Genomic DNA, 57671 nt, shown 5'->3' on the forward strand with positions numbered 1-57671 from the left:
CATCGATCAATCGGCTACGCAGATCGCGGGCGTCGGCGGAAGTGGCGGAAATGGCAATGTGGCCTTCGGCGGCAGTATCATCACGCTCGACCCCAGTTGGGGATCAAGCAACGGAGGAAGCGTCTGGGACGTTCAAACGGGCGGGAGTCAGGCCGGCAATGGCGGCGACGGCGCGTTCTACGGGAGTCTCGTGCATTCCTCGATCTTAGTTTACGACCCGATCAACATCGCAGTCGCGGGCTATGGCTCCAACGTTCATTCAGTCCAGACGAATGACGCCGACGTGGATCAATCGGTAATTCAGATCGCCGGCATGGGCGGGCACGGCGGCAATGGCAACGCCGCGACGGGCGGCCATGCAAGCCTTCCTTCCCACGGCTTGTGGGGCGGCTCCGACGCGATTGCGACCGGCTCGAACGGCGCAGGCAACGGCGGCAACGGCTATTTTGCCGGCAGCCTGATCGATGTCAGCGTCGCGATCTATGCACCCATCAATATCGCAATCGCGGGGCCCCATTCGACGGCCGTGGCCGATCAGGTCAACAACGTGCACATCGACCAGAGTGCGGTCCAGATTGCCGGACTTGGTGGGGACGGCGGCTACGGCAATCTCGCGCTGGGTGGCGATCTTTCCGCCCATCTTCTGTCGGATCTTCACCTGTTGGCATAGCGGAACATCGCACCGCTCGCGCAGGCCGGTCGCAAGGTAGCGGACTCCCTGCGCATGCAAATCTCGCGCAGAGTCGTCCTCCCCGATGTTTCGAGCTCCGATGTTGCGCGACGAATGTCATACTTTCGTACGTAGGTCGACCAACCCGGATGGTGTCCGATTTGACATCTATCGGCAGCGCGCATCGCCGGATCAGACTCGCCCGTGTGCGTCCGCCTGATCGGGATGGATGACGCACGACAGCCAACACAAGGACGGAGGCTCAAATGTTGCCCAAGGCGATCAGCATCTCGGATTCGATCGAATTCAAATCGATCAACACCGGTGGTCAAAGTGTCGGAAATGGCGGCGACGGTACCTTCAAGGGAGCTATCATCAGCAAGCCGACCCTCAACTTCGATCCAACCAACAAGGCAGAAGGCGCCGATGTGCATGTGAACACCGGCGACCACGTCACTCAGACGGCAGATTGGGACGCCGGCGGCGCAAACGCGACGGCCTCGGTGTTTGCGAAGGCCCACGGCGGAAGCGCCGAGTCGAACGGAAGCCAGAAATCCTACAGCGGCCACGATACCTCCAAGGTATATGCCCATACGGATGCCACTCAGATCAACAAGCTCGCGGTGGACCAGCACCAGGATGTCCTGGCTGGCATCGGCGGCAATGGCGGAGACGGCAACGCCGCGCTGGGTGGAGAAGTGAGCTTCCACCTCGATACATTCTGACCATCGGCTCGTCCGACCGTGGCGGGACCGGCGGCCATTGCTGCCGGTCCCGCAGTTCAAGCCGATGCCCCGCCGATGCCTTTCTTGGCAGATCGCGTTGGCCGTCGGGCAAGTGCGCCGGACTTCGATTTCAGGCGGTGACGATCATGCTGATGCCGCCCATTCGGTTGCCTGTCCTGCCGCAGATCTCGACGCCACTGCACGCGGCCCTTTGGTCCTGTGCGGGACCGCTTGGTCTCGTATTCGCGTATAGCTGCAGCTACAACCTGCTTTTGTTTGCGCCCTCCATCTACCTTCTTCAGATCTACGACAGGGTGTTGTCGAGCAGGAGCGGCGACACGCTGCTCCTGCTCACGCTCATTGTCGCGATCACGGTCGTGGTCGGCGGCGTGTTCGATGCCTTGCGGCGCGCTGTCCTGGGTCGCCTTGGCGCCTGGCTCGACGATCGGCTCCGTCCTTGCGTGCTTTCGGCCAGCCTCGAATCCGCGTTTCGCAGCGATTGGACGCGGGCGTCGGACGCATATCGGGATCTCACCGTGCTGCGCCAGTTCATCGATTCCGGCGCATGTCCGATGCTGTTCGACGCACTCTGGGCGCCCCTGTTCCTCCTGGTCCTCTTTCTCATCCATCCCCTGCTTGGCGTGGTGGGCGCCTGCTGTGTGGCTTTCCTCTTCGCTCTCACGGTTGCCGGAGATCTGGTTACCGAGGACGTTCTGCTCAGATCCGGCGCCGCGCTGTCCAGAAGCTACGGTCGCCTCCAGGCCGCCGCAGGCAACATCCACATGATTCGCGCCATGGGAATGCTCGATAGCGCTGCGCGCACGATCTACCATGACGCGCAGGAGGCACGCAGAGAGCACGATGTGGCAGTCCGGCGAAGCGAGTTCGTGATGCTGGTCACCAAGCCGGTCCGCGCGCTGTCGCAGGTGTTGATAATGGGAGCTGCCGCGTGGCTTGTCCTCGATCACGGAAAGAGCCCGGCGATCATTTTTGCTTCGACACTGATGTTCAGCCGCGCGCTCGCGCCGGTCGAAAGTGCGATCGCAGGCTGGAAGTCACTCAGGACGGCCGTGAGTGCCTGTCAGCGGCTCGGCGCGGTTCTCGCCGCGTCCCCGGCCGCCGGACAGCAGGATCCGGAGGTTTCGCAGCGGCAAGCGTCGAGCGGTCTCATTGTCGACAACGTCAGCGTGAGGCTATCGGGGACCAACCACCTTTTGCTGAACGGTGTCTCGTTCACGCTCGCGAGCGGAGAATGCCTTGGCATTATCGGTGCGTCCGGGTCAGGCAAGTCCCTGCTTGGCCGGGTGATTGCCGGGCTGTCGACGCCAACTCATGGCTGTGTCCTGCTCGACAATACCGACGTCTCGCTGCTTCGCGAGGGCCCAAGCGGTCACCGTCTCGGTTATCTCCCCCAGGACATCGACCTGCTCGGCGATACGATAAGCGATATCATCGCACGGCTCGATCATGCCGATCGGCGGAAGGTCGTGGAAGCGGCCAAGCTGGTCGGAATTCACGAGGCGATCATGCGCCTGCCGAACGGGTACGACACGGTGCTTCACCGTGAGAAATCCTTCTCGCGCGGATATCGGCAGCGCCTCGGTCTTGCCCGGGCCTTTTTCGGCGGTCCACGCCTGATCGTTCTCGACGAACCGAATGCCAGTCTCGATTACGGCGGCGAGCGAATGCTGCTGGACGCTATCGAGCGCATGAAGCTCGCCGGTGTCATCCTGGTCGTCGTCACTCATCGTATGGGTCTCCTCGCAGCCACAGACAAGATTGCCATTATGGAAGAGGGGGCGGTCGTCGCTTTCGGCGACAGCGAGGAAATCTTTGAGCGGCACCTGAATCGACCCCAGGTTACATCGCGGATTGCGCCATGATCCGGAATCCTCTCACCATCTGGAAGCTTCCCACGATATCGAGGCTACCCACGATCTGGGACCGGCTCGTGCGAACGCCGGCAAGCCCCCCGCTCGCCGGACGGCTCGGAGTCGTGGTTACCGCGATCGACGATTTCGAGCCCCTCGAATATCCATGGTGTGCGACCCCGACACCCATCTCTCCGCGTAGACGGCTTCGCGGTATCACCCTGGCGGGCAACCTGCTGGTGCTCTGCTTCATGCTGGGGCTTGGCACATGGGCGTGCCTCGCGCCTCTCGAGAGCGCCGCGATCGCTTCCGGCGTCGTGGAATCAGAATCGAGCCGCAAGACGATTCAGCACCTGGAAGGCGGGATCGTCAGGAAGATCCTGGTTTCGGACGGCGATATCGTGCGAAGCGGACAGACGTTGATCGCGCTGGACGACACCCGGCCCGGTTCGGAGGTGCAAAGCCTTCAAGGCCAGTTGTGGGATGCAATTGCTCGTGCCGCACGGCTTCAGGCCGAGCAGCAGAACTTTGAGAGCATCGCAATCCCGAGCGCGCTGGAACAGGACAGCAAGCGAAATGGGGTGGCCGCCGCCGCGGTATCGGCGCAGCAGTTCATTTTTCAGGCGCGCCGGCAGGTTCATGAGTCGCAGCTTGCGGTCATTCGCGAGCGGAGGCTTCAAGTCGAGAGGGAGATCGAAGGTCTCAAGGCTCAGCAGACCGCCACCGGGCAGCGGGTCGACATCGTCCGGGAAGAACTGGATATGGTCACGACGCTCGTGAACAAGGGACTCGAACGGCGGCCGCGGCTTCTGAACCTGCAACGTGAACTGGCCGACGTTGAGGGTCGTCGCGGCGAGATCACCGCGCAGATTTCTCGCGCCGGGCAGGTCATCAGCGAGCAGCAGGCCACATTGTTCAAGCTCGAGAGCGATAGGCAGAACGAGATCGCACAGTCGCTTCGTGAAGCACAGAACCAGATATTCCAGCTCCGCGAGCGGTTGCTTGCGGCCAGGGATCAGCTATCGCGAACGGAGGTGAAGGCGCCCGAGGACGGCGTGATAACCGACTTGCGGATTCATACAGCGGGCGGCGTCATCGGGGCGGGTGCTCCGCTCATGGAGCTGGTGCCCCGGCAAGACCGCCTCATCGTGACCGCCCGCCTGAGGCCGGAGGACATTGATGTGGTTCATCCCGGCCTGAATGCCGAGGTGCATCTCGTGCCGTACAATCAGCGTCGCGTACCGCGCCTGAAGGGCATCGTTGTGCACGTATCGGCAGACCGGCTACTCGACAAGCGTACCGACCAGCCATACTACGCGACCAAGATCCGGATCGACGACGCGCAGATCGCCGCAAACGACTTCCAGATCGTCCCCGGTATGCCGGTTCAAGTGTTCATCACCACGGGGCGCGGTACCGTCGCACTTTACGCGCTCAGGCCCCTGCTCGACAGCTTCCGCGGTGCATTCAGAGAGGATTGATCCCCCTCAGGGTGACTAGGTCTCCGGCATTGGGGCTGCACCCGGGTCGTGATCGCGATTCTGCGCGAGCGACCGGCCGCGCCAGCGGAGGACCGCTTCCGTGCGATTGTGAGCGGCACATTTCCTCATGATATGCTGAATGTGCATTTTGACGGTGCTTTCCGAGAGCTTCAATTTGGCTGCGATCAGCTTGTTGGGCAGGCCGAGCTCCAATTCCGCCAGAACGTGCTGCTCTCGAGGGGTGAGATCGCTCCTGTCGATGACCGCCCTGGCTGCCTCGTTCATCAGATATGCGGACGCAAGCCCGCGCGCGTCCGGCGGATCGAAACCCGGCATCCTGTTCATTTCGGCGACCGGCAACGGCCTGTAGACGCCGCCGACAAGAACAAGGCGCAGGCCGGCTATGACGACCTCGATTGGTAGCGAGGTGGGAAGAAAGCCGCGAACACCCCGCTGCATCGCGGCTTGTGCGGTCGGCTCGTCGTCATGGTTTGACAGGATTGCGACGGCAGCATTGGGACAGTACTCGGCCACGAAGGCGAGATCGTCCTCGACCGAGGGATCGCCGATGGGCTTGTCCGCGATACTCAGCAGCACCAGACGAATGTCGCGGGCTGACATGCAGTCCAGGCCTCGGACCGTTGCCATGTCGAGGATCTCGAAGTCGGCCAATTCCCGTCTGAGGACGTTGAGAATACATGTGCGCGGCAACAGGTGCGGCTCGATGATCACCAGAACCGGTACGTGAAGCGCTCCATTGAGCCGTTTTGAGGAGTCCGTTATGTCGTCCATGATTTCCTCGGAATGAAAAGAATTTCTGCGACAGTTCCATCGATCCGTATTGCGCATTTACCGTTGCGGCATTCATCCTGAATGCATCATCACGCGCAGCCCCGACATCAGGATCGCATCCATTGCGGGATAGCCTGGCGCCTCGGTGGAAATTCTTTCCGATCAAATCATTTGAACGCGCGCCGTGGCGCGGTCGACGCATCCCCTATTTGCAGATATTTCGATACGCCGTTGACGCCGCCGACCCCGACTTGCCGTCGACGACATACGCTTCATCCTCCTTCACAAGATACAGAAACGGCCTTCCAGTCTCTCCGCCCGACGCAGTTCTTCCTTTCACGCGCCCGCAAATCGTATCCACGGCGCGTCCGAACGTGTTCTTTCGCATGGCGCGCTTCATGTCGCTGAATTCGGCCGATCCCGGATCCTCTATCTGCGCTGCAATCGTGACCTTCGCTTTGGTGAGGACAGGATCTGCTGTGCCCGCGGCGTGTTCGGGTGTCGGGACGTTGATCCTCGTCCGCGGGGACGCCGCCTTGGCGAGGTCGGGCGGTCCGTGTTTCTTCGATGATGGTCTCCTGCCGGATTTTGCCGGGGTTGCAGAATTCGATTTCACGATCGCAGGCGCTGGCGCTAACGCCGCCGGCATTGGCTCTGTGGGTCGGGCGACTGCAACCTTGTCGAAACAGGGTCTTGACCCACACCCAAGGAAATACCCTCGGGAAGGCGCGAACCAGCCAAAGCCGACCAGGATTCCTGCCAGCGCTCCGACAAAAAGCAGTCCCATCCGATTCCCCTCCTCGGGAGCTCGGCTCGCACTCATAACTAGGACTAATTCCGCGCTGGTGATCCTATCTGTTGCGCAAAAGCGTTAAGCGCTCATTAAGCGCGCGGGCTTGGGGCGATAGGACGACCCCTACGGCGATGTCGGGTTTAGCGGGCTTCCGGAAGCATGGCGGATGCGATGAATTATAAGTACACACCCTAGTTCGCCGGGTTGTCCTCGCTTGGATACACGCCGCGCAGCACTTCCTCGAAATGATCCTTGACGGCGTCGTTGCACAGGCAGGAGCGCTGCCGCAGCTTGTCCGCGTCGCGGATCACGATCGCGCCGCGGCGCGTTTCCAGCACGCCTTCCGCCTTGAAGTTCTGGATCACGCGGCTGGTGTAGCTGCGGCCGACGCCGAGCAAAGTCGAGAGCTGTTCATGGGTAAGCGGCACCATGCCGTTGCCATTGGTGCGCTCCATCGCCGAGATGATCCATTTCGCCGCGCGCTGCTCGATCGAATGGATCGCGTTGCAGGCGGTCGACTGGAAAATCTGCGCCAGCATGCAATCGGCATAGCGCGCGAAGATGTTGCGCACGGAGATCGACTTCAGCTTGGCGGCGTCGAGCTTGCTGATCGGCAGCCGCGCGAACGGGCCGCCGAACTTGACGGTGATGCGGGTATAGGCCGGCAGGAAGCCCTGGCTGACGATGCCGCCGACCGCGCCCTCGCGACCGACCAGGATGGTCTCGACATCGCGGCCGTCCTCATTGGGCACCATGTACGAGACGAGGCTCGGCCCACACGGGAAATGCACGGTCTGAACATCATCGCCGGGGCTGTAGAGCAGGTCATTGGCCTGCGTGTCGATCAGCCCCAGATGCGGTGCGATCAACTGGTAATCGGCGTCGTTCAGCCGGCGCAAAAGATTGTTGAACGGCCGGTCACTCGTCCCGGCCAACTCGGTCCGTTTCGCGATCATGGGAAATTCCTGAAAACCCAACCCGACAATAATCGAAAGGTTCCCGGATTTATGTTCACTAGTGAACAGACGGCGCGGCCCGCGATGTGATGGTTTCACCTCGGGAACAGCCGGCGTGCTCTCAGGCGCCGGTCGCGGGCCATTCGGCCGGAGCGATCCGGTCTCTCATCCATGCCTTGGAGCGTTTTCGAGCGAAGTGGACATCGGTTCGCGTGAAGAAAACGCGTCAAGACAAGAAGCTCTAGCAAACGGAAACTGGCACGCCCATGGACTTCGCCCCCAATGCCGGCATGCCCGGCGATGTCCTCGTGGTCGAGGACGATCCGATCATCTCGCTCTATTTCGAGGACACCATCCTCGGCTTCGGCGCCCGCACGGTGCGCACCGCTGCGAACGTCGCCCGCGCGCTCGAGCTGATCGCCGAACGCGCGCCGGATTTCGCGCTGCTCGACGTCGGCCTCGTCAGGGGCGAGAAGACCTTCGCGATCGCCGAGCGGCTGGATGCGCTCAAGGTGCCGTTCGCGTTCGTCACGGGTTATGGTGCGGACATCCGGCTGCCGGCATCGCTCGCCGACAAGCCGCGGCTGACCAAGCCGTGCTCGAGCGAGGCGCTGGAGGCGGCGCTGCGAAGGCGACAGTGACGGATTGCGGGGCTTCGGCCCTCGCCGCCGCCGCGTTCGTCGTCTACGATCCGGTGCGTCGGATTCGGTGACGAATCGGGAAGCCGTCATGGCGAACAGGACATCTGCTGCTGTGCCCGCAGCAGTGCTCTCTCTTGGGCTGTTCCTCGCGCCGGGTGCAATGCATCCGATCGCCGGTTTCGTGTCGCCGGCGATCGCCGAGCCGGCCGCGCTGACGAGCGCGCAGTCGGCTGCCCGCGAAACCTACGACAATGCCCTGCGGAATTTCGAGGCCATCCTGCGCCAGCGCCGCGCGCAGATCGATTCGAAGCAGCCGCTGCCCGACTTGCCGGGCCAGGCGATCTATCTGGCCCGTGTCGAGATGATGAGCGCCTACAAGGACCTCACCGATGCGCTTCCGTCCAGGATTGGAAGACCCAACAGGTTCGGAATCCCCCCGGCCTACTTCAACGCCGACAATGAGCCGCTGCTCGATGACTACAGGAAGCTCTTCGACGTCATGGAGGCGCCGCCCGCCGGTGCGCAAACATCCGATACGCCATTCAAGGACGTGGTCGATCTGGCGACGGTGATCGCGCGGGCCAAGGGTCTTGACGCCGCCGACGCCGCGGTCGCGGGCCGTATCAGCCTCGGCCTCTTCTTTGCCGAAACGAACGGCAAGCAGAATGCGGGCAATGCACGATCGAACACCTATAAAGGAAGCCTGCAGACCGGCCCGTCCGAGGATCGCGACGGCCGAAGGAAGTGGGCCGCCATCAAGGGGTCGATCGCGACGCTCGATCCTGCGCTGAGCCGTCGCGACGACCGGGAAGAGGCACGGGTCGGCAACCTCGACCACAGGTTCAATCACTGGACCGCCGTGCGGGACGGCCTCATGAACGCGCACGCCGAACTTTTCCCGCAGGTCGCGGCGATCCAGAAAGCGCTGCCGGACCCGATCGATCAGATGAAGGTCTTTGAGCTGATCCAGATCATTCCCACGCCGACCAGGGCAGCGCTCAAATCGGGCAACCTCGTCGGCTACGGAATTTCCGATCCCAGGATCATGCGATATCTGCGCAACAACAGCGTCTTCGCGTTCGGTCGGGCCGACCGGGCAAGAACATCCGCGACCTTCCGCGAGATCCTCGATGCGATGTGGCTGTTCAACGCCAAGTTCGAGCAGGCGCTTGCCAAGTTCAAGCAGATCAAGTCGGGCAAGCCGGGCTGAGGAGGAGTTGATCGCTCGGCCGTCAGGGTGGACCGAGCAGCGCCCATCGCGGCTCGCAGAATTCCTTCACGGCGGAAGCGACGCTGCTGCTGATGAGGTTTTGGCGCTCGGGCGAGTTCATCTCGCGTTCCTCGTCCCGGTTGATGATCGAGCCCGCCTCCAGCAGGATCGCGGGCATCGCGGTCTTTCTCAGCACGATGAGTTCATCATTGCTGTAGACGCCGGTATCCTTGTTCAGCAACGGGTGCTGGTAACGACCCATGATAGCCTGGCTGTATTGCTCGGCATAATGCAGGCCCTGGGCCTTCAGTTCCCCGGCGACCAGTTCGGCGAACCGGAGGCTGGTCTTGAAGTCCGGATTGTCCCGGGAGACGAACACGGAGTAGCCGCTGAAGCGGTCGCTGAAGTGGCTTTTCTTGCCCTCGAACTCCCAGTCCTCGAGCATCTTGTTGGGCACGGAGTCATGGTGGATCGACATCAGCAGATCCGCGTGCAGATTGTTGGCGGCGGCGACCCGCTTGAAGAGGCTCGGTCTCGCTTTGCCTTCGGTCAGCAGCAGCCTGGTTTCGGCAAAGCCTTCGGCTTTCAACCTCTCCTCGATCAGCTTCGCAAGGCGCAGGTTGAAGGTGAACTCGGCAACATTCCGCGCGCTGATCGCGCCTTCCGATTGCGCGGTATGTCCGACATCCAGCACGATCCGGAACGTCGCGGGATCGCATTTGGCAGCGGCCGGCTTGAGAGCTGAAAGCGGCAGGGTGACTGGCCCAAGGGCGGCCAGCCGCATGGCGCGGTGCCTGGGCGGAGCGCGGTGCCTTGCCAATTTGCCAACCCTTGTCGCCTTCGCGCGCTTCGGCGACTTGGCATGCTTGGGTGAGCTCCTGAAGAGATCGGGCAGCCAGCCGGCATCGCTGGCTTCGATCGGCAGCAGCGCGAACACTGCGATCGCGACGACCAAAAAGCGGCGAGGCCGAAACCTCGCGACGATACCACCGAGCACGCGAAAGAATTCGCAGCGCCTCATGCTCCGCCCCTCCGGGCCCCCAGCATAACGGCTCTGACATCGGTACCGGAAGAGGCCGGGAAGGTCCATCCCCGGCAATCGCGTTGCCTCGCCTTGGAGGCAAGGCCGTCAAGACAAAGAGTCCGGTTCCGCCGTGGCTGTGACCGAACTAGACCGGCTTCGGGTCGAGCGTGATCGCCCACAGCTCGGCGTCGACGCGGTCGCGTAGGCTCACCATCATCTGCCCGCTCTTGCCGTCGATCTTGACGTGGCCGAAGAACTGCATGCCCGCCGACGGCGGCAGGTTCTGGTTGCCTTCGCCCGGCGCCTTGATGAACTTCACCTCGGGGCCGAAGGTGTTGTCGAGCTCGTTCGGACCGAACGTGCCGGCATGCAGCGGGCCGGAGACGAATTCCCAGAACGGATCGAACTCCTGGAACTGGGCCTTGTTCGGGTTGTAGTAGTGCGCGGCGGCGTAATGCACGTCGGCGGTCAGCCACACCGTGTTGACGATTCCCGCGGTCTTGATGAAGCGCAGGATATCGGCGATCTCGAGCTCGCGGCCGCGCGCCGGGCCATCGCCCTGCGCAAAGGCTTCCGAGCCCTTCTTGTTGGCCGCATCGTCATAGACGATCAGCGAGAGCGGCATGTCGGAGGCGATCACCTTCCAGGTGGCGCGCGAGTTGAGCAGCGCGCGCTTGAGCCAGGCCATCTGGTCCGGGCCGATGAAATAGGCGTCGGGGCCGTATTGCTCCTGCAGGTTCGGGCCGTTGGAGCCGCGATAGCTGCGCTCGTCGAGCATGAAGACGTCGAGATGCGGACCGTAGCTCAGCGTGCGATAGACGCGGCCCGGCTCGACGATGCTCTCGCGCATCGGATACATCTCGTGGAAGGCCTTTGCCGCGCGCGCCGCGAGCACGGTGATGTCGCGCTCCTTGTAGGCCGCCGGCAGCTGTTTCGACAGCGACCAGTTGTTGGTCACCTCGTGATCGTCCCACTGCACGAAGATCGGCACCTCGGCATTGAAGGCGCGGACGTTGTTGTCGAGGAAGTTATACTTGTGGGCGGCCCGGTATTCGTCGAGCGTCTCGGCGACCTTGGCCTTCTCGGGTATCGTAACGTTCTTCCAGATCTTGCCGTCGGGAAGCTTCACCTCGGAGGGGATCACGCCGTCGGCGTAGATCGTGTCGCCGGAGTGCAGAAGGAAATCCGGAGCGTGCTTCTTCATCGCGGCGAAGGTGATCATGCCACCGTCGTCGGGATTGATGCCCCAGCCCTGGCCGGCGACATCGCCGCCCCACACGAAGGAGACGTCGCGGCGATCGCTCGGCGCGGTGCGGAAGCGTCCGACCACCGGCTCGCCGACGATGTCGATATGGGCGAGGTCGCGGAAGCGGACGCGATAGAAGATGTCCTGGCCGGAGGGCAGGTTCTCCAGCAGCATCTTGGCGGTGAAGTCGCTCTCGGGCAGCGCCGTGACCGGCGGCAGCGTATGGGCGTCCTTGAAGGACTCGGTGGTCGCGACCTCGACCATCATCTGCGACGGCCGGTCCGCACGCGCCCACACCACGCCGCCGTCGACGCTGACATCGCCGGACTGCACGCCATGGGTGATCACGGGGCGGTCGGCGGCGCGCGACAGATAGGGCATCGCGATCACGCCGGCGCCGGCCGCAGCCGCCGTGGAGAGAAAGCGTCGGCGGGTGAGCGAGAACCGGATCGTCATGGGGAGCCTCCTCAGGTCACAGCGACAATGCGCCGCAGGCGCGCCAAGACCTAGAAAAATTCCATGACGGAGAGATTACAGGGAAGCGCGGGAGCGGGAGACTGGGCAACTGCCCAGATCGTAAGGTGTGCACGCCTCTCAGGCTCCCTCCCCCGCAAGCGGGAGCGGCAAGGGGAGTTTGCGGATAGAGAATGGGGGCGCCGTCTACGCCGTGCCCGCCGCCCGGAACTGCGTCGCAGCCCGTTGCAAATTCTGCGGCATGCTGAACAGCAGCGCCTTGCGGTCGGCGACGGCGTTATGAAGCTGCTCGAGCGCGATGTTGAACGCGGTCAGCGTGCCTTCCTCGATGGCGCCGTGCTCGAAGCAGTCCAGCGTGTGGCGCAGGATGTCGTCGGCCTCCGCCTGCATCTGGTCGAGTTCCTCGATCGAATCGCTTTGCCGTGCGGTCTTCAGCATCTCCAGCAGGCGTTCGCGCTGCGAGGTGTTGGTGTTGCGTTCGTCCTGCTTGAGATAGCCGGCGAACCACGCGCCGGCCGAGCCCATCGCCGAGAACGCCATCAGGCTCCACCAGATGTAGTCGCTGTAGCGGTCGAGGAAGGTTTTCTCCTCGCCGTCGACAAACGCGGCGGCGCCGGGATGCACCGGAATGGTGGCATCCTTGTCGGTGTCCGGCGTCTCGATCTTGGCGGCGAGCGGGAAATCGGTCTTGAGCGACTGCCGGATCGCGAACAATTGCCGCGTGAATGCCGCGACCGTCGAGTCCGACAGGCCCTTCCGCGCAACGATGTGGTGCGAGAAGCTGATCGTCTTCACCTCGTCGTCGGGCCGGTCGGCGGAGCCGAGCGAGCCCGCGGGGATTTCCGCGGCCTCATAGGCCGGATGGTTCTGCGCGATCGCCTCGGAGGCGTCGATCGCAAGGAAGCTGGGCTCGCCGCCGTCGCGGACCGACGCCGTGATCGCATCGATCGTGATCTTGCTGTTGGCCGGGCCGACGGCGAGATAGGCGTCGGCCTTGAGATTCTTGATCGCTTCCGCCGCCTCATTGGCCGGGAATTGAACGATCTCGACCTTCATCGGGTCGACGCCGTATTGCGTCAGGATCAGCTTCAGCAAATTGACATTGGCCGGGGTGCGGCCGACGACGCCGATCTTGCGGCCGGCGAGCTGTGCGATCTTGGTGATCCGCGCGGATTTCCGAACCTTGCCCTTGGCGGGCGGAACCCACATCACCACGACATTCTTGCGCAGGGTCGCGACCGCCTGGGCATTCTTCGGCACCTCGAGATCGCCGCGGATGATGGCGAGATCGGCCTTGCCGTCGGCCAGCGTCTGGGCGCTGGCGGTAGCGCCCTCGGTCTGCACCGGCCTCAGCTTGACCTGGGTGTTCTGCTGGTTGTTGAAGGCCTGCGCCAGCGCCTGCACGACCTTGAGGTCATCGCTGTTGGCAGGACCGACCGCGATCCGCAGCGTCACCGGACGCACGGCGAAATAATAGCCGGCCAGCAACGTGCCGATGATGGCCAGCGCGCCCGCGATCAAAACGAACATCAGCCGCCGCTTTGCCGAACGCAGCGGCTTGGGCGACATGCTGGCGGAGCCGTCTGTCATCGATCTCGCAAACAATCGTCGGGGCTCAATCTCGCAAAACTACCAACGCGCATACATCCTCTATGTGTAGCAAATTACTGAATGGACAGATGTTACAACTCCGTCATGGTTACCAGCGGCGATAGGACGCGATTTCGGCCTTAATTTGGGCGTGGATCCCATCCCGGAGGCCGGTTGTTAGGCTAAAGTCGGCGCTAAACGGGAGGGTTACCATGGTCGAACGGCTGTCAGCGGAGGCGAGGAAGGCCGCCCTTTGGGAACTGGCCGGCTGGTCGGAGACGTCCGGCCGCGAGGCGATCGCCAAGACTTTCGTGTTCAAGGACTTCAACGAGGCTTTCGGGTTCATGGCCCGCGCCGCCCTGGTCGCCGAGAAGAGCGACCATCATCCCGAGTGGAAAAACGTCTACAAGACGGTCGAGGTGGTGCTGTCGACCCACGATGTCGGCGGGGTGACCAAGCGCGACATCGACCTCGCCAAGGCCATGAACGCGATCGCAAGGCAGCTTGGGGTCAGTTGACCCCGCGCGTGGAACCTTGCACGGGTCCGCCGATATCCCCAGATTCGCTTCGTCCGCCGCCGAACTGGCGCGGCGTCGAGGAACCTTGCGATGACATCGAGCGAACACGGCGTGGGATTTGGGCCTGCCGACCGGCTGGCGCAGGACCCCGAAAGCGTGCGCCGCCGTTTCTGGATCAAGTTCAAGAAGGTGGTGGCGAGCCTGCCTTTCGCGGAGGACCTGCTGGCCGCCTATTACTGCGCCTTTGACCGGCAGACGCCCCGCCATGTGCAGGCGGCGCTGCTCGGGGCGATCGCCTATTTCATCCTGCCGTTCGATTTCGTGCCCGACATGCTGCCGATTCTCGGCTTCACCGATGACGCCGCGGTGCTCGCAACCGCTATCCGCATGGTGACGAGCCACATCACGCCGGAGCACCGCGATGCCGCCCGCGCCGCGCTGAAGCGCGGGGTGCCGGAAGAGAAATGAGCGTGGCGTGAATGGAGGCTCTTCCCCTTCCCCCTGAAAGGGGGAAGGTCGGGATGGGGGTCAGCGGCGGGCGCCGCTGTATGTGGAGAGAGCCGATCCCCACCCGCTTTGCTCTGATGAGCAAAGCGACCTCCCCTTTTCAAGGGGAGGTTAAGGCGTAACCCGGGTTCGCTTTGCTCCATCCGGGCTGCGGAATTCTTCAGCTTCCCGGGTGCAGGATCACCTTGCCCATCGCCTTGCGGCCGGCGAGCACCTTCAGGGCTTCCGCGGTTTGCGACAGCGGGAAGGTGCGGTCGACATGCGAGGAGATCTTGCCTTCCGCGGTCCACTGCACGAGCTTCTCGAGGTTCTTGCGGTTCTTGTCCGGATTCTGCCGCGCCCATGCACCCCAGAATACGCCGCGGATATCGCAGCCCTTCAGCAGCGCGAGGTTGAGCGGGATCTTCGGAATGTCGCCGGCGGCAAAGCCGATCACCAGGAAGCGGCCTTCCCATGCGGTCGAGCGCAGCGCAGCCTCGGCGTAGGAGCCGCCGACCGGATCGAACACGATGTCGGCACCCTTGCCGTCAGTCAGCTTGCGCAGGCCTTCCTTCAGATCTTCCTTAGCATAATTCAGCGTCAGCTCGGCGCCGTGTTGCTTGGCGAATGCCAGCTTCTCATCCGACGAGGCGCAGGCGATCACCTTCAAGCCCATCAGTTTGCCGAGCTCGCACGCAGCAAGGCCGGTGCCACCGGCGGCCCCGAGCACCGCGAGCGTCTCTCCCGGCTTCGGGCTTGCGCGATCTTCCAGCGCATGCAGCGCGGTGCCGTAGATGATGATGATGCCGGCGGCGCGGTCGTAGTCGAGATTGTCGGGAATCTTCACGATCGAATTCGCCGGCAGCGCGATCTTGTCGCGCGCGCCGTTGTGGCCGCAGGAAGCGACGACGCGATCGCCGACCTTCAGGTCAGTGACGCCGGCGCCGACGCTTTCGATCATGCCGGCAACTTCGGCGGCCGGCGAGAACGGGAACGGCGGCTTGATCTGGTACTTGCCCTGGATCATCAGGATGTCGAAGAAATTCAGCGCCGCCGCCTTGATCGCGATCACGGCTTCGCCTGGCGCGGCCACCGGATCGGGCACATCAGCCAGCACGAGATCGTCGGGTTGACAGTATTGCGAGCAGAGGATGGCTTTCATGGACACACCTGAGTTTCGGACGCAAAAGAGCTGAAAGCTTCATGCCGGATTTGCGGCGGAGCGACAATACAGTGCGGAGGGATCAAACTATGTTTGAAAAAGGCCTGCTAGCGAAAAAGCGCATCCTGATCACCGGCGGCGGCTCCGGCCTTGGCGCTGCGATGGGCTACCGCTTTGCTGAACTCGGCGCCGAACTGATCATCTGCGGGCGGCGCGAGGGGCTGCTGGAGGAAACCGCAGCAAAATTCCGCAGCGAGCTTGGCGCCAAGGTTTCCATCGCGCGCTGCGATATCCGCGACGGTGCAGCGGTCGAAGCGATGATGGATCAGGTCTGGCAGGACGCGCCGATCGACGTTCTCGTCAACAATGCTGCCGCAACCTTTATTGCGCAGAGCGAACATTTGTCATTCCGTGCGGCGGACGCGATCCTCGCGCCAACTCTGCATGGCACGATGTACTGCACGCTTGCCGCCGGCCGCCGCTGGATCGACGGCAAGCACAAGGGCGTGGTGCTCTCGATCCTGTCGACCTCGACCATCACCGGGCGCGCGTTCACGGTGCCGTCCTCGATGGCCAAGACCGCGGTGCTGGCGATGACCAAGAGCCTGGCGGTGGAGTGGGGCCCGAAGGGCATCCGCACCGTCGCGATCGCGCCCGGCGCGTTCCCGACCGCAGGTGCGACCGGACAGTTGCGCCCCGAAGGGCGCGGCGAGAGCTGGGCGCATCGCAATCCGCTCGGCCGCGCCGGCGAGCATGCGGAGCTCGCCAATCTCGCGACCTTCCTGATCTCGGATCAGGGCGGCTACATCAACGGCGAGATGGTGGTGCAGGATGGCGGCGCGCACTTGCGCAGTTCCGGTGCCGAGGACCTGCTGCAATGGACCGATGCGCAATGGGAGAAGCAGCGCGCTGCGCGCGCCAGGTGATAACGCGTCGCGATTACGCGCGCGACGGTGAGCGGCGTTCGTCTTTCGGCCTAACTGCCTTCCCAAAAAAGCGTTTCCCGGTTATCCAATCCGAGCCGGCGGAGGGGAATCGCCGGGCCATCTTGCAGTCACAATGATGGGGGAACCAGTTGGCCGTGCGGCAGATTCTGACATCACTGGTTGCTTGTATCCTGTGCGGGTTCATCACGCTCGCGCCGGCGCAGGCTGCGCCCAAGAAGGATACGGCCAAGGAAGCAGCCAAGCCGGCGCCTTCGGCGGCCGCGGCTGCGGCCGGCGGCGCCGAGCCGACGCTGATCGGCCAATTCGGGACCTGGGGCGCGTACACGGCATCGCCCAACGGCAAGAAGGTGTGCTTTGCGCTCGCCAAGCCGTCGTCGTCGAAGACCAATCCGGCGAACCGGCCGCGTGATCCGGCCTATGCCTTCATCTCCACCCGTCCGGCGGAGAAGGTCGTCAACGAAGTCTCGATCATGATCGGCTACACGGTGAAGCCGGGCTCCGAATCGACGCTTCAGGTCGGCGGCGGGACCTATGCGATGTACACGCAGGGTGACGGCCTCTGGATCAAGAATGCGGCCGAAGAGGAGCGGATGGTGGAATCCATGCGCAAATCGGCCGAACTGACCGTAAAAGCCGTCTCGGCCAAGGGCACCGAGACGACGGACACCTTTTCGCTGAAGGGCCTGGCGCAGGCGCTCGACCGGCTCGGGCAGGACTGCCGACGCTAGAGAAGCGACTTAAGGCCTGAAATCGAGGTATTTGGTGGCTTTCCAGCACAGGCTGGAAGGCCTATTTGAGGTTTCATGACCGACACCGTGACCACCCATGCCGTCTCCGGCGCCAGCGCGCTGGTCGAGAAGGTTCCGCTCGAGACCTATGTGCCGCCGGCCAAGCCGTCGCTGATCGGGCTGTCGCGCGCCGAGATCGCCGATCGCCTGGGCGAGATCGGGGTGCAGGCCGGCCAGCGCAAGATGCGCACCCAGCAGCTCTGGAACTGGATGTATTTCCGCGGCGCCAAGAGCTTTGCCGAGATGACCAACGTCTCGAAGGACATGCGCGCCGAGCTCGAGAAGCATTTTACCGTCGACCGTCCCGAAGTGGTCGCCGAGCAGATCTCCAACGACGGCACCCGCAAATGGCTGCTGCGGTTGCCGAGCGGCGACAAGGTCGAGCGGCCGCACGAGGTCGAGTGCGTCTACATCCCCGAGACCGACCGCGGCACGCTGTGCGTTTCCTCGCAGGTCGGCTGCACGCTGAACTGCGCGTTCTGCCACACCGGCACGCAGCGGCTGGTGCGCAACCTCACCGCCGGCGAGATCGTCGGCCAGGTGATGGTGGCGCGCGACCGGCTGAATGACTGGGCTGACCGCGAGGACGGCACGCGCCGCGTCACCAACATCGTGATGATGGGGATGGGCGAGCCGCTCTACAATTTCGACGCGGTGCGCGATGCGCTCCTGATCGTCGCCGACAATGAGGGCATCGGCATTTCCCGCCGCCGCATCACGCTGTCGACCTCTGGCGTGGTGCCGAACATCCAGCGCACCGGTGACGAGATCGGCGTGATGCTCGCGATCTCGCTGCATGCGGTGCGCGACGAGCTGCGCAACGAGCTGGTGCCGCTGAACCGCAAATATCCGATCAAGGAGCTGCTGCAGGCCTGCCGCGACTATCCCGGCGCCTCCAACGCGCGGCGCATCACCTTCGAATATGTGATGCTCAAGGGCGTCAACGATTCGCTCGACGACGCGAAGCTCCTTGTGAAGCTGCTCAAGGGCATTCCTGCGAAGATCAACCTGATCCCGTTCAATCCGTGGCCGGGCACCGCCTACGAATGTTCGGACTGGGAGCAGATCGAAAAATTCTCCGAATACATCTTCAACGCCGGCTATTCCTCGCCGGTGCGCACGCCGCGCGGCCGCGACATCCTCGCCGCCTGCGGCCAGCTCAAGTCGGAGACCGAAAAGCTCTCCGCCCGCGAGCGCCAGGCGCTACGCGCGATGGCGATGACGGATTGAGACGTGTCCACATATTCCGTCGTCATGCCCGGGCTTGACCCGGGCATCCACGTCTTCTCTCGCCGAGACAAAGGTAAGACGTGGATGGCCGGGACAAGCCCGGCCATGGACGGTGGAGGATCTCGTGTCAACGTTGTCCAATGATGGGATGACCTCATGGCCTTGATCGGCCGCCTGTTAGTCGTCGCCTTCGGCTTCCTGATGGCCTGCTTCGTGGCAGGGATCATCGTGGTCGTCGCGGTGCTGTATCCCGAGATCAGCGATTTCGGCGGGCAGATCGACCAGAGCGCGGTGAACGTCGTGCTCGGCTTCGGTTTCATCTTCATCTCGGGTTTTGCACTGCTGCCGGCGCTGATCGTGGTGCTGATCACCGAGGCGTTCTTCATCCGGAGCGTGCTGGCCTACGCCGTCGGCGGCGCCATCGTCGGCGCGGCCTGTTATCTCGGCCTGGTTCCGTTCGATCCCGATATGATGCAATTCCACGGCATCGTGCGCCGGCACATGGAGATCATGACCGGCGCCGGCATCGTCGCGGGCCTGGTCTACTGGCTGATCGCCGGCCGCACCGCCGGCGCCTGGCGCGAGCCGTCGCGACCGTTGCCGCCGCCCCCGCCCTTGCCGTCGCAATCGCCGCGGCCGTGATGACAGCTCTCACCCTCCCCTGGAGGGGAAGGGTCGTTGCGCATGGAGCGGAGCGCAATGCGCAGCGGGGTGGGGTGATCTCTCAATTCGGGCAGTGCAGAGGCGGAGAGACCCTCACCCCGCCCCGTCTCACATTTCGCTCCGCTCAACGTGAGCCGACCCTCCCCCTCCAGGGGAGGGTAAAGAATGACCGCGCACTTTTCATGCTCATCCGCCTCGGCTAAACCGCGCGCCATGAACCGGACCGGACTTTTCATCGCGCTGGCGCTGGCGCTCATCGTCGGCATCCTGTTCGGGATCTATCCCGAGCTCGACCTGAAGCTCGCGGCCATGTTCTACGATGCCGCGCAGAAGACCTTTCCGATGAAGCTCGACGCGGTGGCATCGTTCGCGCGCGATGCGGCGATGTGGATCGCCTGGGCGCTGGTGCTGCCGGCGATCGTGACCATCGTCTGGAAATTCATCCGCCCGGACCGGCCGATGCTGATGTCCGGCCGCGCCGCGGTGTTCCTGCTCACCACGATGCTGCTCTCGGCCGGCGTGCTCACCAACCTCACCTTCAAGAATTATTGGGGCCGGCCGCGGCCGGTGTTCGTGACGCAGTTCGGCGGCGACCTGCAATTCGTGCCGTGGTGGGACCCGCGCGGCGGTTGCCCGCGCAACTGCTCGTTCTTTTCCGGCGAGGGCGCCACCGCGTTCTGGACCTATGCGCCGGCGGCGCTGACGCCGCCTGTCTGGCGGCCGCTGGCCTTCGCCGGGGCCACCGTGTTCGGCATCGTCACCAGCGGGCTTCGCATGGCCTTTGGCGGCCATTTCTTCACCGATGTGGCGATCGCAGGCCTGGTGTCGTTCTTCACGGTCTGGCTGTTCTACGCGCTGATCTACCGCTGGGCAGCGACCCGGCTGACCGACGCCCAGGTCGATGCCGCGCTGACGCGCCTTGCGATGCCCGGCTACCGGTGGATGCAGCGCTGGCGCCGGGGCGGCAAGGCGGCGTCCAGCCAGCCCGAGGCCTGATTTGGGTCTGATTAAAGGCGTGCCCCGCCAGCGGAAATTTGATATTCGCCGCAGAGCATGATCCGGAAAAGTGGAAGCCGGTTTTCCGAAAGATCATGCTCAGAACAGAAACATCATTGATTTCGACCGATTGGACCGTCCTATGAGTACGATTCTGAAAAGCCTGCCCACCGGCGAAAAAGTCGGCATCGCGTTCTCGGGCGGGCTCGACACGTCGGCGGCGCTGCTCTGGATGAAGCTGAAAGGCGCCAAGGTCTTCGCCTACACCGCCAATCTCGGCCAACCCGACGAGGCCGACTACGACGCGATCCCGCGCAAGGCGATGGATTTCGGCGCCGAGAAGGCCCGCCTGGTCGATTGCCGCACCCAGCTGGTCCATGAGGGCATCGCCGCGATCCAGTCCGGCGCGTTCCACATCTCGACCGGCGGCATCACCTATTTCAACACCACGCCGCTCGGCCGCGCGGTGACCGGCACCATGCTGGTCGCGGCGATGCAGGAGGACGGCGTCAACATCTGGGGCGACGGCTCGACCTTCAAGGGCAACGACATCGAGCGCTTCTATCGCTACGGCCTGCTGACCAACCCGAGCCTGCGCATCTACAAGCCCTGGCTCGACCAGCAGTTCATCGACGAGCTCGGCGGCCGCGCCGAGATGTCGGCGTTCATGACCGCGCAAGGCTTCGCCTACAAGATGAGCGCGGAGAAGGCCTATTCGACCGACAGCAATCTGCTCGGCGCGACGCATGAGGCCAAGGATCTCGAGAGCCTTGCGAGCGGCATCACCATCGTCAACCCGATCATGGGCGTGCCGTTCTGGCGCGCCGACTGCGACGTCAAGCCCGAGAAGGTCGTGGTGCGGTTCGAGGAGGGCCAGCCGGTCGCGCTGAACGGCAAGACGTTTGCGGATCCGGTCGCGCTGTTCCTCGAAGCCAATGCGATCGGCGGCCGCCACGGCCTCGGCATGAGCGACCAGATCGAGAATCGCATCATCGAGGCGAAGAGCCGCGGCATCTACGAGGCGCCCGGCATGGCGCTGCTGCACATCGCCTATGAGCGTCTCGTCACCGGCATCCACAATGAGGATACGATCGAGCAGTACCGCATCAGCGGCATGAGGCTCGGCCGGCTGCTGTACCAGGGCCGCTGGTTCGATTCGCAGGCCTTGATGCTGCGCGAGACCGCGCAGCGCTGGGTGGCGCGCGCCGTCACCGGCGAGGTGACGCTCGAGCTGCGCCGCGGCAACGACTACTCGATCCTTAACACCGAGAGCCCGAACCTGACCTATGCGCCGGAGCGGCTCAGCATGGAGAAGGTCGAGGACGCCGCCTTCACGCCGGCCGACCGCATCGGCCAGCTGACCATGCGCAACCTCGACATCGCCGACACCCGCGCCAAGCTCGGTCTCTACAACAAGACAGGCCTCATCTCGAGCGGCGAAGGCTCGCAGATCTTCCAGCTTGAGAACGATAAGGACTGAGGCGGCGCTCTCTCGCCTCGTCGTCCCGGGCAAGCGAAGCGCGACCCGGGACCCATAACCACCGGCCGTGGTTTATGAAGCACGCTGGTGCTCCAGCGCGCTTCCACGATCCCTTCCTGTGGTTATGGGCCCCCTGAGTTCACAAACGAAGTGCAACACTTCCTTGAGGAGGTGTTGCCATGGGGCGGAGTTACAAGCAGCTCTCTCTGGACGACCGATGCGAGATTGCCTGCCTATCGGCCAATGGCAGCTCGGTCCGGCAAATCGCGGCAGCTCTGGATCGCTCGCCATCAACGGTCTCTCGGGAATTAAGGCGCAATCGGGGGAGCCAGGTCGGCTACAAGCCAAACTATGCCCAGCACCAGATGCGAGCGCGGCGCTGGACGGGCGGACGCCTCGAACGGGAGCCCGGCCTGCGCCGCGCGGTGTTGCAACGCCTTCGCCGGGGCTGGTCGCCCGAGCAGGTCGCCGGCCGGCTGGCCCGCGAGTCCGGGCGCAAGGTGATCTCGCACGAGACCATCTACCGCTTCATCTATGCCCAACTCAGGCGCACCACGGATTTCAACTGGCGGCGCTATCTGCCGCGCGCCAAGAGCAAGCGCGGCCGCCGCGGCAAGAGGGGCGGCAGCCCCGCAAGCTTCATCGAAGGCCGTGTTTCCTTGGCAAATCGGCCGATCGAAGTGGCCGACCGCAGCGTGCCCGGACACTGGGAGGCCGACCTGATGATGTTCTCGAAATACGGTCAGGCCGTGCTGACCGTGCACGAGCGCACCTCGCGTCTGCTGCTCGGCATCCGCCTTGCCAGCAAGGTCGCGCGCGGTGTCGCCCGCCATCTCGTGGGCTTCTTCGCGACCCTGCCACAAGAGCTGCGCCAGACCGTGACCTTCGACAACGGCACCGAGTTCGCCGGTCACCTGGCGCTGCACCGCCTCTCGATCGAGACCTTCTTCTGCGATCCCCACGCCCCCTGGCAGAAGGGCGGCATCGAGAACGCCATCGGCAGGATGCGCCGCTTTATTCCCCGCAAGACCGATCTCGTAACCCTCTCGACCGCCAGATTCCGCCAGTTCATCGCCGCCTACAACAACACCCCGCGCAAATGCCTTGACTACCGCACGCCTGCCGAGGCTTTTGCTCAAGTGTTGCACTTCGAATGTGAATCCACCTCCCGGCTTTCGCCGGGACGACGTGGGGATGAATATCGGCTACTTCACCCTGAGCGCATCCAGCAGCGAGCGGAACGCCCGCGCGTAATCGGTGCCGGTCTTGCCGATGTCCGGCCCCGCGGAGACCGCAACCGCCGCCTCCGTGACCGCGCCGAGCAGCAGTCGCGCCAGCGGCTCGATCGGCTCCTTGGCGATCACGCCCGCGTCCATCGCGGCGGCCAGCGCGCGCGGAAACTTGCCGCCGAAATGCTTGGCGTCGATCTCGCGCCAGCGTTCCCAGCCCAGCACGGCGGGGCCGTCGCGCAAGATGATCTGGCCGGTCGGGCCTTTCGAGCACGCCGCGAAATAGCCCTGCGTGCCTGCCGCCATCGCCGCGAGCGGATCGTTCTCGGCGCGCGAGATGCGGTCGAGATCGGCGACGAGGTCCACCGACACCTGCTCGAACACCGCTTCGAACACCGCCTCCTTGGTCGGGAAGTGATGATAGACTGCGCCCTTGGCGACGCGCGCGCCGGCGGCGATGTCGTCCATCGTCGCAGCGGCGAAGCCGCGCTCGCCAAAGATGCGCCGCGCCGCCTTGACGATGGCGGCTCTGGTTTTCTCGCGCCGTTCGGCCTGGGTTGCCATCATCCATCTCTAGCCCAGGTTCCGTAGCGGCGCCAGTTGACTTACCGACTCTTGGTCGATAAATACCGACTATCAGTCTGTAAATGGAGAGTGCTTATGCCCTCGCTTAGGACGTTGCAAGCCTTCGCTGACACGGTGGAATCCAACGATCATGTCGGCGCGATCAGGAATTTCTATTCAGTCGATGCCCGCACCCAGGAGAATGACGGGGAGTGGCGCGTCGGCCGCGAGGCGCTGGCGGCGCGCGAGGCGGCGGTGCTGGCGGCGGTCGCTGGCGTCAAGACCACGCGGCTCGGGCCGCTTTTGCTCGAGGGCGATCATTCGGCGATCTGCTGGCGCTTCGAATTCACGGCCAAGGACGGCAAGGTCCGCAGCATGGAGGAGGTCGCCTGGCAGACCTGGCGCGGCGAGGAGCTGGTCGAGGAGCGCTTCTTCTACGACCCGCAGCAGATGGCGCGCTGAAATCGCGCCGGCTCTTGCGGCAATACGCCCCGGCGGCGCCTCATTGCGCCGTCATTCGGCGCCACTAGCCTCCGCCCCGATGCGCATGGATGCGCAAGGAGCGGAGCATCGATCATGATCAATCGAGTTGCCGGCGTGGCCGTCACGCTGGCGTTGTCGGCAGCGCCGGTGTTCGCCCAGACGATCTATCCGATCGACCGCGCCGATATCCTCGTCGGCGCCAAATTCGACTTCAAGGTCGAGCTTCCCGGGGTGGTCGATCAAGCCAGGCTCAAGGTCACGCTGAATGGCGCTGACTATGCGACCGCTTTCGGCCAGTCCGGAACATTCACCGAGCGGGAGGCTGGAAAAGACCAGTCGGCGCTGTTGCTGCGCGATGTCTCGCTCGCCAAGCCCGGGCAGGTCGCCGTCGAAGTCAGCGACGGCGCGCAGGGCCGGAAAGTGACCTGGACCGCCTACGACACTGGCGCGCGCAAGGCCAGGAACGTGATCCTGTTCATCGGCGACGGGATGTCGCCGTCGCATCGCGTCGCCGCGCGAATCCTTTCCAAGGGAATCGCGGAGGGCAAGAGCCGCGGCAAGCTCGCGATCGACGACATGCCGCATATGGCGCTGGTTGCGACCGCGGGCTCGGACTCGATCATCACCGATTCGGCGAATGCCGCGAGCGCTTACGCCACAGGCCACAAGGCCGCGGTCAATGCGCTCGGCGTCTACGCCGATCGCACGCCCGATCCGCTCGACGATCCCAGGGTCGAGACCATCGCGAGCCTCGCCAAGCGCCGGGCGGGCCTCGCCGTCGGCATCGTCACCAACACCGAGATCGAAGATGCGACCCCGGCGGCGATGGTTGCGCATACCCGCCGCCGCGCCGCCTATGACGCGATCGTCGCGCAATATTTCGACGCGAAGCCCGACGTGCTGATGGGCGGCGGCTCCGCGAACTTCCTGCCGCAATCCACGTCCGGATCGAAACGCAAGGACGATATCGACTATCTCGCGCGCTTCCGCGATGCCGGCTATCCGGTCGCGACGACCGCAAGTGAACTGACCACGCTCGCGGCCAAAGCTGATACCCGCCAATTGCTCGGCCTGTTCGCCGCCGGCAACATGGACGGCGCGCTCGACCGCAAATTCCTCAAGGGAGGCGGCGTCAGGAAATTCCCCGAGCAGCCGGACCTGACCGAGCAGGTCCAGGCCGCGCTGACGGTGCTGTCGAAGCACGAGTCCGGTTTCTTCCTGATGGTCGAGTCCGGCCTGATCGACAAATACGCCCATCTGCTCGACATGGAGCGCGCGGTCTACGACACCATCATGCTCGACAATGCGGTGCGGGGGGCGAAGGACTGGGCCAAAGCGCGCAACGACGACACGCTGATCCTGGTCGTAGCCGACCACAACCATCCGAACGGCCTGGTCGGCACCATCAACGACGACATGGCGGCGACACCCAACGTGCCGCTGCGTGAGCGCGTCGGCGTCTATGAGAAGGCGGGCTTCCCGAATTATCCGGCGCCGGACGCCGAAGGTTATCCGTCACGCGTCGACGTCAGCCGGCGGCTTGCGATCTTCTCGGCCAGCCTGCCGGATCACTACGAGACGTTCCGCCCGAAGCTCGACGATCCGAACGAGCCGACCGTGAAGGGCGACCAGCCCGACACCTTCAAGGCCAACGACAAGTACAAGGACGTCCCCGGCGTCGTGCTGCGGTTCGGCAATCTGCCGGCGATGATCGGCGCCAGCGTGCATTCCGGCGAGGATGTCATCCTCACCGCGACTGGGCCGGGCAGCGAGCGCGTCCACGGCTCGATGGACAACACCGAGGTGTTTCGCGTGATGGTCGAGGCGCTGGGGCTGGGCGCGGGGAAGTAACGCATGATGAGATTGAGACGAGGCATGCCCGCTGTACCTCTCCCGCTTGCGGGGTCGAGATGAACAAGGTTTGCTGTTGGAGGGTTAGTGTGAGCATCGAGGCTTCTCCAACTTCCCCTTAAAGAGGGGAGGTCGCTTTGCTCGCGAGTGCAAAGCGGGTGGGGATCTGCTCTCTCCGCAGCCACCGTCACCCGCGGCTGACCCCATCCCGACCTTTCCCCCTTTCAGGGCGAAGGAGAACAAACAAAAATGGCCGGGGTCGCTCCCGGCCATTTCGTAACGTGATGTCGCGGCTCAGCGCGGCGGCGCGGCGGAGGCAGTGCCGCCGTTGAGCAGCGGGGTGATGCGGCGGACGGTGACGCGCCGGTTGATGCGGCTCGGTCCGTCGGTCTGCTCCTTCGGATATTGCGAGCCGTAACCCTGCGAGGTCAGGTTTTCCGCCGGCACGCCGAATTGCTGCGTCAGCAGTTCGGCGGCGGATTGCGCGCGGCGGTCGGACAGCGACAGATTGTCGGTGTCGTTGCCGGTCGCATCCGTATGGCCCTCGATCAGGAACACCTCGCGCGGATTGCGCTGGATCGCCCGGTTGAGGCCGTCGGCGATCACTTGCAACCTCGCCGCCTGGTCCGGTGGGATGGTCCACGATCCCGAGTCGAAGTTGATCGTGTTGACGTCGATGCTCGGCATCTGCATGCGGACATTGGGGCTGTAGCGGATCTCGTCCAGCGAGTAGCGCCGATCGATCCGCTGCACCGGCGGTGCCTCCATGGTCTCGTAGATCACGTCGGGCGATGCGTCCTGAGCGTCGACGATGTAGCGATCATAGGGAATGTTGACCACCGGCGGCGGCGCGTCGACATAGAAGCCGCCGACCGCCCGCGGATCGCGATAGCTGTTGTCGATGATGACGACCTCGCGTCCGCCGGTATCCCTGCGAATACGGCGCAACATCTGGCCGTCGGAGCCGACCACGGTGATGATCTCGCTGCCGTCGGGACGAACCACGACGGTGCGGGTTTCGCCGCCGACCGTCTCGGTGCGGATGTCACGCGCGCCATAGCGGAAGCGATAGACGTCGTCGCCGCGCACGTAGGCCTGCCCGCCCGGATCGCGGATGATGACGCGGTCCGGCTCGGTGTAGATGGTGCGGCCGCCTTCGACGACCTCCTGCCGCTGGCTGTGCAGGTCGGCGATGCTTCCGCCGATGATGGCGCCGGCCACCACGCCGGCGCCGACCGCGGCACCGATCGCGAGCGGCTTGATGTTGTCATGCCGCGGAGGCGGCGGCAGCGGCGCTGCGACCGCTGGCGCGGCGCGGAAGGCCGGCGCAACCGTCGGCGGCGCGTATTGCGCGCGGCCGGGCGGTGGCGTTGCGGCGGGCGAGCCGGGAACGACCGACGGCGCCGGCGCGCCCATGGCAGCTCCCTGGGCTGGCGACACGCCGGGCGCAACGCCCGGTCGTGCCGGTTGACCCGGAGCCGGGGTCGCGCCAGGCGCGCCCATTGCCGCGCCCGGGGTCGCAGGCGTTCCGGGCGGTGTCGCCGGACGTCCCTGCTGACCTGGCGCCGGTGGCGTCGGCGTCGCGCCGGGTGCCGGAGGCGTTGTTGCGGCAGGCGGGGTGCCTGGACGTGCGGGCTGTGCGCCGGCTGCCGGAGGCGTCGGTGTCGCACCGGGAGCTGTCGCGGCGGGCGGAGTGCCCGGTCGTGCCCCTGCTGCCGGAGGCGTTGTCGTTGCCGAAGGCGCGGGCGTTGACGTCGCCGCGGGCGGCGTGCCCGGCGGTTGCTTGGCGCCGCCAGGACGCTCACCGCGTTCGCCACCCGGACGATCGCCGGGGCGGCGTTCGGCCGGCGCCGTGGTCGGAGCTCCCGGCGTTGCGGGCGTCGGTGTCGGCGTTGCCGCCGTGGGCGGGGTGCCGGGACGTGCTGCCGGCGCGGCATTCGGCGTGGCGCCAGGCGCCGGCGTCGGCGGCGTGTGCGCGGGTCCTGCGCCGGGCGGCGGCGTGCCGGGTCGCTGCGGTGCTGCGGCCGGCGGCGGTGGCGTCGGCGTGGGATGTGCGGGGGCGGCCGCCGGCGGTGGCGGGGTCGGCTTCGCAGGCGCTGCTGCGGGCGGCTCCGGCCGTGCCGGCGACGGCGCCGGTTTCGCGGGGGCAGCCGCGGGCGGAGGCGGTGTAGGATGTGCGGGAGCAGCCGACGGCGGAGGCGTCGTCGGGCGCGCCGCAGGCGGCTCGGGCCGTGTGGGAGCCGGCGGCGGTGCCGGATGTGGTGCGGCTGCCGGAGGCGGCGTCGGCTTTGCCGGTGCGGCCGCGGGCGGCTCGGGCCGGGCAGGTGCCGCAGGCGGGGTCGGCTTCGCGGGCGCTGCGGCCGGCGGAGCAGGATGCGCGGGTGCCGCGGCGGGAGGTGGCGCCTGCGGATGCGGCGCTGCGGCCGGCGGTGCGGGACGTGCAGGAGCACCCGGCGCGCCCGGCGCTGGCCGCGCCTTCGGCTTTCCGTCAGGTCCGGTTTCTTCCTTCTGCTGCGCCTGTGCGACGACCAGCGGCGAAGTTTGGGCGTGCGACGCTGAGGTGGCGAACTGCATCACCGTCAGCGCAGTCGTGGCAAGCAGCACGAGACGAAGCTTTGTCATTGTCTAGGAGTCCCCGGCGGAAAGTCTGGGCAGGAAAGCAAAGTGAGAACCGAACAATTCGGCAGGACGATGAACCGCCAGCCGTTAGGCCGGATTGTGGCGAGCCACGAATCATCGGCGAAGTTTATTTCGACATTATAACGGGTTGCATGTGTGGTTGTTCACCGCGCGTTCAGAAGAAACGCGCCGACACATTTGCAATCGACGTGGAACTTGGGCGCAAGAGCGACTCACCGGCCGGCGAGCCGATCTGTCGCAGGCGGCGGGCCGGACGGTCCAGGCGGTCCACGCACCGGTGATTCGTCGGGTGTCTTGCCGGGCAACTCGTCCGGTCGCGACGGCTCGCCGGGTTCGCGCACCGGCTCCGGAACCTCGGGGCGTGGACTGCCGGGCGGAATTCCCGGCGGCGGTTCGCTCGGTGTGCCCGGCGTCGTCGGTGGAATCTCGGGAGGCTCGATCGGCATCATATCGAGGCCCCGCGGCGGTTGCCGATGGCAGATCGCGTCGCGCGCATTGATCGCTCCATCGAAGTTCGCAGCGACAACGGATCGCGCGCCGCGGCGTTCCGATGTTTCACCCGGGCGTGTGGCAGACCGCCTCGATATTGTGGCCGTCGGGATCGAGCACGAATGCGCCGTAATAGTTCGGGTGGTAATGCGCGCGAATGCCGGGCGCGCCGTTGTCGCGGCCGCCGGCCGCCATCGCGGCCTTGTAGAAGGCGTCGACGGTGGCGCGGTCTTTGGCCGTGATGGCGATATGCACCGGCTTGTTCATCGCGCCTTCGCCGCCGATCCAGAAATCCGGCTTGCCGTCGGCGCCGAAGCCCGCGGCGGGCGCGTGCCCGGTCACCTCCGCGGGCACTTCCATGATCAGGCCGTAGCCGAGCGGCGCCAGCGCCGTCTGGTAGAAAGCCTTCGCGCGTTGATAGTCGGAGACAGAAAAGCCGATATGGTCGATCATCGCGAGCCTCCCTTGTTGTGATGCACTTGCATCCGCGTTGTTTTACCTCCCCTTGGAAAGGGGAGGTCGCTTTGCTCGCAAGAGCAAAGCGGGTGGGGATCAGCTCTCTTCGCAGACAGTGTCATCTGCGGTTGACCCCCATCCCGACCTTCCCCCTTTCAGGGGGAAGGAGAAGACAAGCATCGACTGGCGCGGCCGATCTCAGCCGCAGACATCTCAGCTCCGCACCAGCAGCGTGTTGCTCCGCGTCCGGCCCTGCTCGACGTAACCGCGTGCATGCATGTCCGCGATGCAGTCGTCAGTCCATTCGTCCTTCGACAGATGCTCGATCACCACCGCGCCGGGCCACAGTGACTGCGGCGCGTCGCGGAAGAAGCCGATCAGCACGCGGTCCTCGAAACCCTCGACGTCGATCTTGAGTGCATCGACCTTGCTCGCGCCGGCCTCGTCGAGGATGCGTTGCAGCCGCAGCGACGGCACCTTGAACGCCTTGCCCGTCGGCATGCCGGTGACGATGTGGCTGGCGCCGAGATTGTCGCCGTCGGTCTCGATCATCAGTTCGCCATCGGTCGGGCCGGCGGCCGCCGCAACCAGGCGCACCTGCGGAAAGCCGGAGGCCTGGGTGTTGAACTTGAGCCGCGCATGCGTCACCGGATGCGGCTCGATCGCGATCACCTTGCCACCGGGCCCGACATCGCGCGCCAGCGCCAGCGCATAGGTGCCGACATTGGCGCCGAGATCGACGAAGGTGCCATCCGCGCCGACATGAGCCCGCAGGAAGGTGAGTTCTTCAAGGTTGTAATCGGGATTGAACAGCGCGCCGCGCTCGGTCGCGCTCGCCTGATGATAGAAGCGGAACGATGCGCCCTGATAGGTCACGTCGAGCGGCCCCGCGCCGAACAGATTGACGAGCCGCGAGAGCCAGGGCCGGAATGCGCCGCGCTTCAATCCTGAGCCATGCGCCAGGCGGATGATGGCGGCCTGCGCCGCATTGGGCGCGAAGGCGCCGAACGGCGCCGGCGATATGTCGTTGCTCGGGATCACGCATGGCCTCGTCAAAAGCGCGGCATGCATAGCCGGTTTTGACGGCAGCGCCAACGCCCGTTACGCCGCCTTGCCCGCTGCCTGCCGTTGCCGCAGGAAGCGGCCGAGCAGCCTTCGTTTGCCCTTGCGCGGGATCAGGTCGACGTCGCTGACCAGTTTGGCGCCGCCCTTGCGGCGCTCCAGCACGATCTTGCGGCTATGGAACGCTTCGAGCTCGACGCGGTGCGCGACGCTGACGATGGTCGCCTTCGGCAGTTCCGTCGTCACCGTCTCCATCATCTTGTCCTGGCTCTTCTCGTCGAGCGCGGACGTCGCCTCGTCGAGCACGACGATGTCGGGGGCGTGCAGCAGCAGGCGGGCAAAGGCGAGCCGCTGCTTCTCGCCGCCGGACAGGGTCTGGTCCCACGGCGCGTCCTCCTCGATCTTGTCCTTGAGATGGTCGAGGCCGACCTTGTGCAGGGCACGGCTGATCTCATCGACGCTCCAGTCCTCCGCCGCGCCGGGATAGGCCACCGCGCGTCGCAGCGTGCCGGAGGGCACGTAGGGCTTTTGCGGCAGCATGAACAGGCGGCGGTCTGCGTGCAGGCCGACACTGCCGCCGCCCCACGGCCACAGGCCGGCGATGGCGCGCACCAGCGTGCTCTTGCCGGTGCCGGATTCGCCGGCGACCAAAAGCCGCTCGCCCGGTTCGATCACCACTTCGGTCTCGCCGACCACGGCGGTGCCGTCGTCCAGCGTGACGGAGAGATCGTTGAGGCTCAGCATGGCCTCGCCCTCGGTCTCGCCGCGCTCGATGCGGCCGAAGCCGTCGCCGGTCTCGGCGCGTTCCAGCCCGTCAAGCGACAACATCAGCGAAGCGATGCGCCGTGCGCAGGCGTTCCAGTCGGCGAGTCGCGGATAGTTGTCGACCAGCCAGCCGAACGCGGTCTGCACGATGGTGAAGGCCGAGGCCGCCTGCATCACCTGACCGAGCGACATGCTGCCGTCGAGAAATTTTGGCGCACACAGCAGCAAGGGTACCACCGGCGCAATGAGATTCGATCCCTGCGACACCAGCGTCGTGCGCATGTGTTGCCCGGCGAGCCGCGCCCATTGCCGCAACACGTTCGAGAACGTCTTGTCGATGCCGTCGCGCTCCTCAGTTTCGCCGCCGAGCAGCGCGATGCTTTCGCCATTCTCGCGCACGCGGGTCAGGATGTAGCGGAATTCCGCTTCCGCCTGGTTTTTGTCCTCGGAGATCTGCACGAAGCTGCGGCCGATTGCCGCGATCGAGCCCGACGCGATCGCCGCATAGATGATCGCGGCAATGACCAGGAAGCCCGGGATGCTGATCGACGAGCCGCCCAGCGTCACCGTCAGCGCGCCGCCGATGGTCCAGAGCACGACGATGAAGGTGACGGCCGAGAGCAGCGCCGACGTCACGCCGGCGATGAAGTCGACCGGAGAATCGGTCGCGATCCGCAGATCCTCCGCGATCCGGTACTCCGGATTCTTGTGATCGCCGTCGACGAGGTTGAGCTGGTAGTAGCGGCCGTTTGTCAGCCAGCGCGACACGACGGCGTTGGTCAGCCAGGCACGCCAGCGCCGCTGGATGCCCATGCGGCCGAACACCTGCGCGACCCCCAGCAGCACGCTGCCGATCGCCAGCGGAAAGAAGATGGCCGTCAGGTGGAAGACACTGGCCGCGTCGCGCTTTTCGATCGCATCGAAGATCGCGCGATTCCAGACATTGATGCCGTACTGAACGGCGACATTGCTGACGATCAGCAGCAGCAGGCCGATCGTGAACAGCCACGCCAGCCGGTCGCCGCTTCGGCCCCAATAGCCGCGCGCGCTGATCCAGAACCGCGTCAGCAAATAGTCCTTGCGCGCCTGCTCGGCCTCTTCGGCCGACAATTCGGGATCGGGTTCGACGATTTCCGGCGGCGGCGGTTCGACATGGTCGCCGCCTTCGGCGATAACCTCGACAAATTCCGACTTCTCGTCCGCTTCGCTTGGCGCGGGATCCTTACGCTCTTGATCGGCCGCCTTTGCGCTCGCTTTCCGAGGCGATGCAGTCCTGGCCGACGACGGCCCGTCCGACGATTTGGATTTTGCCTCGGCTTTGCCCATGGCACGATAACGCCAGGCAAATTACCCGGTTCCGCCTCCGGCGGTCACTCGCGTGCTGCTCGGGTGATGACACCGCGTTGTTTGGTATCTTGAATCGAGAACCATCCTCATCGTCGTCCTGGCGAAAGCCAGGACCCATTACCCCGAATGCCAATTGTTGCGCGACGCTGGAGCCGCGATCCCGTTCCCAATCAACTGCGGTGGTTATGGGTCCTGGCTTTCGCCAGGACGACAGCGTGCTTGAGATGTGCCGCGCAACTACCTCACCCCGCCGGCGCCTGATCGCGCCTCAGCCGGCGCGAGCGCGTTGCCTTGTGCAGCACGCGCGCAAGCTGCTCGGCCGAATAGGGCTTCTGCAGCAGCTCGAAGCCGCCGTTGCCCTGTTGCGACAGCACTTGGCTGTAACCGGAGGCGAGCACGATCGGAAGATCGAGGCGCTGCCGGCGGATCTCTTCCGCAAGCTCGATGCCGCTCATGCCGGGCATCACGACATCGGTGAACACCAGGTCGAACCGGTCGGCGTCGACGGCCAGCTCCTCCAGCGCGTGGGTGGCGTTGTCCACCAGCACGCAGGTGCAGCCGAGCTGGGTCAGCGTGTCGGCGGCAAACTTTCCGACCTCGGCATTGTCCTCGACGATCAGGACCGATGCGCCGGTCCGATAGACCGAGGGCGCGTCGTCGGTGCGCTGCGCTCGCGCGCCATGCCCGCCGACGACGCGCGGCAGATACAGCGTGAATGTCGCGCCCTTGCCGACTTCGCTGGTGACGGTCACCTCGCCGCCCGACTGCTTGGCGAAACCGAACACCTGGGACAGGCCGAGGCCGGTGCCGTGACCGACCTCCTTGGTGGTGTAAAACGGCTCGAAGATGCGGCCGAACAGCTCCTGCGGAATTCCGACGCCGGTGTCGGTCACCGACACCGCGACATGGCCGGGCGAGTTCGGCGGCGTGCTGGTCGCGGACGGCAGTCTGTCCACGGCGCGGACCGCGATCGTGAGCCGGCCGACGCCGTCCATGGCGTCGCGCGCGTTGACCGCCATGTTGATGATGGCGGTCTCGAACTGGCCGGCATCGGCGTTGACGAGACAGGTCTCGTCCGGCACTTGCGCTATGATTTCGATGCGCGCGCCGATCAGGGTTGCGATCATCTCGCTCAGGGTGCGGACATTCTGGCAGGCGTCGAACACCTCGGGCTTGAGGGTTTGCCGCCGCGCGAATGCAAGCAGCTGGTTGGTCAGCTTGGCGGCACGGTTCACGGTGTTGGAGATCGCATCGATGTAGCGCTGCCGCCGCGGCTCCGGCAGGTCCGGCCGCCGCAGCATGTCGACCGACGCGCGGATCACGGTGAGCAGGTTGTTGAAGTCGTGCGCGACGCCGCCGGTGAGCTGCCCGAGTGCCTCGAGCCGCTGGCCGTGCCGCAATGCCTCCTCGGCCTCGATGCGCCGGTTGGCCTCCTCCTGCAGGCGCTGGGTTCGCCGGAAGGCGAGTGCGAGCAGGCCGAACAGCAGGGCGGTGGCCGGGATCCCGAAGATCAGGTGCTGGGCCATGGTCGACCTCCAGCGCGACTGGATCGCCGAGGTTTCGAGGCCGGCGCTGACATAGATCGGGTATCCAGCCAGCCGCTGGTAGCGCATGCGCCGCTCGATGCCGTCGGCCGGGGATTGGATCGTCATCGTCCCGGCTTCGGGATTGGCGACGATCTGCCGCCCGAGCGGGCCGCTCGGCTCGAACCGGACATCGTGGTCAACGGCAGGGAAGTGCGCCAGCACGGCGCCGTCAGTCCGGATCAGCGCCAGGAAGCTGCCGGGCTCGCGGCCGATCCTGGCGTAGAAATTCTCGAAATATTCCGGAAGCACGGAGGCCTGGATCACGCCGGCAAAGCTGCCGTCGTCGCCGTTGCGGCGCCGGCCGACGCTGAAGAACCGCGAGCCCAGATAAGGCGGTCGCGGCGTCAGCACCTCGCCGATATAGGTGCCGATGTCGCCCTGGGCATGGATCCGGAAGTAATCCCGGTCCGAGAAGTCGACGTCGGGGGCCGGCTGCACCAGGCTGTTGACGAGGGCACGGCCGTTGGCATCGAATACCCAGACCGATTTCACCTGGGGAAGCGCCATGGCGACCTGCCGCAGCCGCTGGTGCAGGCTCTTCTCGCGCGCGACGATATCGGCATCGCCCATGCCGCGGACGACCTCGGTGACCTCGGCGAGGCCTCGATCGATGGTCTCGAACACCTTCAGCGCGTGCTCATGGGCGACATCGAGCGTGCGCCGGATCTCCTGGTCGGCGGCCTCGCTGGTCGATATCCAGGACATTGCGGAGGCAAAAACGAACAGCGCCAGCGGAAGGGCCAGCGCGGCGGCCATCATCCATTGCAGCAGTCTCAGCGAATTGCGTTGTGCGGTCTGCACGGGCGCTCCGGCTCCGCGCGGACCATAACGCAAACCGTTGCGCGGGAGGAAGCGAAACGGCGCCGCCGGGCGCGGCGCGGACGCTCATTCGCCATTCCGCGACCTGTCAAGGTTACCGGAGGCCAACCCGGATCGATCAATTCGCAGCCGGCTCGCGTCCGGGGCAGCACGGGCGGCTGCGGCGCGGCGGTATCACGACCTCGTTAGCAGCTCGCCGGCAGTCAAGCGGAAAATCGGCCTGGATGGCGCTTCCGGGCGCTGTTTTTAGGAGTTCTAAAACCTCTCACGGGCAAACGCTTGACCCTGTGACTACCTGCTGAAAAACAGGCCGCATGACAGGCGATCCAAACAGCTCCCGGGATAAATTGCAGGACGTCCGGCTCGGACATGCGGATCGCGGTTTTGTCGGAAAGATCATCAGGCTCGATGCGCTCGTGACGGGCTCATCGCTGTCTCCGCAGGAGCTGGAGCAGCGCCTGGTCGAGATGGGATTTGTCGAGGGCGCGCGCGTGGAAATCCTGCATGAAGGCACGATCCGAAAGGACCCGATCGCGGTGCGCGTCGACAACATCACGATCGCGCTGCGCCGGAGCGAAGCCATGGCTGTGATCGTCGAATGACCACTGCATCCCTGCGCCTGGCGCTGGTCGGCGCGCCGAACACCGGCAAGACGTCGCTGTTCAACAGCCTGACCGGCAGCCGTCAGAAGGTCGCCAACTATCCGGGCGTCACGGTCGAGCGCAAATCCGGCGGCTTCGTCACGCCAGAGGGCCGCAGCGTGACCGTGTTCGACCTGCCCGGCACCTATTCGTTGCGCGGCCGCAGTCCGGACGAGGAGATCACCCGCGACATCGTGCTCGGTCGCTTCGACGGCGAGGCGGTGCCCGATCTCGTGCTCTGCGTCGCGGACGCCACCAATCTGCGGCTGACCTTGCGGCTGGTGCTCGAGCTGAAGCGGGTCGGTCGGCCGATGATGCTGGTGCTCAACATGATCGATATCGCGAAGCGCCGCGGCGTCACGATCGACATCGATCGGATGTCGCAGGAGCTCGGCCTGCCGATCGTGACGTCGGTCGCGGTCCGCAAGGGTGGCATCGACGAGCTCCTGAAGCGGACCGACGAATTCCTGGCCAAGTCGCATGAGGCGGCGGCCAGCGAGTGGACGACGCCGACAATCGCCGACCTCAAGGCGGCACAGCGCGAGGCGGACCGCATCATCGCCGCGGCGGTGACGCTGCCGACCAAGCCCGACACGCTGACCAACCGGATCGATTCGGTGGTGCTGCATCCGGTCTGGGGTCTCGTGATCCTGGCCGTGATCCTGTTCGTGATGTTCCAGGCGGTGTTCACCTGGGCGCAGCCCGCGATGGAATTTCTGTCGGACAGCTTCGCCGCGCTCGGGCAGCTGATCCACAATTTGCTGCCCGAAAGCTGGAGCCTGTTGCAGAGCTTCCTGCAGAACGGCGTGATCTCCGGCGTCGGCAGCGTGATCGTGTTCCTGCCGCAGATCATCATCATCTTCCTGTTCATCCTGCTGTTGGAAGATTTCGGTTACATGGCGCGCGCCGCGTTCCTGATGGACCGCATCATGGGCGGCGCCGGGCTGCATGGCCGCGCCTTCATTCCGCTGCTGTCGAGCTTTGCCTGCGCAATTCCCGGCATCATGGCGACGCGCGTCATCGACAACCGCCGCGACCGCCTGACCACGATCCTGATCGCGCCGCTGATGACCTGCTCGGCGCGCATTCCGGTCTACACGCTGATCATCTCCGCCTTCGTTCCGGCGACCACGCTGTGGGGTTTCGTCAACCTACAGGGACTCGTGATGTTCGGCCTCTATGCCGCCGGGATCACCAGCGCGCTGACGGTGTCGGCGATCGCAAAGTTCTTCCTGTGGCGCGACCATGCGCCGGCGCCGTTCATGCTGGAATTGCCCGACTACAAGATGCCGCGGCTGAAGAGCATCGCGATCGGCGTGTTCACCCGCGCCAAGATGTTCCTGTACCGGGCCGGGACCACGATCCTCTCGATGATGGTGCTGATCTGGTTCCTGGCCTCGTTCCCGCAGGCGCCGGCCGGCGCCGAGGGACCGGCGATCAATTACAGCTTTGCTGCGATGATCGGCCATGCGCTCGAGCCGCTGCTGCGGCCGATCGGCTTCAACTGGCAGATCGCGGTGGCGCTGATCCCGGGCATGGCGGCGCGCGAGGTCGCGGTCGCAGCCCTTGGCACCGTCTATTCGATCGAGGGCGGCAAGGAGGCGGCGGACCAGATCGGCCAGGTGCTGGCGCAGAAATGGACGCTGGCGACCGCGCTGTCGCTGCTGGTCTGGTACATCTTCGCCCCGCAATGCGCCTCGACGCTCGCGGTGATCCGCCGCGAGACCGGCGGCGCGAAGTGGATGGTGGTGACGTTCATCTACATGCTCGCGCTGGCCTATGTCGCGAGCTTCCTGACCTTCAATCTCGCGCAGGCGCTCGGCCTGCATTGATCGGCAACGCAGTTTCACCATCTCTATTCGAAACTGCGATAGGTGCATGCAGCCAAGCGAAGCAGTAGAGTTGGTCGAGGGCGCATGAAGCGGGCGCCTCCGCGTGTTCCCTGCGAGACCCTGCAATGTCGACGTACGGCCTGGAGCGGCTATTTTCGCCTCGAAGCATCGCAATCGTCGGCGGCAGCCCGCGTCCGTCGTCGCTCGGCGCGGCGGTGCTCAGGAACATCAAAGCGAGTGGCTTCACCGGCCGCGTCGGCGTCGTCAATCGGAACTATGCCGACGTCGATGGTGCGCCGACAGTTCCCGACCTGAAGTCGCTGTCGTTCGTTCCGGATCTCGTCGTCATTAGCGCACCGGCGGCGGCGGTTCCGGAGATCGTCGCGGAGGCGGCTTCGGCCGGCGTTGCCGGCGCGGCGATCCTGTCGGCCGGTCTTGGCCATGGCGCAGGCTCGCTCGCGGAGACCGCGGGGCAGACGGCGCGACGGCATGGCATGCGCCTGATCGGGCCGAATTGCCTCGGCGTCATGGTGCCGCGCGTCAAGCTGAATGCGAGCTTCGCCTCGCATCAGCCGTCCGACGGGCACGTTGCCCTGATCTCGCAGTCCGGCGCGGTCGCGTCGGCGATGATCGAATGGGCGGCGGAACGGCGGCTCGGCTTCTCCGGCATCGCGTCGATCGGCGACCAGCTCGATGTCGACGTCGCCGACCTCCTGGATTATTTCGCGCTCGACGACCACACCAGCGCGATCCTGATCTACCTCGAAGCCGTCAAGGACGCGCGCAAGTTCATGTCGGCGGCGCGCGCCGCGGCGCGGTTGAAGCCGGTCGTCATCGTCAAGTCGGGACGGATGGCGCAGGGCGCCAAGGCCGCCGCGACCCACACCGGCGCGCTGGCCGGCTCCGATGCGGTCTATGATGCCGCATTCCGCCGCGCCGGCATGCTGCGCGTCTACGACCTGCGCCAGCTGTTCGATTGCGCCGAGCTGCTCGGCCGCGGCTTCGTTCCGCGCGGCAACCGGTTGGCGATCCTGACCAATGGCGGCGGGCTCGGCATCCTCGCGACCGACCGGCTGGCCGAGCTCGGCGGCGTTCCGGCGACTTTGACGGCGGAGACCATCGCGCGGCTCGACAAGGTGCTGCCGTCGGGCTGGTCCTGCGCCAATCCGGTCGACATCGCGGGCGATGCCGATGCCGACCGCTACGTGGCGGCGCTCAGCGCACTGCTCGATGATTCGAACAGCGACGCGGTGCTGGTCGCGAATGTGGAAACCGCGGTGGCTCCGGCCGAGGGGATTGCCGAGGCGGTGGCGCGATGCGTCCGCGACCGCAGGACGAAGCGGAGTGCGGTCGCCGCACTGGTGCTTGCGGCCTGGGTCGGCGCCGACGAGCGCACCGGCGCGATCTTCGAGGCGGCGCGCATTCCGCATTTCCCGACCGAGGACGATGCGGTGCGCGCCTTCATGTATCTGGTGCGCTATCGCGAGGCCTCCACCGCGCTCGCCGCAACCCCGCCGGGCGTCGCATCGGTGTTCACGCCGGAGACGGCGGCGGCGCGGCACGTCGTCGTGAACGCGCTGTCGGAGGGACGTGCCTGGCTCGATCCGGCCGAGATCGTTGCGCTGTTCGCGGCCTATCATATTCCGATCGTGACGACGCTCGTCGCCGATAGTCCCGAGGACGCTGCCAAGAAGGCGGCACCGTTCCTCGCCGAAGGACATGCGATCGTGATCAGGGTGTTCTCGCGCGACATCCGGCACGCCTCCGACGTCGGCGGCGTGATCCTCGACCTGCGCACCAAAGACAGCGTCGTTGAAGCTGCACGGACGGTCATGGCGCGGGCACGAAGTGCCCGGCCCGATGCCATCCTGCAAGGCGTGACGATCCAGCCGATGATCGTACGGCGCGCGGCGCGCGAACTGATCCTCGGCATCGCCGAAGATCCGACCTTCGGTCCGGTGATCGTGTTCGGGCGTGGCGGCCCCGCGGTCGAGGTGATCAACGACAAGGCGCTGGCGCTGCCGCCGCTCGACATGAATCTCGCCCGCGAGTTGATCGGACGCACCCGCGTCTCGCGGCTGCTCGGCGGCTATGGCGATGTGCCGGCGGTCCCGGCCGATGTGGTGGCGCTCACCCTCGTCAAGCTGGCGCAGATGGCGGCCGACATTCCCGAGGTCGCTGAGCTCGACGTCAACCCGATGCTGGCGGACGAGAGCGGCGTGCTCGCGCTCGATGCGCGGGTCGCGATCCGCAAGCCCACCCGGCTATTTGCCGGCCACACCCGGCTCGCGGTGCGGCCCTATCCGTCGCAATGGGAAGGTGAGCTTGCGCTGCGCGACGGCTCGCGTGTCACGGTGCGCCCGATGCGGCCGGAAGACGAGCCGATGGTCAGCGAGTTCTTCAAGCGCGTCACCGCCGAAGACCTCAGGCTGCGCTTCTTCCATGCGATGAAGGAATTCTCGCACGCCTTCATCGCGCGCCTGACCCAGCTCGACTATGCGCGCGCGATGGCGTTTGTGGCGCTCGATCCGAACACCGGCGAGATGATGGGTGCGGTCCGGCTGCACTCGGATTCGCTGTACGAGAATGCCGAATACGCGATCCTGCTGCAGTCCGATCTCAAGGGCAAAGGGCTCGGCTGGGCGCTGATGCAACTCCTGATCCACTATGCGCGATCGGAGGGCTTGAAGCGCCTGTCCGGCCAGGTGCTGACCGAGAACACCACGATGATCGGGATGTGCCGCGATCTCGGCTTCACCGTGACGATGGATCCGGACGATCACAGCATCGTCGATGTCGTACTCGACCTCGATCGATCCGGCGTCGATGCGGTCGGCGCCGATATCCTGATCCGGCCTGCCGCGGCCGGCCGCTGATACCAGCGCCAGCCGCGGCCGCGTCGGATCAGATCTGGCGTTCGACCAGCTTGAACTTGAGTTCGGCGATCGCTTCGGAGGGATTGAGGCCCTTCGGACACGCCTTGGCGCAGTTCATGATGGTGTGGCAGCGATAGAGGCGGAACGGATCCTCGAGATTGTCGAGTCGCTCGCCGGTCGCCTCGTCGCGGGAGTCGGTGACCCAGCGGTTTGCCTGCAGCAGCGCGGCGGGGCCGAGGAAGCGCTCGCTGTTCCACCAGTAGCTCGGGCACGAAGTCGAGCAGCAGGCGCACAGGATGCACTCGTAGAGGCCGTCGAGCTTCTCGCGGTCCTCGTGGCTCTGCCTCCATTCCTTCTGCGGCGTCGGCGTCGTGGTCTTCAGCCACGGTTCGATCGAGGCATACTGGGCGTAGAAATTGGTGAGGTCGGGGACCAGGTCCTTCACCACCGGCTGGTGCGGCAGCGGATTGACCTTCACCGCGCCGCCGGCGCCGACGTCGTGCATCGACTTGGTGCAGGCCAGCGTGTTCTGGCCGTCGATGTTCATCGCGCAGGAGCCGCAGACGCCTTCGCGGCAGGAGCGGCGGAAGGTCAGCGTCGGGTCGATGTGGTTCTTGATCCAGATCAGGCCGTCCAGCACCATCGGACCGCAATCATTGGTGTCGACATGATAGGTGTCGACGCTCGGATTCTTGCCGTCGTCCGGGTTCCAGCGATACACCCGAAATTCGCGCGTCTCGGTGGCACCCGCCGGCTTCGGCCAGGTCTTGCCGCCTGAAATCTTCGAATTCTTCGGAAGTGCGAATTCAACCATGCTTGCTCGCCTTCGTTCTCAGTAGACCCGCGCCTTCGGCGGGATGTACTGCACGTCATTGGTCATCGTGTAGCTGTGCACCGGACGGTACTCGATCGCAGTCTTGCCGGCCGGATCAATCCAGGTCAGCGTGTGCTTCATCCAGTCCTTGTCGTTGCGGTCCGGGAAGTCCTCGCGCGCATGCGCGCCGCGGCTTTCGGTGCGGTTCGCCGCCGAATCCATCGTCACGACCGCCTGCACGATCAGATTGTCGAATTCCAGCGTCTCGATCAGATCGGAATTCCACACCAGCGAGCGGTCCGACACCGAGATGTCGCCGACGCCGCCATAGACCTTGTGGATCAGGTTCTGGCCTTCCTGCAGCACGTCGCCGGTGCGGAACACCGCGCAATTGTTCTGCATCACATGCTGCATGCTGTCGCGCAGCTTCGCGGTCGGCGTGCCGCCGGAAGCATGGCGGAAATGATCAAGCCGGCCGAGCGCGAGGTCGGCGGAATCCTTCGGCAGCTCCGGCTGCTTGGCGTTGGCCGTCAGTTTGTCGGCAAGCCGCAGCGCGGCGGCGCGGCCGAACACCACGAGGTCGATCAGCGAGTTGGAGCCGAGGCGGTTGGCGCCATGCACCGAGACGCAGGCCGCTTCGCCGATCGCCATCAGGCCCGGCACCACCGAATTGTCGTCGCCGTTGCGCTTGGTCAGCACCTCGGCGTGATAGTTCGTTGCGATACCGCCCATATTGTAGTGCACGGTCGGCACGATCGGGATCGGCTCGCGGGTGACGTCGACATTGGCGAAGATCTTCGCCGATTCGGAGATGCCCGGCAGCCGCTCATGCAGCACCTTCGGATCGAGGTGATCGAGGTGCAGGAAGATGTGGTCCTTCTTCTTGCCGACGCCGCGGCCTTCGCGGATCTCGATCGTCATCGCGCGCGAGACGACGTCGCGCGAGGCGAGGTCCTTGGCCGACGGCGCATAGCGCTCCATGAAGCGCTCGCCCTCGGAGTTGACGAGATAGCCGCCTTCGCCACGGGCGCCTTCGGTGACGAGGCAGCCCGAGCCGTAGATGCCGGTCGGGTGGAACTGGACGAACTCCATGTCCTGCAGCGGCAGTCCGGCGCGCAGCACCATGCCGCCGCCGTCGCCGGTGCAGGTGTGCGCCGAAGTGCAGGAGGCATAGGCGCGGCCATAGCCGCCGGTCGCCAGGATCGTGGTCTGGGCGCGGAAGCGATGCAGCGTGCCGTCATCGAGCTTGAGCGCGATCACGCCGCGGCAGACGCCCTGGTCGTCCATGATCAGGTCGATGGCGAAGAACTCGATGAAGAACTCGGCCGAGTGGCGCAGCGACTGGCCGTACATCGTGTGCAGCATGGCGTGGCCGGTGCGGTCGGCGGCAGCGCAGGTGCGCTGCGCCTGGCTCTTGCCGAAGTCGATGGTCATGCCGCCGAACGGGCGCTGATAGATCTTGCCGTCCTCGGTTCGCGAGAACGGAACGCCCCAATGCTCGAGCTCATAGACCGCGTCGGGCGCGTTGCGCACCATGTATTCGATCGCGTCCTGGTCGCCGAGCCAGTCCGACCCCTTCACGGTGTCGTACATGTGCCAGCGCCAGTCGTCCTGATGCATGTTGCCGAGCGAGGCCGAGATGCCGCCCTGCGCCGCCACCGTATGCGAGCGGGTCGGGAACACCTTGGTGATGCAGGCGGTGCGCAGCCCGGCTTCCGAACAGCCGACCACCGCGCGCAGGCCGGCGCCGCCGGCGCCGACCACGACGACGTCGTATGTATGGTCCTGGATCGGGTAGGCCTTGCCGTTCGTGGCCGGGCCACCGTTGGTGGCCTTGCCGTTTCCTTCACCGGCCATGGATCAAACTCCCGACGACAATTTGAGGATTGCGTAGATCGAGGCCAATGCGACCGCGACGCAGAAGAAGTTGTTCGCCATCACGCTGGCGATCTTCAGCTTCTCGTTATGGATGTAGTCCTCGATCACGACCTGCATGCCGATCTTCATGTGCCAGGTGCTGGCGATGATGAAGAGCAGCAGGATGATGGCGATCGGGATCGAGCCGAGGATCTGCGCCGCGCCGGCATGGTTGCGGCCGATCAGCGTGATCACCACAACGATCACGGGAACGATCAGCAGCGTCATCGCAACGGCGGTGAGGCGCTGGCGCCAGAAATCGCCCGTGCCGGTGTGCGCGGAGCCGAGGCCGCGGACGCGCTCCAGCGGCGTGCGCATCGAGGAGGGGCCGCTCATCGTCCACCTCCCACGGCGTAGGCAATGATCCAGACCAAAACGGTCAGCGCGATGCCGGCGACCAGCGCGCCCCAGGTCAGGGCTTCGCGCTCATTGGCCTTGAAGCCGTAGCCGAGGTCCCAGACGAAATGCCGGATGCCGCTGCACAGATGGTGCATCAGCGCCCACGTGTAGCCGAACACGATCAGCTTGCCGATCGCGCTGCCGGTGAAGGCCTGGACGTTGGCGTAAGCTGAGGGGCCGGAAGCGGCGGCGATCAGCCACCAGGCCAGCAGCAGCGTGCCGAAATAGAGGGCCAAACCTGTGGCGCGGTGGACGATGGACAGCGCCATCGTCAGCGTCCACCGGTAGGTCTGCAAATGGGGTGAAAGCGGTCGTTCGATCCTGGCGGTCATCGGCGGGCTTTATGTTGTGAGGGACCGCGGCCGGCCCATCGGGGAACGCGGTAGAGGAGTTCTATTTACGGAGTCGGATCACCCCGCGCAACGGCCAAATAGCCTTCGGTCGAACCGAAGTTCATTGTTAGAGTTGCCGAATTCTGGTTGATCCGCAGTGTGGTATACCAGATGCAAGGTCTGGCGAACCAAGTAATGAATCTAAATCTTCGTGGATCGATCGGCGCGCTCAGCTGCCCGAAAACGGGCTCCGCAAGGCATCGATTTTACCCCACTGTTCCACCAGATAATCGACAAATGCCCTGATCTTAGGCGATGCGAGACGTGACGGCTGAAGCATCAGATGCAGCGGCGTCGGCGCCGGCTCGTGGTCGATCAGCAGGCGTGCCAGGCGACCGTCGGCGAGCTCGGACTGCACCTGCCAGGACGGCACGCGGACGATGCCGGCCCCCTCCCGCGCCGCGCTGACCAGCGCGTCGAGGCTATTCATCCAGAGCCGACCGGATATGCGGATTTTGCGACCCGTCTTGCTGCCGTCGGCAAAGCGCCACTCCGCGCTGCCGGGCGAATCGGAAAACACCAGGCAGTCATGCCCGGCAAGATCGTCCGGTGTCCGCGGCGCGCCGCGCCGAGCCAGATAGTCCGGCGACGCGCACACGATCATCCGCAGATCGGTGAGCTTCCGCGCGATCAGCTGCGAGTCACGCAAGCGGCCGATGCGTATTGCCAGATGGATGTCCTCCTCGACCATGTCGACGGCGCGGTCGACCAGAAGAAGGTCGACGGACAGTGCCGGATAGCGGCGCAGAAACTCGACCAGCAGCGGCGCGATCACGAGCCGACCGATCAGACTCGGCGAGCTGACGCGGATCCGCCCTGATGGCTGATGCGGGTCGCGCGCCAGCGCCGCCTCGATCTCCCTGACCTCGCCGAGGATCGATTTCGCGCGCTCGTAGAGAATGCGCCCGTCGTCGGTCAGCGCGAGCTGGCGGGTGGTGCGCAACAGCAGGCGGGTGCCGAAATGCTCCTCGAGCGCGCTGATCTGCCGGCTCACCGAGGTGAGCGAGCTCGGCAGCGAGCGCGCGGCCGCCGACAGGCTGCCGCTCTCGACCGCGCGGACAAAGGCCGCCATCGCCGCAAGCTGGTCCAAGCCCGATCCTTCCGCATTTCGCAAGAGAGCCTGCTCAAGAGCATAGATACTCCCGAATCCCAAAAGGGGCTATTGCTCACCGCGAACAGTCACAGGACGGCGCCGGAGAACCTGGTGTGGCCCTACATCGATACTGCGAAGGACATGATGGCCGGCCTCGATCTCACGGAGCTGCTTGATCTTGCGCTGCTGCTGATCGCGGTCGGGGCGCTGTCGGGCTTTCTCGCCGGCCTGTTCGGCATCGGCGGCGGCGCGATCCTGGTGCCGGTGTTCTACGAATGCTTTCGCCTCGCCGGCGTGCCGCTCGAGGTGCGGATGCCGCTGTGTATCGGCACCTCGCTCGCGATCATCATCCCGACATCGCTGAGCTCGTTCCGCGCCCATTATCGTCGCGGCGCGGTCGACATGGAGATCCTGAAGCGCTGGTGGCTGCCGATCGTGATCGGCGTCGCCGCCGGCAGCGTCACCGCGCGCTTCGCGCCGGAGCGGCTGTTCAAGATCGTGTTCGTGATGGTGGCGTGGTCGGCGGCCGCGCGCCTGCTGCTGGCGCGCGAGACCTGGAAGTTCGGCGACGACGTGCCGAAGGGTTTCTTGATGCGCGTCTACGGCTTCTTCGTCGGCCTGCTCTCGACGCTGATGGGCATCGGCGGTGGCCTGTTCGCCAATCTGCTGATGACCTTCTACGGCCGGCCGATCCATCAGGCGGTCGCGACGTCTTCCGCGCTTGCGGTGCTGATCTCGATTCCCGGTGCGCTGGGCTATGTCTATGCCGGCTGGCCCGCCGCCGCGCGCTTTCCCGAGGTCGCCGCGCTGCAACTGCCGTTCGCGCTCGGTTACGTCTCGCTGATCGGGGCGCTGCTGGTGATGCCGACCACGCTCGTCACCGCGCCGCTCGGCGTCAAGGTCGCGCACGCGCTGTCGAAGCGGGCGCTGGAGGTGGCGTTCGGGGCCTATCTCTTCATCGTCGGCGGGCGGTTCGTGATCAGCCTCGCCGGCGGGCATTAGCCGCAGCGCGTAGCCCGGATGGAGCGAAGCGTAATCCGGGGTTCATGCCGGTGAACAGCCGGAGTCAGTGCTTCAACCGGACCTCGCTGTTGCCCCAGTATCGCAGATCGCCAGCGCTCTCGATACGATCCAAATCAGAGAGCGCCTGCAATCGGGCCGCCGTCGCCTCATAGGTGATAGTCCAACCGAGTTCCTTGAAGCGCTTTTCCGCATCGGTCACGAACGCCACAACTTTCCGCCAGCGGGACTTCAAAAGCGAGAAGATGACTTCGTCCAGTTGATCTTCGGTCACCGATGGCGGGAGAAGTACCTCGCTCCACGTCAATTCGCCGAAGAAATGCGGGGGCATCGGTGGAGGTTTTAGGTCCGGATGCTGGGCATAGATGCCCACCAACAGCTTTCGGTGGACGATTTCGTACAGTTCGTTGAGATGCCCCCACAAGGCGTCGCGCTCGGCCTGGTCGATTTGCCCCATGGCCATGACGGTACGATCGAGCGCTCGGCCCACGTTCAGTAGGCGCTTTTTCAGTTCGGCCGCCTGCTCTCGATCCATGCCGGGTCCCCGTCACCGCGTCCTGTAAAGATCCTTGCGCACTTATTTCCGCAGCGCCTAGCCCAGATGGAGCGAGGCGCAATCCGGGGGTCTCGCAGCTGATAGAGTGGTCCCGGATTTCGCTTCGCTCCATCCGGGCTACGGAGCTTATTTCGCGTAAATATCCTTGTAGGTATCCCGCAGAATGTTCTTCTGCACCTTGCCCATCGCGTTGCGCGGCAATTCGTCGACGACGAAGACGCGCTTCGGCATCTTGAACTTCGCGAGCCGCCCGTCGAGCGCCTTCAGCACCGATGCCTCGCTGACGTCGGCGCCCTTGCTGCAGACCAAGACGGCGGTGACGCCTTCGCCGAAATCGGCATGCGGCACGCCGATCACGGCTGACTCGATCACGCCGGGCATGGCGTCGATCTCGCTCTCGATCTCCTTCGGATAGACGTTGAAGCCGCCGGAGATCACGAGATCCTTGCCGCGGCCGAGAATGTGGACATAGCCCTTGTCGTCGATCTTGCCGAGGTCGCCGGTGATGAAGAAGCCGTCGGCGCGGAATTCGGCCTTGGTCTTCTCCGGCATCCGCCAGTAGCCCTGGAACACGTTCGGGCCCTTGACCTCGATCACGCCGATGGTTTCCCGCGGAAGCTCCTTGCCGGTCTCGGGATCGGTGACCCGCACCGAGACGCCGGGCAGCGCGAAGCCGACCGCGCCGGGCACGCGGTCGCCGTCATAGGGGTTGCTCGTGTTCATGTTGGTCTCGGTCATGCCGTAGCGCTCGAGCACGGCGTGGCCGGTGCGATCGGACCATTCGCGGTGGGTATCGGCGAGCAGCGGCGCCGAGCCCGAGATGAACAGCCGCATGTGCCTGGTCGCGTCCTTGTTCAGGCCGGGGTTCTGCAGCAGGCGGGTATAGAAGGTCGGCACGCCCATCATCACGGTGGCGCGGGCCATCAGCTTGATGATCACGTCCGGATCGAACTTCGGCAGGAAGATCATCGAGGCGCGTGCGAACAGCGTCACGTTGCTCGCCACGAACAGGCCGTGGGTGTGATAGATCGGCAGCGCGTGGATCAGCACGTCCTTGTCGCTGAAGCGCCAGTAGTCGACCAGCGAATACGAGTTCGAGGCCAGATTGTCGTGCGACAGCATCGCGCCCTTGGAGCGGCCGGTGGTGCCCGACGTGTAGAGGATCGCGGCGAGATCGTTGTTGCCGCGCGGCACCGTGGCGAATTCCTTCGCCGCCTTGTCGGCGGCCACGGTCAGCGAGCCCTTGCCGCTGGCATCGAGCGTCTCGACCTTGGCGCCAACCTTGGCAGCGATCGCCTTGATGCCGTCCTGCTTGGAAGGATCGCAGACCACCAGCGCCGGCTCGGCATCGGTGATGAAGTATTCGAGCTCGTTCAGCGTATAGGCGGTGTTGAGCGGCAGGTAGACGCCGCCGGCGCGCACGGTGGCGAGATATAGCACCAGGGCCGAAACCGACTTCTCGGTCTGCGCCGCGACGCGGTCGCCCGGCTTGACGCCGCGCTCAACCAGCACATTCGCCATCTGGCCTGCGCGCGCGATCAAATCGCCATAGGAGATGCGGCTGCCGTCGAGCTGCTCGATCGCGAGCCGGTTGGGGTCGTCGAGGCCGTCGAACAGGCGGGAAAACAGATTGGCGTTGGTGGTCGTGTTCATGCAAACATTCCCCGAGGGGCGAAGGGCCGGAAGATTTCGGCTGGATTAGCAAAAACGCCCTTCAGAAAGCAACGGAGACAGTTTGCATGACAAATAATGGGAAACGCGTGGCTTGGGTCACCGGCGGCGGCACCGGAATCGGCGAATCCGGGGCGGAGTTCCTGGCTGCGGACGGCTGGACGGTGGTGGTCTCCGGCCGCCGCAAGGAAGAGCTCGACCGCGTGGTGGCCAACATCACCAAAATGGGCGGCAAGGCCGAGGCGATCCCGCTCGATGTCAGCAACAAGACCGACGTCAACAAGGCCGCCGAGACGATCGTCGGCAGGCACGGCCGCATCGACCTTTTGGTCAACAGCGCCGGCATCAACGTGCCGAAGCGGAGCTGGGCCGACATGGAACTGGAAGGCTGGGACAAGCTCGTCGAGATCAACCTCAACGGCGTGCTCTACTGCATGCGCGCGGTGCTGCCGACGATGCGCAAGCAGAAGGACGGCTGCATCATCAACGTCGCGTCCTGGGCCGGCCGCCACGTCTCGAAGATGCCGGGCCCGGCCTACACCACGACCAAGCACGCGGTGCTGGCGCTGACCCATTCCTTCAACATGGACGAATGCGTCAACGGCCTGCGCGCCTGCTGCCTGTCGCCAGGCGAGGTCGCGACCCCGATCCTGAAGCAGCGGCCGGTGGTGCCGAGCGAAGCCGAGCAGGCCAAGATGCTGCAGCCGGAGGATTGCGGCCGCACCATCGCCTTCGTCGCCAGCATGCCGGCACGGGTCTGCATGAACGAGATCCTGATCAGCCCGACCCACAACCGCGGCTTCATCCAGACGCCGGCGAACCGGGATTAGATGAGGTCCGTCTTCTCCTCCCCCTCTGAAAGGGGGAAGGCCGGGATGGGGGGCCGCCGCAGGCGATGCTGTATGCGGAGAGCGTTGATCCCCACCCGCTTTGCTCTGCGAGCAAAGCAACCTCCCCTTTTCAAGGGGAGGTTGGAACTCTGTAGCCCGGATGGAGCGAAGCGCAATCCGGGGGGCTTTTCCGCGGAGAAGCTGTCCCGGATTTCGCTGCGCTTCATCCGGGCTACAAACGACGAGCCCCGCGCGACTCACTCGATGATCTCGTTCAATTCCTTCCCGGTATGCTCCGGCACGAACAGGAACACGCCGACCGCCATCGCGATCATCAGCACGGGGATGCACAGGAACGACAGCGCGAACGAGCCGGTGTGCTGCTGGAGCGCGATCGAGACGAACGGGAACAGCACGAAGCCGACGAAATAGGCGATCGCCCAAACCACGCCGTTGGCGGCGCCGCGGATCCGGGTCGGGAAGATCTCCGCGGTCAGCGTTGTGCTCGGTCCCCAGAAGCCGAGGAAGCCGAGACACCAGGCGAGCCCGAATGCCCATAGCAGCACGCGGTCCTCGGAATAGACCCAGAGCGTCATGAAGATCGCACCCTCGATCAGGGTGATGATGAAGGTGCGGCGGCGGCCGATCTTGTCGATCAGCCAGCCCACCACACAAAGTCCAAGGAAGCCGCAGAGCCCGTAGAACACGTAGAACAGGCTGTACTCGGCGGTCGACCAGTGCTTCTCGGTCGACAGATACAGCGGCATCCAGGCGCCGACCGTGCCGTAGATGCAGGTCGAGGCGCAGGCGACGAACAGCGCGACAAGCGTGGCGGGCAGCACGTCGGGCATGAACACCTGGCGGATGCCGACCGACTTGGCCTTGCCGAACCAGGCGCTGTCCTCGGCGCTGACCGTGCCGCCGCGCGCCAGCGTCTCCGAGATGCGCCGCTTGCGGTCCTGCGCGCGCACCCAATAGGGCGATTCCGGGCAGGTGGAGCGGATATAGATCGCGAGCAGCGCGATCACGCCGGGCACCATGACAGCGATGCGCCAGCCGAAATTGGCGGCCACGAGGCCCGTGATCGCACCGGCGAGCGTGGCGCCGAGACACCAGGCCGAGCGGGTGATGCTGATGACGCGGCCGCGGAGCCGGGCCGGCCAGGTTTCCGCCACCAGCATCGAGCCGAGCGACCATTCGCCGTTCAGCGCGAAGAACAACAGCGAGCGCGCGATCACGAACACCGCGAAGGTCGGCGACATCGCCGCGACCGGCATCAGAAGCGAGAACAGCGCGATGTTGACGGCGAGCAGCGTGCGGCGACCGTAGCGGTCGGCGAGCCACGGCCAGAAATAAAGCCCGGCGATGCCGACGAACAGTGCGATCTGCATGCCGGAGCGGTATTCCGGCAGGCTCAGCGAAAATTCCTTGATCACCATCGGCGAGATCAGCGCGAAGATCACGCCGTCCATGCCGTCGAAGCCCCAGCCGAGCGCGTTGGCGGTGGCGATGTGCCAATGCGTTTTCGTGATCTCGGTCGTGTCCGCAACCGCGCGGTAGTTGGCGTATTGCAGGTGCTTCTGCTCGAGCGGACCGACGTCGCTGCTTGCATCGTTCACCGCAGGTGCGGCGTGGTCGTCAGCCGTGATGCTGCTCATGCTGCCTCCCCGCGGCCGCTTTCTGCGAAGCCGTGCCGCAACCTCAAGCTGAACCAATCGAAGAGCAGCGGCAAGCAAATTGCTCGCGGCAGCGCACGCGTCCATTCCGCTGAATGGAATGCCTGGCGGGTTGCGCGAAGCGTCGAGCGTACGCAGCGCGCGCCGCTCGGTTTCAACAATCACAAAGAATTATTTCCGGAAACCGTCCGGAAAACCTGCCGTAGCTCGGCCAACGACGACGCACTCATCAACCAGGACGCGCCGTTGTTGCCCCTTCAACGCCGGCGAAGCCTCGCCGGTCGGCCTACTCATCGGGAGACGAAACCATGTCGAAGCGTATTGCCTATCTCGCCGCCGCCGCCTTCAGCGCGCTTGCGATCACGTCCACTGTCGTGGCGCCGGTCCGCGCCGACGAAAAGACCGTGATGGTCGGCGGCGCCGCGATGTTCCCGTCGAAGAACATCGTGCAGAACGCCGTCAACTCGAAGGACCACACCACGCTCGTCGCCGCGGTGAAGGCCGCGGGCCTGGTCAGCACGCTGGAAGGCAAGGGCCCGTTCACGGTGTTCGCGCCGACCAATGCCGCGTTCGGCAAGCTGCCGGCCGGAACCGTCGACAGCCTCGTCAAGCCCGAGAACAAGGCGACGCTGACCAAGATCCTCACCTACCATGTGGTGCCGGGCAAGCTCGAGGCCTCCGACCTTACCGACGGTAAGAGGCTGAAGACCGCCGAGGGCGAGGAGCTGACCGTCAAGAAGCAGGACGGCAAGGTCTGGATCGTCGATGCCAAGGGCGGCAGCTCGATGGTGACGATTTCCAACGTCAACCAGTCGAACGGCGTCATCCATGTGGTCGACACCGTGCTGATGCCGGCGACGTAACACCCGACGGCCCGATTTGGTCCCAAACGCCTTACGAAACCGCGAGCCGGCGCCTCGCCCCGGCTCGCATTTTTGTGACCAAATGAAGCAGCCTATATCAAACTGATGATGCCTGCCCCCGTAACGGAACGCCGGTTCCGGGCGTATAACCCGGTAACGGCCACGAGCAGAGATATCCCATGACGAGCCTTGCCGTCAGCGACCACCAGGCAGAGACCGCGACACCCGCGAAGGCGATCCAGCCGGTCTGGGTGCGCATGGTGCACTGGATCAACGCCTTCGCGATGATCCTGATGATCATGTCCGGCTGGCAGATCTACAACGCCTCGCCGCTGTTTGGCTTCACCTTCTCGCGGAGCATCACGCTCGGCGGCTGGCTCGGCGGTGCGCTGCTCTGGCATTTCGCCGCGATGTGGCTGCTGATGGTCAACGGCCTGGTCTATCTGGCGCTGGGTTTCGCCACCGGCCGCTTCCGCAAGAAGCTGCTGCCGATCACCCCGGGCGGCGTGATTGCCGATACCAAGGCGGCGCTGACCTTCAAGCTGTCGCATGACGATCTCAGCAAATACAATTCGGTGCAGAAGCTGCTCTATGCCGGCATCATCGTGGTCGGCGTCGTCATCGTGCTGTCCGGCCTGTCGATGTGGAAGCCGGTGCAGCTGCATTGGCTGGTGTCGCTGTTCGGCGGCTACGATTTCGCCCGCTATGTTCACTTCACCTGCATGGCGCTGATCGTCGCCTTCCTGGTGATCCATGTCGCGCTCGCGCTGCTGGTGCCGAAGAGCCTGCGCGCCATGATCATCGGACGCTAAAGCGCGATGAGATCGTCATCGCGCTTTAGCTTCTTGTTTCTTGAGCATGATCTTTTCGGAAAACCGCTTCGCACTTTTCCGGATCATGCTGTAGGAGGTCTGTCATGGGTCGTCTCCGCAAGCTCCTGATCACCGGTGTCGACAAGAAGCTGCTCGTGCGCGATGCGGTGAAGACGATGCCGGAGCTGACGCGCCGCCGCTTCATCACGGCGGGCACCAGCCTCGGCGCGCTAACGCTGCTCACCGGCTGCGACGTGGTCGATTCGTCGTCGGCCGAGGAAATGCTGAAGCACGTTTCGAAGTTCAACGATGCGGTGCAGGCCTGGATGTTCAATCCGGATGCGCTGGCGCCAACCTTCCCCGAGAGCATGATCACCAAGCCGTTCCCGTTCAACGCCTATTACGATCTCGACGACGCGCCTGAGATTGCGGCAGCGGACTGGAAGCTCGAAGTGCGCGGGCTGGTCGAGAACAAGAAGTCTTGGACGCTCGACGAATTGTACAAGCTGCCGCAGGTCAAGCAGGTGACGCGCCACATCTGCGTCGAGGGCTGGAGCGCGATCGGCAGCTGGACCGGTACGCCCTTGCGCGATTTCCTCAAGCTGGTCGGCGCCGACACCCGCGCCAAATATGTCTGGTTCCAGTGCGCCGACAAGGACGGCTACAACTCGCCGCTCGACATGCGCTCGGCGCTGCATCCGCAGACCCAGATGACGTTCAAATTCGGCGACGAGATCCTGCCTCGCGCCTACGGCTTTCCGATGAAGATCCGGGTCCCGACCAAGCTCGGCTTCAAGAACCCGAAATACGTGCTCTCGATGGAAGTCACCAACGACTACAAGGGCGGCTACTGGGAAGACCAGGGCTACAATTCGTTCAGCGGGAGTTAGCCGTCGTCCCGGCGAAAGCCGGGACCCATACTCCGCGGCCGAGGGAATAGCTACGAGGGGAGACGCTTCCTTCCATCACAACCAGCTGTGGTTATGGGTCCCTGTGTCTTGGAAGTCTGTCAGGATGGGTTGGGCGGGAAGCCGTTGGGTCCTTGGCGCTTGACGCCGTGAGCCGGCTCGGCCTCCCGCCCGTTCCATTACCAACCTGAACAGTTGCACGAGGCTGCGCCAACAGACCTCGCATCACAGGGACAGGCACCGTGATCATACCCCCTCGTTATGTCGGAATCGACGTCTCCAAGAAGCATCTCGATATCTTTGATGAAGCTGACGGCGTGTCCAGGCGCATCGCCAACGCGGCACAGGCCATCACACAGCAGGTGGCGCGTTGGCGATGCGATGCGCTGGTCGTCTTCGAGGCCACGGGCGCCTATGATCTCGCGCTTCGCGAGGCCCTAAGCCAGGCCGGTGTCCGCTTCGCTCGGATCAATCCGGCTCGAGCTCGCGATTTTGCGCGGGCCAGCGGCCAACTTGCCAAAACCGATCCGATCGATGCACGGATGCTGGCGGCCTTTGGCCGGGTCATGCAGCCGGCAACCGAGCGGGCCGCCAATCCCGCCCGCAACGCTTTGGCAGGGCTTGCAAAACGGCGGGACCAACTGGTTCTCATGCGCGCGCAGGAGAAGAACCGGCGCAGCGAGGCCGACGACTGCGCCATGGCCGAACGGATCAGTCGGCTCGTTGAGGTTCTCGACGGCGAGATCGCCGAGATCGAGGCCGATATCAACGCATTGACCAAGGCCGAGCCGGAGATCGCGGACGATGCGCGGTTGATGCGCTCACTGCCGGGCGTGGGTCCCGTGGCTTGCATGCAGCTGATCGCGAAGATGCCGGAACTTGGACATGTTGGAGCGAAGCAGATCGCCGCGCTCGCGGGCCTTGCCCCCTTCAACGTCGACAGCGGCGCCTTCCGTGGAAAACGCAAGATCGCCGGCGGCCGAAAGCGCGTTCGTGACGCCCTCTATATGGCGGCTCTGAACGCGGTTCGTCGGGCCGATCCATTCAAGGCCTTCTACGCGCGGCTGCGACAGGTCGGCAAACCAGCCAAGCTCGCTCTCATTGCCGTTGCCAGGAAGCTCCTAACGGTCCTCAACGCCATGATGCGCGACAGAAAGCCCTACCTGCAGACCAAGCCGACATAACAGTTGCCGGCCTTCGCCGGGACGACGCAGGCTTACGGCCCGACCTTCCTCTGAAACGCCGACAGCAGCGCGCCGAGCGCGAGCATCGCGGCCGAGACGTTCAACGCAAATGACAGGCTGCCGACCGCGTCGGTGATGGCGCCGACCACGATCGGTCCGAGCGTCTGGCCGATGCCGAAGGCGATGGTCATCGCCGCGATCGCAGTCGGCCAGGACTGCGGCGGGTAGTTGAAACGCACGAAGGCGGTGGTCGAGCCGACCACGGCGAAGAAGGCGACGCCGAACACCAGCGCCGAGATCGCCAGCAGCAGCGGCGAATGCCCGAAGATCGGTAGGCTGGCGCCGAGCGCGTTGACGCCGAGGATGATGGTGGTGGCGAGCCCGCCGCGGTCGAGCGCCAGCACCCGCCCCCAGACCCAGGGCGTCACGAATGCGCTGACGCCGATCAGGCTCCAGAACGCGCTCTGTGCAGCCGCGCCGCCGCCGCCGTCGCGGACATAGGCGATCATGAAGGTCATGTAGGCGATGTAGCCGGCACCGAACAGGAAATAGGCGGCGAGGTAGATCAGGACCGGCATCACAGCGAATTTGGTCCGCACGATGCCGCCGGCGGCGGTGTTCGCGTGGAGCGGCGCCAGCATCAGCGGCACGGTCATGATCGCGGAAAGCAGCGTCATCGCCCACCACACGATCCACCACGAGCCGGCGCCGAAACCCTGCAGCACGAAGGGCGCGATCAATCCGGATGCCAAGATGCCGACGCCCGGCCCGGCATAGAACAGGCTGAGCAGGAAATTCGCGCGTTCGGGTCGCGATTGCGCGATGGTCGCCGCAAGCGCGCCGCCGCCGACAAAGCCGATCGCGGCGGCGAAGCCGACCAGCAGGCGGGCAAAGCTCAGCACCACGAAATTGCCCGTGAGGGCGCAAAGCGCCAGCGACAGCGCACAGGCCAGCGTCGACCAGCGCACCGACGCGGCAAGTCCGAAGCGTTCGATCAGGCGCGAGGCGAGCAGCGCGCCGACCAGATAGCCGGCGGCATTGATCGTGTTCATGAAGCCGGCGGCCGAATACGACCAGGCCAGCGAGTCGCGCATGTCGGGCAGCACCAGCGAATAGGCAAACCGGCCGATGCCGAGACCGACCGTCGGTGCGAGCGACAGAATAAGGATCAGCCGCGCGGGATGCGGGTAGGACGGGGCGGGGGCTCTCACAATTCACTCCGGCAATGCGGCCATTGTGACAGGCCGCGGCGGCGCTGCCCAGCGCCGATGCCCGCAACACTGTCTTGCGTATCAGGCAATCAGGCGATCAGGACCAGCGCGACGCCGATCACGGTCAGCAGGGTGCCGCCGACGATCCGCGCCGTGATCTCGACATGCTTGAGCATCATCGCGCTCATCACCACGGTGACCAGCGGATAGATCGCTGCGAGCGGCGCCACCAGCGTGATCGGGCCGTTGCGGACCGCGGCGAACAGGCTGAGCGCGCTGAGCCCGTTGCTGATCCCGGTCAGCGCGAACCAGAATCGGCCCTCGCGCGGCGCCTGCACCATGAAGCTGCCCTTGCGGACCCGTTGCACGGTCAGCACCACCAGCGAGGACATGACATAGCCGACTAGGCAGGCCCATAGCGGGCTCGGCCAGATCGCAAGGCCGAGCTTGGCGATCGGCGGCACGATGCCGCGCACCAGCGCGCTCGCGAGCGGCAGCAGCAGCGCCCAGCTGCGCCAATGGCCGAGGTCGCGCGGCCTCGTCACGGTGATGATGGCGGCGCCCGCGACCGCGACGACGAGGCCGATGAGCTGCTGCGGCAGCAAGGGCTCGTGCAGTAGCACCACGGCGGCGGTGACCGCAAACAGCGGCGCCAGATTGCCCAGCGTCGAGGTGATGACCGGCCCCAGCGCCCGGTTCGACGCAAAGGTCAGGAGCGTCAGCGAGGCCGGGAAGAACAGCCCGATCGCCGCGAAGATCGGCAGTGCGCGCCAGACCACCGGCTCGCCATGCAGGATCAGCGGCGACAGCACCAGGAACAACAGGGTGAAAGAGGGCACGCTGATCGCGGCGCCCGACAGCGGCTCGACGGTGCGCAGGCCAAGCTGCGCCAGCACTACCCCGGCGCCGAGGAAAATCGCCGAGGCGAAGGCGTAGACGATGGCTGCGGTCATGGGATCCGTCTTGTTGGCTTCTGAAGGCGCGGGTTGCCCGTTGGGACCATTCTGGGCCGATCCGGGGTGCCTTGCCAATCCGGCTCCGGCGTTTTAGCACTCCGGCCGGATTTCCCCGCTCGTCGTGCCCGGGCTCGACCCGGGCATCCATCCATCTTCAGAGAGACCTTTCGAAGCGGGATGGATTGCCGGGTCATCTGTGCGAGGACGCGCTTCGCGCTCTTGCCCGGCAACGACAACAACGATTAGCTCGAGGTAACACCATGGCGACCCATAAACTGCTGCTTCTCCCCGGCGACGGCATCGGCCCCGAAGTGATGGCCGAGGTGCAGCGCCTGATCGACTGGCTGAATGCGCAGGGCATCGCGAAGTTCGAGACCGAGCAGGGCCTGGTCGGCGGCTCCGCCTATGACGCCCACAAGGTATCGATCTCCGAGGGCGACATGGCCAAGGCGACGGCGGCGGACGCCGTGATCTTCGGCGCGGTCGGCGGTCCAAAGTGGGACAGCGTGCCCTATGAGGTCCGCCCCGAGGCCGGCCTGCTGCGGCTGCGCAAGGATCTCGGCCTGTTCGCCAATCTGCGTCCGGCGGTGTGCTACCCGGCGCTCGCCGAGGCCTCGAGCCTGAAGCGCGACGTTGTCGAGGGCCTCGACATCATGATCGTGCGCGAGCTCACCGGCGGCGTCTATTTCGGCGAGCCGAAGACCATCACCGATCTCGGCAACGGACAGAAGCGCGCGATCGACACCCAGGTCTACGACACCTATGAGATCGAGCGTATCGGCCGCGTCGCCTTCGACCTGGCGCGCAAGCGCCGCAACAAGGTGACGTCGATGGAGAAGCGCAACGTCATGAAGTCGGGCGTGCTCTGGAACGAGGTCATGACGGCGGTTCACGCGCGCGAATACAAGGACGTCACGCTCGAGCACCAGCTCGCCGATTCCGGCGGCATGAACCTCGTCAAGGCGCCGAAGCAGTTCGACGTCATC

The 57671-nt window shown here is 65.1% G+C and carries 50 protein-coding genes and 1 pseudogene (2 of these 51 running past the window's edge); 27 read left to right on the top strand and 24 right to left on the bottom strand.

The features are described from left to right. From QA639_RS01595 to QA639_RS01610, 4 genes are all read left to right on the top strand, one after another. Positions 1-670: the 3' portion of a hypothetical protein gene (locus QA639_RS01595; protein ID WP_283089044.1), read on the top strand. Its footprint begins 710 nt before the window's first position; the window shows 670 of its 1380 coding nt (coding positions 711-1380); the start codon falls outside the window, past its left edge; it ends in the stop codon at positions 668-670. 266 nt (positions 671-936) lie between these two features. Then, the gene (locus QA639_RS01600) at positions 937-1395 is read left to right on the top strand and encodes a hypothetical protein (protein WP_028337372.1); all 459 of its coding nucleotides are present in this window, start codon (positions 937-939) and stop codon (positions 1393-1395) included. A 146-nt stretch (positions 1396-1541) separates the two neighbouring features. Continuing rightward, positions 1542-3278 (top strand): type I secretion system permease/ATPase, encoded by a 1737-nt coding sequence (locus QA639_RS01605; RefSeq protein ID WP_080667273.1) that lies wholly within the window; start codon positions 1542-1544, stop codon positions 3276-3278. Beyond that, on the top strand, positions 3275-4747 hold the full coding sequence (locus QA639_RS01610) for an HlyD family type I secretion periplasmic adaptor subunit (RefSeq protein WP_157348422.1): 1473 nt from the start codon (positions 3275-3277) through the stop codon (positions 4745-4747). The genes QA639_RS01605 and QA639_RS01610 overlap by 4 nt, the downstream gene beginning before the upstream one ends. 15 nt (positions 4748-4762) lie before the next feature. Here the strand turns inward: QA639_RS01610 and QA639_RS01615 are convergent, their stop codons facing one another. The 3 genes from QA639_RS01615 to QA639_RS01625 all read right to left on the bottom strand — a co-directional run bounded on the left by QA639_RS01615 (position 4763) and on the right by QA639_RS01625 (position 7288). Then, positions 4763-5539: a response regulator transcription factor gene (locus tag QA639_RS01615; protein ID WP_028337369.1), complete on the bottom strand. Its 777-nt coding sequence runs from the start codon at positions 5537-5539 to the stop codon at positions 4763-4765. 205 nt (positions 5540-5744) lie between these two features. After that, positions 5745-6326 (bottom strand): hypothetical protein, encoded by a 582-nt coding sequence (locus QA639_RS01620; RefSeq protein WP_244978826.1) that lies wholly within the window; start codon positions 6324-6326, stop codon positions 5745-5747. Positions 6327-6523: 197 nt separating this feature from the next. Then, entirely contained in the window at positions 6524-7288 is a 765-nt protein-coding gene (locus QA639_RS01625) for a Crp/Fnr family transcriptional regulator (RefSeq protein WP_028337368.1), read from the bottom strand. 266 nt (positions 7289-7554) lie between these two features. Between QA639_RS01625 and QA639_RS01630 the strand changes: the two genes are divergently transcribed. Together QA639_RS01630 and QA639_RS01635 are read left to right on the top strand one after the other, a co-directional pair. Continuing rightward, the gene (locus QA639_RS01630; protein ID WP_050383581.1) at positions 7555-7929 is read left to right on the top strand and encodes a response regulator; all 375 of its coding nucleotides are present in this window, start codon (positions 7555-7557) and stop codon (positions 7927-7929) included. An 88-nt stretch (positions 7930-8017) separates the two neighbouring features. Further along, the gene (locus QA639_RS01635; protein ID WP_157348423.1) at positions 8018-9139 is read left to right on the top strand and encodes a hypothetical protein; all 1122 of its coding nucleotides are present in this window, start codon (positions 8018-8020) and stop codon (positions 9137-9139) included. A 22-nt stretch (positions 9140-9161) separates the two neighbouring features. On the opposite strand, the gene QA639_RS01640 is transcribed toward QA639_RS01635, so the two are convergent. From QA639_RS01640 to QA639_RS01650, 3 genes are all read right to left on the bottom strand, one after another. Beyond that, positions 9162-10229 carry an N-acetylmuramoyl-L-alanine amidase family protein gene (locus tag QA639_RS01640; RefSeq protein WP_346283716.1) on the bottom strand — a complete coding sequence of 356 codons (1068 nt, stop codon included), beginning with the start codon at positions 10227-10229 and terminating at the stop codon, positions 9162-9164. Positions 10230-10308: 79 nt separating this feature from the next. Then, positions 10309-11865, bottom strand: coding sequence for an alkaline phosphatase D family protein (locus tag QA639_RS01645; RefSeq protein WP_157348424.1), 1557 nt, complete (start codon positions 11863-11865; stop codon positions 10309-10311). Positions 11866-12069: 204 nt separating this feature from the next. After that, positions 12070-13473 carry a TAXI family TRAP transporter solute-binding subunit gene (locus QA639_RS01650; RefSeq protein ID WP_244978827.1) on the bottom strand — a complete coding sequence of 468 codons (1404 nt, stop codon included), beginning with the start codon at positions 13471-13473 and terminating at the stop codon, positions 12070-12072. A gap of 212 nt (positions 13474-13685) precedes the next feature. Here QA639_RS01650 and QA639_RS01655 point away from each other — a divergent pair, with 212 nt between their 5' ends. Both QA639_RS01655 and QA639_RS01660 read left to right on the top strand, forming a co-directional pair. Next, positions 13686-13991, top strand: coding sequence for a 4a-hydroxytetrahydrobiopterin dehydratase (locus QA639_RS01655; RefSeq protein ID WP_016847224.1), 306 nt, complete (start codon positions 13686-13688; stop codon positions 13989-13991). A 90-nt stretch (positions 13992-14081) separates the two neighbouring features. Then, entirely contained in the window at positions 14082-14459 is a 378-nt protein-coding gene (locus QA639_RS01660) for a YkvA family protein (RefSeq protein ID WP_028337362.1), read from the top strand. A gap of 199 nt (positions 14460-14658) precedes the next feature. Here QA639_RS01660 and QA639_RS01665 read toward each other — a convergent pair whose 3' ends face one another. Further along, on the bottom strand, positions 14659-15639 hold the full coding sequence (locus tag QA639_RS01665; RefSeq protein WP_050383585.1) for an NADPH:quinone oxidoreductase family protein: 981 nt from the start codon (positions 15637-15639) through the stop codon (positions 14659-14661). Positions 15640-15728: 89 nt separating this feature from the next. On the opposite strand from QA639_RS01665, the gene QA639_RS01670 reads away from it, so the two are divergent. The 7 genes and pseudogenes from QA639_RS01670 to QA639_RS01700 form a co-directional block, all read left to right on the top strand. Further along, a complete protein-coding gene (locus QA639_RS01670; protein ID WP_050383586.1) occupies positions 15729-16565 on the top strand; it encodes an SDR family oxidoreductase in 837 nt (278 codons plus the stop codon). 155 nt (positions 16566-16720) lie between these two features. Continuing rightward, the gene (locus QA639_RS01675) at positions 16721-17314 is read left to right on the top strand and encodes an invasion associated locus B family protein (protein ID WP_050383624.1); all 594 of its coding nucleotides are present in this window, start codon (positions 16721-16723) and stop codon (positions 17312-17314) included. A 75-nt stretch (positions 17315-17389) separates the two neighbouring features. Then, positions 17390-18604: a dual-specificity RNA methyltransferase RlmN gene (rlmN, locus tag QA639_RS01680; protein ID WP_057021293.1), complete on the top strand. Its 1215-nt coding sequence runs from the start codon at positions 17390-17392 to the stop codon at positions 18602-18604. A gap of 156 nt (positions 18605-18760) precedes the next feature. After that, a complete protein-coding gene (locus tag QA639_RS01685; RefSeq protein ID WP_157348425.1) occupies positions 18761-19246 on the top strand; it encodes a hypothetical protein in 486 nt (161 codons plus the stop codon). 234 nt (positions 19247-19480) lie between these two features. Beyond that, entirely contained in the window at positions 19481-20263 is a 783-nt protein-coding gene (locus QA639_RS01690) for a phosphatase PAP2 family protein (protein ID WP_050383589.1), read from the top strand. A 142-nt stretch (positions 20264-20405) separates the two neighbouring features. Next, a complete protein-coding gene (argG, locus tag QA639_RS01695; protein WP_283089045.1) occupies positions 20406-21743 on the top strand; it encodes an argininosuccinate synthase in 1338 nt (445 codons plus the stop codon). Between the two features lie 179 nt (positions 21744-21922). Then, a pseudogene (locus tag QA639_RS01700) lies at positions 21923-22909 on the top strand (IS30 family transposase); the annotation flags it as partial. Positions 22910-22948: 39 nt separating this feature from the next. Here QA639_RS01700 and QA639_RS01705 read toward each other — a convergent pair. After that, the gene (locus QA639_RS01705; protein ID WP_346283750.1) at positions 22949-23539 is read right to left on the bottom strand and encodes a TetR/AcrR family transcriptional regulator; all 591 of its coding nucleotides are present in this window, start codon (positions 23537-23539) and stop codon (positions 22949-22951) included. Between the two features lie 93 nt (positions 23540-23632). Between QA639_RS01705 and QA639_RS01710 the strand changes: the two genes are divergently transcribed. After that, positions 23633-23998, top strand: coding sequence for a nuclear transport factor 2 family protein (locus QA639_RS01710; RefSeq protein WP_157348764.1), 366 nt, complete (start codon positions 23633-23635; stop codon positions 23996-23998). A gap of 114 nt (positions 23999-24112) precedes the next feature. Further along, positions 24113-25870 carry an alkaline phosphatase gene (locus QA639_RS01715; RefSeq protein ID WP_283089046.1) on the top strand — a complete coding sequence of 586 codons (1758 nt, stop codon included), beginning with the start codon at positions 24113-24115 and terminating at the stop codon, positions 25868-25870. A gap of 294 nt (positions 25871-26164) precedes the next feature. Here the strand turns inward: QA639_RS01715 and QA639_RS01720 are convergent, their stop codons facing one another. The 6 genes from QA639_RS01720 to QA639_RS01745 form a co-directional block, all read right to left on the bottom strand. Continuing rightward, on the bottom strand, positions 26165-28492 hold the full coding sequence (locus QA639_RS01720; RefSeq protein WP_283089047.1) for an OmpA family protein: 2328 nt from the start codon (positions 28490-28492) through the stop codon (positions 26165-26167). A 230-nt stretch (positions 28493-28722) separates the two neighbouring features. Continuing rightward, positions 28723-28956: a hypothetical protein gene (locus tag QA639_RS01725; protein ID WP_244978882.1), complete on the bottom strand. Its 234-nt coding sequence runs from the start codon at positions 28954-28956 to the stop codon at positions 28723-28725. Positions 28957-29065: 109 nt separating this feature from the next. Beyond that, positions 29066-29452, bottom strand: a complete 387-nt coding sequence (locus tag QA639_RS01730) for a VOC family protein (protein WP_283089048.1) — start codon at positions 29450-29452, stop codon at positions 29066-29068. Between the two features lie 216 nt (positions 29453-29668). After that, entirely contained in the window at positions 29669-30526 is an 858-nt protein-coding gene (locus tag QA639_RS01735) for an FkbM family methyltransferase (RefSeq protein ID WP_283089049.1), read from the bottom strand. 30 nt (positions 30527-30556) lie between these two features. After that, positions 30557-32608, bottom strand: coding sequence for an ABC transporter ATP-binding protein/permease (locus QA639_RS01740; protein WP_082190490.1), 2052 nt, complete (start codon positions 32606-32608; stop codon positions 30557-30559). Positions 32609-32871: 263 nt separating this feature from the next. Further along, complete coding sequence (locus QA639_RS01745) at positions 32872-35016, bottom strand: hybrid sensor histidine kinase/response regulator (RefSeq protein ID WP_283089050.1); 2145 nt, start codon at positions 35014-35016, stop codon at positions 32872-32874. Between the two features lie 332 nt (positions 35017-35348). Here QA639_RS01745 and QA639_RS01750 point away from each other — a divergent pair, with 332 nt between their 5' ends. The 3 genes from QA639_RS01750 to QA639_RS01760 all read left to right on the top strand — a co-directional run bounded on the left by QA639_RS01750 (position 35349) and on the right by QA639_RS01760 (position 40383). Beyond that, the gene (locus QA639_RS01750) at positions 35349-35636 is read left to right on the top strand and encodes a FeoA family protein (protein WP_283089051.1); all 288 of its coding nucleotides are present in this window, start codon (positions 35349-35351) and stop codon (positions 35634-35636) included. Next, the gene (gene feoB, locus QA639_RS01755; protein ID WP_283089052.1) at positions 35633-37507 is read left to right on the top strand and encodes a ferrous iron transporter B; all 1875 of its coding nucleotides are present in this window, start codon (positions 35633-35635) and stop codon (positions 37505-37507) included. The genes QA639_RS01750 and feoB overlap by 4 nt, the downstream gene beginning before the upstream one ends. 125 nt (positions 37508-37632) lie before the next feature. Further along, a complete protein-coding gene (locus QA639_RS01760; RefSeq protein ID WP_283089053.1) occupies positions 37633-40383 on the top strand; it encodes a bifunctional acetate--CoA ligase family protein/GNAT family N-acetyltransferase in 2751 nt (916 codons plus the stop codon). Positions 40384-40411: 28 nt separating this feature from the next. On the opposite strand, the gene QA639_RS01765 is transcribed toward QA639_RS01760, so the two are convergent. From QA639_RS01765 to QA639_RS01785, 5 genes are all read right to left on the bottom strand, one after another. Then, positions 40412-41197 carry a succinate dehydrogenase iron-sulfur subunit gene (locus tag QA639_RS01765; RefSeq protein WP_028337893.1) on the bottom strand — a complete coding sequence of 262 codons (786 nt, stop codon included), beginning with the start codon at positions 41195-41197 and terminating at the stop codon, positions 40412-40414. A gap of 18 nt (positions 41198-41215) precedes the next feature. Beyond that, a complete protein-coding gene (sdhA, locus tag QA639_RS01770; RefSeq protein WP_028337892.1) occupies positions 41216-43054 on the bottom strand; it encodes a succinate dehydrogenase flavoprotein subunit in 1839 nt (612 codons plus the stop codon). Between the two features lie 3 nt (positions 43055-43057). Continuing rightward, complete coding sequence (gene sdhD, locus QA639_RS01775) at positions 43058-43432, bottom strand: succinate dehydrogenase, hydrophobic membrane anchor protein (protein WP_085964893.1); 375 nt, start codon at positions 43430-43432, stop codon at positions 43058-43060. 14 nt (positions 43433-43446) lie between these two features. Continuing rightward, the gene (sdhC, locus tag QA639_RS01780) at positions 43447-43845 is read right to left on the bottom strand and encodes a succinate dehydrogenase, cytochrome b556 subunit (RefSeq protein WP_028337891.1); all 399 of its coding nucleotides are present in this window, start codon (positions 43843-43845) and stop codon (positions 43447-43449) included. 229 nt (positions 43846-44074) lie between these two features. Then, positions 44075-44977: a LysR family transcriptional regulator gene (locus tag QA639_RS01785; RefSeq protein ID WP_244978883.1), complete on the bottom strand. Its 903-nt coding sequence runs from the start codon at positions 44975-44977 to the stop codon at positions 44075-44077. 162 nt (positions 44978-45139) lie between these two features. On the opposite strand from QA639_RS01785, the gene QA639_RS01790 reads away from it, so the two are divergent. Further along, complete coding sequence (locus QA639_RS01790) at positions 45140-46000, top strand: sulfite exporter TauE/SafE family protein (protein WP_157348766.1); 861 nt, start codon at positions 45140-45142, stop codon at positions 45998-46000. A gap of 64 nt (positions 46001-46064) precedes the next feature. Here the strand turns inward: QA639_RS01790 and QA639_RS01795 are convergent, their stop codons facing one another. Continuing rightward, positions 46065-46553, bottom strand: coding sequence for a hypothetical protein (locus tag QA639_RS01795; protein ID WP_157348756.1), 489 nt, complete (start codon positions 46551-46553; stop codon positions 46065-46067). A gap of 147 nt (positions 46554-46700) precedes the next feature. Continuing rightward, the gene (locus tag QA639_RS01800; RefSeq protein WP_157348755.1) at positions 46701-48227 is read right to left on the bottom strand and encodes a malonate--CoA ligase; all 1527 of its coding nucleotides are present in this window, start codon (positions 48225-48227) and stop codon (positions 46701-46703) included. Between the two features lie 86 nt (positions 48228-48313). Here QA639_RS01800 and QA639_RS01805 point away from each other — a divergent pair, with 86 nt between their 5' ends. Then, positions 48314-49075, top strand: coding sequence for an SDR family oxidoreductase (locus QA639_RS01805; protein WP_157348754.1), 762 nt, complete (start codon positions 48314-48316; stop codon positions 49073-49075). 257 nt (positions 49076-49332) lie between these two features. Here the strand turns inward: QA639_RS01805 and QA639_RS01810 are convergent, their stop codons facing one another. Continuing rightward, positions 49333-50733: an MFS transporter gene (locus tag QA639_RS01810; protein WP_157348753.1), complete on the bottom strand. Its 1401-nt coding sequence runs from the start codon at positions 50731-50733 to the stop codon at positions 49333-49335. Between the two features lie 326 nt (positions 50734-51059). Between QA639_RS01810 and QA639_RS01815 the strand changes: the two genes are divergently transcribed. From QA639_RS01815 to QA639_RS01830, 4 genes are all read left to right on the top strand, one after another. Next, a complete protein-coding gene (locus tag QA639_RS01815) occupies positions 51060-51614 on the top strand; it encodes a fasciclin domain-containing protein (RefSeq protein ID WP_157348752.1) in 555 nt (184 codons plus the stop codon). 179 nt (positions 51615-51793) lie between these two features. Continuing rightward, complete coding sequence (locus QA639_RS01820) at positions 51794-52426, top strand: cytochrome b/b6 domain-containing protein (RefSeq protein WP_028337884.1); 633 nt, start codon at positions 51794-51796, stop codon at positions 52424-52426. A gap of 104 nt (positions 52427-52530) precedes the next feature. Next, entirely contained in the window at positions 52531-53316 is a 786-nt protein-coding gene (locus QA639_RS01825) for a molybdopterin-binding protein (protein WP_157348751.1), read from the top strand. A 260-nt stretch (positions 53317-53576) separates the two neighbouring features. Next, positions 53577-54518, top strand: a complete 942-nt coding sequence (locus QA639_RS01830; protein WP_283089054.1) for an IS110 family RNA-guided transposase — start codon at positions 53577-53579, stop codon at positions 54516-54518. A 32-nt stretch (positions 54519-54550) separates the two neighbouring features. On the opposite strand, the gene QA639_RS01835 is transcribed toward QA639_RS01830, so the two are convergent. Together QA639_RS01835 and QA639_RS01840 are read right to left on the bottom strand one after the other, a co-directional pair. After that, on the bottom strand, positions 54551-55729 hold the full coding sequence (locus QA639_RS01835) for a YbfB/YjiJ family MFS transporter (protein ID WP_283089055.1): 1179 nt from the start codon (positions 55727-55729) through the stop codon (positions 54551-54553). Positions 55730-55818: 89 nt separating this feature from the next. Continuing rightward, on the bottom strand, positions 55819-56682 hold the full coding sequence (locus tag QA639_RS01840) for an EamA family transporter (RefSeq protein ID WP_157347516.1): 864 nt from the start codon (positions 56680-56682) through the stop codon (positions 55819-55821). A 263-nt stretch (positions 56683-56945) separates the two neighbouring features. On the opposite strand from QA639_RS01840, the gene leuB reads away from it, so the two are divergent. Continuing rightward, positions 56946-57671, top strand: partial view of a 3-isopropylmalate dehydrogenase gene (gene leuB, locus QA639_RS01845; RefSeq protein ID WP_157347514.1) — the 5' portion only. The gene runs 387 nt beyond the window's last position; 726 of the gene's 1113 nt are visible here — the first part of the coding sequence; its start codon is at positions 56946-56948; the stop codon falls past the right edge of the window.

Source organism: Bradyrhizobium pachyrhizi, assembly GCF_029714545.1.
Classification (GTDB): domain Bacteria; phylum Pseudomonadota; class Alphaproteobacteria; order Rhizobiales; family Xanthobacteraceae; genus Bradyrhizobium; species Bradyrhizobium pachyrhizi.

Bases quoted from the DNA above. Each gene is read 5' to 3' on its own strand.
- QA639_RS01600 (WP_028337372.1), top strand. From the start codon at position 937: ATGTTGCCCAAGGCGATCAGCATCTCGGATTCGATCGAATTCAAATCG.
- QA639_RS01605 (WP_080667273.1), top strand. From the start codon at position 1,542: ATGCTGATGCCGCCCATTCGGTTGCCTGTCCTGCCGCAGATCTCGACG.
- QA639_RS01610 (WP_157348422.1), top strand. From the start codon at position 3,275: ATGATCCGGAATCCTCTCACCATCTGGAAGCTTCCCACGATATCGAGG.
- QA639_RS01615 (WP_028337369.1), bottom strand. From the start codon at position 5,539: ATGGACGACATAACGGACTCCTCAAAACGGCTCAATGGAGCGCTTCAC.
- QA639_RS01620 (WP_244978826.1), bottom strand. From the start codon at position 6,326: ATGGGACTGCTTTTTGTCGGAGCGCTGGCAGGAATCCTGGTCGGCTTT.
- QA639_RS01625 (WP_028337368.1), bottom strand. From the start codon at position 7,288: ATGATCGCGAAACGGACCGAGTTGGCCGGGACGAGTGACCGGCCGTTC.
- QA639_RS01630 (WP_050383581.1), top strand. From the start codon at position 7,555: ATGGACTTCGCCCCCAATGCCGGCATGCCCGGCGATGTCCTCGTGGTC.
- QA639_RS01635 (WP_157348423.1), top strand. From the start codon at position 8,018: ATGGCGAACAGGACATCTGCTGCTGTGCCCGCAGCAGTGCTCTCTCTT.
- QA639_RS01640 (WP_346283716.1), bottom strand. From the start codon at position 10,229: ATGGACCTTCCCGGCCTCTTCCGGTACCGATGTCAGAGCCGTTATGCT.
- QA639_RS01645 (WP_157348424.1), bottom strand. From the start codon at position 11,865: ATGACGATCCGGTTCTCGCTCACCCGCCGACGCTTTCTCTCCACGGCG.
- QA639_RS01650 (WP_244978827.1), bottom strand. From the start codon at position 13,473: ATGACAGACGGCTCCGCCAGCATGTCGCCCAAGCCGCTGCGTTCGGCA.
- QA639_RS01655 (WP_016847224.1), top strand. From the start codon at position 13,686: ATGGTCGAACGGCTGTCAGCGGAGGCGAGGAAGGCCGCCCTTTGGGAA.
- QA639_RS01660 (WP_028337362.1), top strand. From the start codon at position 14,082: ATGACATCGAGCGAACACGGCGTGGGATTTGGGCCTGCCGACCGGCTG.
- QA639_RS01665 (WP_050383585.1), bottom strand. From the start codon at position 15,639: ATGAAAGCCATCCTCTGCTCGCAATACTGTCAACCCGACGATCTCGTG.
- QA639_RS01670 (WP_050383586.1), top strand. From the start codon at position 15,729: ATGTTTGAAAAAGGCCTGCTAGCGAAAAAGCGCATCCTGATCACCGGC.
- rlmN (WP_057021293.1), top strand. From the start codon at position 17,390: ATGACCGACACCGTGACCACCCATGCCGTCTCCGGCGCCAGCGCGCTG.
- QA639_RS01685 (WP_157348425.1), top strand. From the start codon at position 18,761: ATGGCCTTGATCGGCCGCCTGTTAGTCGTCGCCTTCGGCTTCCTGATG.
- QA639_RS01690 (WP_050383589.1), top strand. From the start codon at position 19,481: ATGAACCGGACCGGACTTTTCATCGCGCTGGCGCTGGCGCTCATCGTC.
- argG (WP_283089045.1), top strand. From the start codon at position 20,406: ATGAGTACGATTCTGAAAAGCCTGCCCACCGGCGAAAAAGTCGGCATC.
- QA639_RS01705 (WP_346283750.1), bottom strand. From the start codon at position 23,539: ATGATGGCAACCCAGGCCGAACGGCGCGAGAAAACCAGAGCCGCCATC.
- QA639_RS01710 (WP_157348764.1), top strand. From the start codon at position 23,633: ATGCCCTCGCTTAGGACGTTGCAAGCCTTCGCTGACACGGTGGAATCC.
- QA639_RS01715 (WP_283089046.1), top strand. From the start codon at position 24,113: ATGATCAATCGAGTTGCCGGCGTGGCCGTCACGCTGGCGTTGTCGGCA.
- QA639_RS01720 (WP_283089047.1), bottom strand. From the start codon at position 28,492: ATGACAAAGCTTCGTCTCGTGCTGCTTGCCACGACTGCGCTGACGGTG.
- QA639_RS01725 (WP_244978882.1), bottom strand. From the start codon at position 28,956: ATGCCGATCGAGCCTCCCGAGATTCCACCGACGACGCCGGGCACACCG.
- QA639_RS01730 (WP_283089048.1), bottom strand. From the start codon at position 29,452: ATGATCGACCATATCGGCTTTTCTGTCTCCGACTATCAACGCGCGAAG.
- QA639_RS01735 (WP_283089049.1), bottom strand. From the start codon at position 30,526: ATGCATGCCGCGCTTTTGACGAGGCCATGCGTGATCCCGAGCAACGAC.
- QA639_RS01740 (WP_082190490.1), bottom strand. From the start codon at position 32,608: ATGGGCAAAGCCGAGGCAAAATCCAAATCGTCGGACGGGCCGTCGTCG.
- QA639_RS01750 (WP_283089051.1), top strand. From the start codon at position 35,349: ATGACAGGCGATCCAAACAGCTCCCGGGATAAATTGCAGGACGTCCGG.
- feoB (WP_283089052.1), top strand. From the start codon at position 35,633: ATGACCACTGCATCCCTGCGCCTGGCGCTGGTCGGCGCGCCGAACACC.
- QA639_RS01760 (WP_283089053.1), top strand. From the start codon at position 37,633: ATGTCGACGTACGGCCTGGAGCGGCTATTTTCGCCTCGAAGCATCGCA.
- QA639_RS01765 (WP_028337893.1), bottom strand. From the start codon at position 41,197: ATGGTTGAATTCGCACTTCCGAAGAATTCGAAGATTTCAGGCGGCAAG.
- sdhA (WP_028337892.1), bottom strand. From the start codon at position 43,054: ATGGCCGGTGAAGGAAACGGCAAGGCCACCAACGGTGGCCCGGCCACG.
- sdhD (WP_085964893.1), bottom strand. From the start codon at position 43,432: ATGCGCACGCCGCTGGAGCGCGTCCGCGGCCTCGGCTCCGCGCACACC.
- sdhC (WP_028337891.1), bottom strand. From the start codon at position 43,845: ATGACCGCCAGGATCGAACGACCGCTTTCACCCCATTTGCAGACCTAC.
- QA639_RS01785 (WP_244978883.1), bottom strand. From the start codon at position 44,977: ATGGCGGCCTTTGTCCGCGCGGTCGAGAGCGGCAGCCTGTCGGCGGCC.
- QA639_RS01790 (WP_157348766.1), top strand. From the start codon at position 45,140: ATGATGGCCGGCCTCGATCTCACGGAGCTGCTTGATCTTGCGCTGCTG.
- QA639_RS01795 (WP_157348756.1), bottom strand. From the start codon at position 46,553: ATGGATCGAGAGCAGGCGGCCGAACTGAAAAAGCGCCTACTGAACGTG.
- QA639_RS01800 (WP_157348755.1), bottom strand. From the start codon at position 48,227: ATGAACACGACCACCAACGCCAATCTGTTTTCCCGCCTGTTCGACGGC.
- QA639_RS01805 (WP_157348754.1), top strand. From the start codon at position 48,314: ATGACAAATAATGGGAAACGCGTGGCTTGGGTCACCGGCGGCGGCACC.
- QA639_RS01810 (WP_157348753.1), bottom strand. From the start codon at position 50,733: ATGAGCAGCATCACGGCTGACGACCACGCCGCACCTGCGGTGAACGAT.
- QA639_RS01815 (WP_157348752.1), top strand. From the start codon at position 51,060: ATGTCGAAGCGTATTGCCTATCTCGCCGCCGCCGCCTTCAGCGCGCTT.
- QA639_RS01820 (WP_028337884.1), top strand. From the start codon at position 51,794: ATGACGAGCCTTGCCGTCAGCGACCACCAGGCAGAGACCGCGACACCC.
- QA639_RS01825 (WP_157348751.1), top strand. From the start codon at position 52,531: ATGGGTCGTCTCCGCAAGCTCCTGATCACCGGTGTCGACAAGAAGCTG.
- QA639_RS01840 (WP_157347516.1), bottom strand. From the start codon at position 56,682: ATGACCGCAGCCATCGTCTACGCCTTCGCCTCGGCGATTTTCCTCGGC.